Raw genomic sequence first — 57,123 nt, 5'->3', positions numbered from 1 at the left:
ATCAGGAACGCTATGATGGTCGCATCGGCGTGCAGATGGTCGATGCTTGCGAAGCAAGTGAACCCGCTCGCACGCTGGAGAATGCCAAATCGGAAGCAATCCCATGCAAACGGTGCTGGAGTTGCCATGACATGTTTCTGCCAATCCTCCGCGCATGCCTCCCCCAGCGTCGAAGGCTCCATCTGGATGGCCCCGGGGTCTGGGAGTACGTGCCGTACGATTGCTCCGCCAAGCTCTTCGAACCAGCTGTGATAGGTGTCGTGCCTGCGCACATGTGCTGTCACCACATGCGTCATGGCTCTGAGGTCACACCGCCCGGCTTCGTCCCACACGACGACGAGCAGCCGCGCCATCGCCTCGTGCCGCAGCTCACAGGCGCGGAAGGCGTGTAGATGCTGCTCCTGTTCGTAGCTCGGCAATACGGGGGACACCGGCGCGCGCTTCGCACTCTCCATCGACGCAGCAGACGGACGCCAGAGCGTCAGCACCGCCGGAGGTCCTGACCAATCGTGCAAAGGACGCAGATCAGTCACTGGCATCTGCTCCGGCTGGCTGCAATCTCTGCATGGCGGCACTCAGCGTGTCCGCGAGTGCACGCACGGTCGTCACGTTCACGGAACGGAGCCGGATGCCGGTGTCGGCCTCGAGCGCAATCAGCAGCTGGAGCGTCCCGAGCGAGTCGAGGCCGTAATCGAAAAACGAGCGGTCCGGATTTACCGTACGGCGCAAGATGACACCGAGATGCTCGATGATCAGACGCCTCAGCAGGGCCGGCCGCTCGTCGGGCGGCGCGCGTCTCAACTCCGTGCGCAGGCGGCGCGCCGGTTCGGCCTTTGCCTCTGAGGCCTGCGACATCGCCGCCGCGAACGGGCTGCGCGCGGCGAGCGACGTCAGCCATGGGGCGCCGTCGAGATGGACATAGGCGGCATACCCGCGGTCGTGCCGCAGCAGCGTCTCGAATGCGTAAGCACCGTCGCGCGGCTCGATCATTCGCGCATCGCCGCGGGCCGAAAGATGCGCACCGGCGCCGATATCCGCCCACGCCGCCCAGCCGATCGCCGAGGACGGCAGCCCCTGGGCACGCCGCCATTGCGTGAATGTGTCGAGCCACCCGTTGGCGGCGGCGTAGGCCGACTGACCGGGCGAACCGAACAGCGCCGCAACCGAGGAGAAACAGCAAAACCAGTCGAGTTGCTGCTTCAGCGTCGCCGCATGCAAATGCCAGGCGCCCTGGACCTTGGGCGCCCAGTTTCGATGCAGCTTCTCGTCTGTCACAGAGGGGAGGATGCCGTCCTCGACGACGGCGGCACCGTGCAGGACACCTCGCAGCGGCAGGCCAGTCGCAGTGGCGGCTCCGACAACGCGCCGTGCGGTCGATGGCTCCGCGATATCGGCACTTATCACCTCAACTTCGGTACCCCGTGCTTTCATCGCGCTCAGCACGCCCGTCGCCGCCTCGGTGGGCTTGGCGCGCGCGTTGAGAATGATGCGACCGGCTCCGGCTGCGGACATCGCATCAGCGAGGAACAGGCCGAGCCCGCCAAGGCCGCCGGTGACGATGTACGCACCATCGGGTTTGAACGGTGTGAACCGCTCCGGCGTCGCCGGCACGCGGACATGGCCGGTCGTTGGAACGGCGAGCACGAGCTTTCCGGTGTGACCTGCGCCGCCAACAATGCGAATGGCGTCAGCCGCATCGTCGAGAGGATAGGTCGCGATATCAGGCAGGGGCAGCCGCTCCTCCCCGACAAGACGCATGACTCGCGCGAGCAGTGCCTGCACGCGGGCCGGAGCAGTGATACACATCTGCGCAAGATCGACGGCAAAGAACGAGAGGTTACGCTTGAACGGCGACAGTTCCAGCCACGTGCCCCCATAGATGTCCTTCTTGCCGATCTCGATGAAGCGCCCGCCGGCCGCGAGGAGCCCGAGGCCGGCGCGCTGGGCCGCGCCGGTGAGCGAGTTGAGAACGACGTCGACGCCGTACCCTGACGTGTCCTGCCGGATCTGCTCGGCGAATGCCGCGGTTCGAGAATCGTACACGTGACGGATGCCGCCGGCGCGCAGCAGCTCCCGCCGCGCCTCGGAGCCCGCTGTTGCAAATATCTCTGCACCAGCCGCGCGGGCCATGGCCACAGCCGCCTGGCCGACGCCGCCGGTCGCCGAATGAATGAGAATCTTGTCGCCAGGCCCGATCCGGGCCAGATCCTCGAGGCCATACATGGCCGTGGCACTTGTCGTGAGAATGGCGGCCGCTTCGGCATCCGTGAGCGCACGGGGTATTGCGACCAGCAGGCGTGCATCGCAAGTCAAATACGTGCCCCAGGCGCCCTCGCCGCAGAGCCCGGCCACGCGGTCGCCAACGCGAAAGGCCGAAACGCCAGGCCCGACCGCAGTGACGATGCCGGCGAAGTCCAGGCCAAGCCCCTGCGCACGGCCATCAAGTGAGGGATAGCGGCCAAGGGCGACGAGCACATCCGCGAAGTTGACGCTTGTGGCATGGACCACGACCTCCACCTCGCCGTCGCCCGGCGCACGCCTCTCGAAGGCGGTCATCTCCAGGCTCTCAAGGTCACCGGGCACGCGGATCTCCAGGCGAAGACCATCGCGGGCCGCGTCGCGGTCCATCATGCGGCGATCGGCGTGACTGAGCGGGCTTCGCTGCAGTCGTGCGACATACGCGCTTCCTCCGCGCAGCGCCGTTTCGTCTTCGTCCGAGCCGCTCAGCAGCTGAGCGCGAAGCAATGACACGTCCGCCTGCGGGCACACGTCGATCTGGGTGGGATGGAGGACGGGAAGCTCGGCACCGATTGCTCGCAGCCAGCCACGCACACCAGCGTGGGCGAGCTGAACGGTGTCGTCCGGCAGGACGCGTTGTGCCATACATGTGACGACGAACAGGCGGGGCCGCCGCTCGCATTGCCGCAAGGCGTCGGCCACGTGGATCAGGCTGCTTATGTTCGCCCGGGATACGTCGGGACTCGCCGGCTCATTGCCGCGTGGCAAGGCCACCACTACAGCTCCGGGACGATGTTGATGCAGAGCGTCTTCGATCTGCCCGCGCCATGCGCCCCCCTTCTCCGCTCCGGCGCCGCTGAGGATGCCAGACTTGAACCCTTGCGCGCGCAGGCCTCGTTCCAAGTCCAGCATCAAGCGGTGTCCCGCATCATCGGCGTCGAGCAGCAACCAGGCGCCATCCTCCAGCCTGACCGTGGCGCGAGGGATGTCCCATGACTGCCAGGTGATGTCGAGCAGGCGCGAGTTGCAGGCGACCGCATCGGCATGCTGTTCCGCCGCGCCGCTCCCCATTGCCAATCCCTCGACACTGAGCAGCACGCGACCGGAGGCGTCGAGCAGATCGATGTCCACCTCGACGTGCAGGGCGTCGACCGCGACCAGGCGGGTCATGCAATGGGCGGCGTCGGCGTCCGTGCGGTGGAGCCGGAGGCTTCGCACCGAGAGCGGCAGCAGCAAGCGCCCGTTTGTCTCCGAAACCACCCGGGCGAATGCCCCGACGGTCTGGAAGCACGCATCAAGCAGCACGGGATGCACGGTGTAGCCGCGCGCGCTTGTTCGGAACGAGGTCGGGAGCCGAAGATCCGCAAAGAGCGAAGCGCCGTCCGCGGATAACCTCAGTTCCGGGGCCAGTGCGCGAAATGACGGGCCGTACTGGATGCCATGCGAGTCGAACCACCGCCACACCTCGTCCGCGGCGAGGGGTGTCGCGTGAGCGGCGCGCAGCGCGGCTACGTTGTGCACGGCCGGCGGCTTTGCAGAGGCAGCGCCACAAAGCCGGCCGCTCGCATGGACCCGCGCTTCGCTCTCCGCCTGGCTCTCGAGCCTGAAATTCAGCTCACCCGGTCGGTCCGGCACTGCCGTGCAGACGATCGGCATCGATGGCTCCAACCATAACGCGTGGTCGAATGTGATGGTCTGCACTTCGACGAGCGACGTGCCAAGGACCGTGCGCGCGGCGGCGAGCGCCATTTCACAGAAGGCAGCGCCCGGGAAGAGCGGCGTTCCGTTCACCTGGTGGTCCGCAAGCCAGGGATGGGCATCGAGACCAATCTCGCAAGCCCAGACGTGGCGCTCCGGCTCTTCGTGCAGGACGCGGTGGACGTTCAACAGCGGATGCGTTGACGGCAGGTGATGCGGACCTGCGGCCGGCGTCGCCGGCGCAAGGAACAGAGGATAGTGCGTCCAGGCCGGCAACGGGACGTCAAGCAGCTGGCCATCGGGATAAAGGACATTGAAATCGATCTCCGCCCCGGCGACATAGATGGCGCCGACCAGGTCCAGAAGCCCGTTGTGCATGGGCTCGCCGCGAGTCATCGATGCAAGCGCGCGGACGGCGAAGTCGGTTGCCGAAGCATTCTCCAACACCGCGTGGGACACGATGGGATGCGGCGAAAACTCGACGAAGACGCGGTGTCCGTCTTCGAGCGCCGCCTGCACGGCCGGACGGAATCGGACCGATTGCCGAAGGTTGTCGATCCAGTAAGCGCCATCGCAAACGGGGGTCTCGCGCGGATCGAACAGCACGGTGCTGTACATCGGCGTGTGCGGTCTGTGCGCAGTCACCCCCGCAAGGCGCTCCGACAGCTGCGCGAGGATCGGCTCCACTTGCGACGTGTGCGAGGCCACATCGACCGCGACCTCGCGGGCGTACCGGCCCTCGGCCTGCCAGGCAGCGACGAGGCGCTGCACGGCCGCGGCAGCGCCCCCCACCACCGTCGAGGCCGGAGCAGCCAGTACGGCGATCTCGACGTCGTCGATCCGCCGGCGCGCAAGATCTTCGCGAACCGCCGCCGCCGTCATCCCGACGACGGCCATGGCACCCGATCCAGCAAGCGTTTGGCACAGCATGGCGCGATGACAGATCACCCGCACGCCGTCTTCGAGCGAGAGTGCGCCGGCCACGACTGCCGCCGACGCTTCCCCCATCGAATGGCCGATCACCGCCGACGGCACCACACCCTTGGCCTTCAGGGACGCCGCCAACGCGACCTGGATGGTGAAAATGGCGGGCTGGATCCGTTCGATGCCGTCGAGTTGCGCGGGTCGACGCAGGGCATCGGTCACCGAGAAGCCGCAGAGGGTCTGAATCAGAGGTTCAATGGCGCCAACCACCCCAGCGAAGACCGGGTCGATGTCGATCAGCGCCGCGCCCATCGAGTCCCACTGCGAGCCCTGTCCGGAGAATACGAAGACGGGACCGCTTCCATCATGGTCGGGCCAATCCGCATCGATGGACTGATCGACGGCGAGCCCGCGCAATTGCGCTGTCAGATCGGCGAGCGTTGTCGCAATGAGCGCGTGCCGGACCGGCCGGTGCCCGCGCCTGCACGCGAGAGTCCGCGCAACGTCATTGGGGCGATGACGGCCGGCGCTTGCGTCCAGCCAAGCGGCAAGGCGCCCGGCCGAAACGCGAAGCGCTTCCGGCGAGGTCGAAGACATCGGAAACAACCACGGCTGGTCGTGTGTTACGGCGGCTTCCGACGAAAAAGACAAAGCAGGCGCGTGAGGCGCCTGCTCGAGCACGACGTGGGCATTCGTGCCGGACATTCCGTAGGACGATACGGCCGCGCGGCGGAGTCCGTCAGCGCCGGTCGAGGGCCAGGGCGAGGAGTCCGTCGGGACGAAAAGCCGCGTCTCGATCGGCTGGAGATGCGCAGGCAGCTGATGGAAGTGAAGGGATCGCGGCACGACGCCATGTGAAAGCGCGAGCGTCGCTTTGATCAGACCCAGGACGCCCGCCGCCGATTCCGCGTGGCCAAGGTTGCTCTTGAGCGAGCCCAGGGCGCAGGGCGAATGTCGTCCATATCGTGATGAGAGACTGTGGTACTCCTCGGTATCGCCCACCGGCGTGCCGGTGCCGTGCGCCTCGATCATGCCGACGGATGAAGGATCAACCTGCGCCTCGGCAAGCGCGCGATCGATCACCGCGATCTGGGCCGCGCGGGAAGGCGCCAGAATGTTGTGCGTGCGTCCGTCCTGGTTGACGGCGCTGCCGCGGATGACTGCGAGCACGCGATCGCTATCGCGCAGGGCGTCGCTCAGTCGCTTGAGCATCACCACCCCACAGCCTTCGGCGCGCACGAAGCCGTCGGCACGCGCGTCAAACGCGTGACATCGTCCTGTCGGCGACAGCATGCCGAGCCCTGACGCCGAGGCGAATGTGGTGGGCGAGAACATCAACATGGCCCCGCCGGCAAACGCGACCTGGCACTCGCGGGCGAGCAGGCTGCGCCGCGCCGCGTGCACGGCGACGAGACTGGACGAGCAGGCCGTGTCCATGCTGATGGCAGGACCCGTGAGCCCCATCGCATGGGCGACCCGTCCCGACGCCATGCTGAAGGGCGTTCCCGTGAATGCATAGGCGAGGCCCATTGCACCTGCGTCACGCGTGACCTGCATGTAGTCCTGATGCGAGAGGCCGAAGAACACACCGGCATCGGTCCCGAACAGGCGGCGCGGATCGCGACCGGAATGTTCGGCGGCCTCCCAGGTGACCTCGAGCAACAGCCGGTGCTGCGGGTCCATGGCGAGGGCCTCGGGTTCGCCGATGCCGAAAAAGCGATGATCGAAGCCCAACGGGTCGTCGAGGAACGCGCCCCAGCGCGAAACCGAGCAGCCCGCCACGCCTGCGACGGGCTCGTAGTCATCGTCGGCATTCCAGCGCTGCGGCGGAATCTCCCCAACGAGGTCGGCGCCGGCCAGGAGCGCCCCCCACAAGGCGTCCGGGGAGTTGATATGTCCCGGAAGTCTGCAGCCAATGCCGACGACAGCAATCGCAGTCACAATCAAGACCTTGTTTTTGTAAGCTTTATCGATCCAAATCAATACATGCCGGATTACGTTATTGATCCGTCGATCGATCGTCCAGCCCGCAGACTGCTGTCGGCGGCACTGACGGGGATCCTGGGCACGTCGTCTTACACCGTTGATAGCCTCGACGGCCGGGTCAATACGCTGGACCAACAGGCAACCGGACTTTCGAAGAATCGCGCAGTCGGCTGAGAGCAACGTCATTCAGGCCAAATCGCCGTTCATAGTCGCGACGGCCAAGCTGGAGAGCCGCGCCCTCGGCAAGCTCGTCCAACCTTTTCTGCAATTCAGCCAGCGTGAATCCTACACGCTTCAGGCTTGGAGCCCTGAGCTGGCAGGCACGATAGGCGTGGCTAAACCTCGCCGTTGCGCAAGATCAAGATGTCCTTGCACGCCGATCAGAAGGATTTGCGGGAGGCCTACCTGGTTCTCAGATCGACAGCGGCTGCCAATTGCTGAAGCGGGGCCGCCACCTGGACCGGATAGGACGGACCGCTTCGAAGGCTTTCAAAGCCCCTCGGCAATCGCTGCAACTGCGTCCGGGCGTAGGCGCGGATATCCTGGAGCGATGGCCGATGCGCGACCAGGCGCCCCGCTTGCAGAACAGGGACGATCAGGGTCTCCCCTTCCTGAACGTCGTCCTCTGTCGACAGCACGTCCAGCGCCATACGGCCGTCGGCATCGTAACGGCGCCACACCTGCTTGCGACCGGGCCATGTCGCCTTGCCGGACGAACGCTTCCGCCGCGCCACGCCCGCGTATTCCTGCAGCTTGTAGGCGCAATCGAGAGCCGGCACATCGGACGACGTTGCCAGGCTCGTGCCGATCCCGATGCCATCGATCGGGGCCGCCTCGCGGGCAAAGGACAACAACGTTTCCTCCTCAATGCCACCGCTGACGAAGATGGTCACATCCTTCAGGCCGCCCTCGTCAAGGATCCGCCGCACGCTTTTCGAGAGCGCCACCAGATCCCCGCTGTCGATCCGCACGGCGCGGATCTCTATTCCGAGTGCCCGCAGGCGCGGGGCCAATGTCACGACCTTCCTGGCCGCCGCCTCGGTGTCGTATGTGTCAATCAACAGCACGAGGTCCTTCGGCCGCGCCCGTGCAAACGCTTCGAAAGCGGCCGTCTCGTCGTCGAACGCCTGGATGAACGCGTGTGCCATCGTGCCGTAGGCGGGAATCCCGAAGCATTTTTCCGCGAGAACGGTGGCAGTTCCGGCAAAGCCCGCGATATAGCTGGCCCGGGCAGCCAGAAGGCCCGCTTCGGCACCATGGGCTCGGCGCAACCCGAAATCAACCAGCAGCTTGTCCGGTGCGAGCAGAGCCATGCGGGCCGCCTTGGACGCGATCAATGATTGGAAATGCAGCACATTGATCAAGCGGGTTTCTAAAAGCTGGGCTTCGGGCAACGGCGCTGTGACGCGAAGGATCGGTTCGTTGGCGAAGAATACCGTGCCCTCGGGCATGGCATGAACATCGCCGCTGAAATGAAAGGCAGCCAGATAGTCGATCAGGCGCGCGCTGAACCTGCCGCTACGGACAAGCCAGCTCAGTTCGTCATCGGAAAAGCGCAATCCTTGCAGGAACTCCACCGCCTGCTCAAGCCCGGCCGCCACCAGGAAACTGCGCTGTGGCGGAAGCTTGCGGACGAAGAATTCGAAGACTGCAGTCCCGGTCTGGCCCGTCTCCAGATAGGCCTGCAGCATGTTCAACTGATACAGATCGGTCAGGAGCGCGCTAGGTGATGAATCCATAACAGATCCCTCATCTTCGGATACCCGGCGGCCTGAAAGCTCATGAAGCCGGTGCCGCCGTCGCCCTTGCCGGGAACCGCTTCAGGATGGCGATGACCTCGTCATCGCTGACCTGGCTGAAATCACGGTAGTAATAGCCGATCGCGCCAAAATCCCGCGGCGTATCCAGGCAAACGATTGCGTCGACTTCTCCGTGCAGCCTCTGCAGCGTGTCGAGGGGGGCCACCGGTACGGCCAGGATCAGTTCCTTTGGCTCCCGTTTTTGCAGTGCCTGAATCGCTGCGAGGGTTGTCGCACCCGTCGCAATGCCATCGTCGACGATGATCGCGACCTGTCCTTTGACCTCAGAGCGGGCGCGATTGCCGAGATAACGTTCCCGGCGCCTGTCGATCTCGACAAGCTCCTCCTTGCAGATGGCGTCGAACGTCTCCTCGCTCACGCCGGTGAAATCGATGATGTCCCGGTTGCGAACGATCACAGGCTGTTCCCCGTCCACAACCGCACCCATAGCAAGTTCGGGCTGCATGGGCGCGCCGATCTTGCGCACCAGGACCAAATCGAGGGGCGCCTGCAACCGATCGGCGACCTGCGCCGCCACCGGCACTCCACCGCGTGGCAGAGCCAGGATCACGGGACGGCGGCTCTTGTACTTCACCAAAGCTGTGGCCAACTGACGGCCGGCATCGTCTCTGTCTTGAAACAGCATATCGGCAGGTCCCGGTTGAACGTTGGATCAGACTATTGCACGCGCACCCCGGATCGTTGATCAGCGTCAAGCCGCATCGCTCCTCGTCTGGCAATAGATTCTCATGCTGGAGAGCCAGGAGAAACTTTCAATCGAGGGGGCCGAGAACGACAGCATCTCTGCCCTGGCCCGCAAGGTCGCCTTTCTGAGCGAGCCCGGCAGCTACAGGCCTGCTCCCGATCACGTTCAGGCGCGGGAGACCCACATGTCCTGGGTCTTCATGAACGGCGCGCGGGTCTACAAGCTTAAGAAGCCGGTCCGCTTTTCCTACCTCGACTTTTCGACGCTGGCTCGCCGCAGGGCCGCATGCCTCGCTGAAGTCAGCCTTAACCGCCGGCTTGCGCCCGACGTTTATCTCGGCGTCGTTCCGCTGATCGAGACGGTCTCGGGATACGCGATCGGTGGCTCCGGTCCGGTGGCGGACTGGCTCGTGGTGATGCGCCGGCTGAACGAGCATGAGACGCTGGAGGCCATGCTGCGCAATGGCACGGCGCGCCAGACCGACGCCGAACAGCTCGCAGCGGCTCTCGCCCGCTTCTATTCGCATACCGATCGTATCCTGGTCGCGCCCCAGACCTATTTGGCTTCTCTGTACGAAGCCGCCGTGCTGGATCGGCAGGTTCTACTGAATGAGCGCTTCGGCCTGCCGCGTGGCACGATCTTGCGCGTTGCCTCCGGTCAGCGACGATTTCTCGAACAGAACGCCCGAGTTCTTGTCAACCGCGTCTGCCGACGATTCATCGTCGACGGTCACGGCGACCTGAGACCTGAGCACATCTGGCTGACGCCTCCTCATCCCATCATCGACTGTCTCGAGTTCAATACCCGTTTGCGGGCCAGCGATGCCTTGGACGAGATCGCGTTTCTGCATCTGGAATGTGAGAGGCTCGGCGGCCGATGGTTCGGTGACGCGATCCGCCGGCGGCTGGCACGCACGCTGCATGATGACCCCGCGGGCGGCGTATTCCTGTTTTATCGAATGGGACGCGCGATGCTGAGGGCGCGCTTGTCCATCGCGCATCTGTTCGATGCGCACCCGCGCACGCCCGAGAAATGGCCTCGCCTCGCGCGTGCCTATCTCGCCCTCGCCGAATCCGACGCAAGACAGCTCGAACGGCTGCTCGCCCGATGACGGCGTCAGGCTCCGTCAAGCCTGATACATCAAGAGATCAGCCAGGGATTCGTTCTGATGCAGCCGTCTGATGGCTTCGGCCAGCAGCGGAGCCGCCGAGATCACCTCGAGCTTGGCAAGCACGGGCCCCGCAGGAAGCCTGAAGGGCGGAACGGTGTCTGTGGCGATGATGCGATCAATCGACGGATCCGCAAGTGCGGTCTCGGCCCCTGGCATGAAAAGGCCGTGGGCAACGCAGGCAATGACATTTCTTGCGCCGTGCGCCCGCGCCGCCTTTGCCGCACGGACCAGGGTTCCGCCGCTGCTGATCAGGTCGTCGACCACGACGCAGAATGCATCAGTCACATCACCGGCAAACAGGTCGCCGGACACCCGGCCCGAGCTACGATGCTTCTCGACGAAGGCCTTTCCGATCGGCCTCTGCAACGTCTTCTCAAGAGCTTCGCGCAGCAGATCGGCTCGCTTTCCACCGCCCAGATCCGGCGACACGACGCTGATTGGCCTGTCGCCCGCGATCGACCTGATCTTGTCGATCAGCAGCAGCGCCGTCGTGAGTGCAACGGAAGGACAGCGAAAGGCGTTCTCGTAAGCAGCTTCGTTGTGCACGTCCAGCGTCACGACCCTGTCCGTACCGACGGCCTCGAACAGAGACGCCAGATAGCGGATGGTCACGGGATCATTTTCCTTGGTTCGGCGGTCCTTTCGCGCATAGCACAGATATGGCGTGACCGCGGTCACGCTTGTAGCACCCGCGTCTTTCAGTGCGCCGATCAAGAACAGCAGGCGGCAAAGCTTGTCATTCGGGCTCTCGACGGGCCCACCGTGAAGACTGTGAACGACGTAGATGTCGCGGCCGGCCACCGTATCGAGCGGACGGACTTTGTGTTCGCCGTCTTCAAAGCTGCGCTCTTCGTGAGCAGCCAGCGAGCAGCCCAACGACGTCGCGATGCGCTCGCCCAGCGCGGTGCTTCCGCTAAGGGCGAACAGGCTTAACCGATCGCTCCGCGCCAATGCGGTGCGCGGCATCCAGCTACTATCCATCGTGCACTCCGCAATTCAATGATGGAGCACCTACGCCCGCAAGCTGTGCTTGCCCAGAACCTTGACCGTGCTGGCCTGTGGCCCTTTCTCTCCGGGCTCCTCAACAAAGCTGACTTGCGATCCGACGGCGATGTGCGCGCGACCTTCCACGACACTGTTGCAGTTGAAATAGATCTCCTGGCCATCGGTCCCTTCCAGGAAGCCGAACTCGCCACTTGGGTCGATACGCACGATTGTGCCGAGCGGCTCTCCTTTATGGAGCTTGGTCTGGCCTTGCATCTCGCGCACTTGGTCCTGCAGCTGCCGGCGCGCGCGCTTGAAGGCATCGTCCACCGCAAAGGTCAGATCGGCGTACCTTTCATCCTCCTTGGGCGTCCGTCCGACATTGACTTCGCGCCCTTCGGGAAGGGCCAGGCGGATGCTGACCTGGTATTGACCACCCGTCTTGTGACGATCACCGGGGCCTCTCACGATGATGCGGCCCGCGGTGGCTCGACCGTAGCGCCTTTCCAGCTCGGCGATGTGCCCCTCAATCGCAGCCTGCACTCCGGGGAAGGGGTCAGATGTTCGAATTCGATTTGAGCGGGGGTTTGCATGGTTCGCTCCTCCCTATCAGGCGGTCGATCTGAGCACACGGCGCGCCCATGGCTTTGCGCGAGATCAACCGATCCAACCGGCGATTCACCGTGGGAACTTTGCGGCACGTCAAAGCAGCCCGGCCCGAGCCTGTGAATAATTTACGCTCTGCCTCTGATCCGGGAGCAACATCATGAGCACGTCCACGGGTGTGACTGCGTTGGATCATTCGGTCCAGGAAACGAACGTTTGGCTCAAGGCCATCGACGAGCAGCTGGCCCTGGAGAACCGTCATCAAGCCTACAATGCATTGCGTGCCGTCCTGCATGCGTTGCGTGATCGCATGCCGCCGGAGGTCGCCGTCAAGCTCGGGGCGCAGCTGCCGATCGTGGTGCGCGGCTTCTACTACGAAGGCTGGCATATGGCGGCAACGCCGACAAGGGAACGGCATATCGAGGAGTTTGAGGCACATGTCGCCAGGGAGCTTCCGCCGCAGTTCCCAGTGAGTGCGCTCGCCGCAGCCCGCGCCGTTTACGAAGTACTGTGGGAAAAGCTCGATCCCGGCGAATTCGAGAAGTTGATGTCCCATCTTCCGGCGCCGCTCAGAAACCTCCAGGGCTGACCAGACGGAGGCGGTTCGTGAAACGTGATCAATCGCTCGAGGTCATCATTCCGCCGCTAGGACTGGCGGGAATGCTGACGCTGCCGGACAATCCCCGTGGCCTGGTTGCGTTTGCCCATGGCAGCGGTTCGAGCCGATTCAGCGTCCGGAATATCGCGGTCGCGCAGGAGCTGAACGCACGCCGCTTCGCGACGCTGCTGTTTGATCTTCTCACGCCGCAGGAGGAGCATGACCGCGCCAACGTCTTCAATGTCGGAATGCTTGGAAAACGGCTGGTCGCGGCCGTCGACTGGCTTCAAGGCCTTAAACCTGCGGTTGCCTGCCTCCCCATCGGATTGTTCGGCGCCAGTACCGGCGCGGCGGCCGCCCTCATCGCGGCGGCTCAATTGCCTGACCGAATTGCCGCAGTGGTCTCACGTGGCGGACGTCCGGATTTGGCCGGCGAAGCCCTGCCCCACGTCCGCGCGCCGACCCTGTTGATCGTCGGCGGCGCCGATGTTGGCGTGATCGAGCTCAATGAGGAGGCGCGCAGCTGGCTTGGCGGGCTGACGGCGCTGGAAATCATTCCCGGTGCAACGCATCTGTTTCCCGAGCCGGGCGCCATGGACGCCGTCATCGAGCATGCCAGCCGATGGTTTGAGCGATATCTGCAGGCGCCGACGTCAGTCCGTGCCGCGAGCTAGGAGAAAGCCATGCAGCTCCGGTCCAGCGCCTTCGCCGACCGATCGGCTATTCCGCGGCGCTTCACCTGCGACGGCGAAAACCTGTCCCCGCCCCTGCAATGGTCCGATGCGCCCGAGGGAACCCGCAGTTTCGTGCTGCTCTGCGATGATCCCGACGCGCCCGCCGGCACTTGGCACCATTGGGCGGTCTACGGTATTTCGCCTGACCAAAGCGGCCTCGTGGACAACGCAGCTCAGAACACGAGGCTGAAGCAGGCCACCAACGATTTCCGGAAGGTTGGCTATGGCGGGCCATGTCCGCCGCCCGGCCACGGCGTCCACCATTATCGCTTTCGGCTCCTTGCCCTCTCCACGGACCATCTTCGTGTCCCGGCGAATGCATCATGCGTCGACGTCGAACGCGAGGCGCGCAAGCTCGCCCTTGCCGAAGCCACTCTCACCGGCACGTATCACAGATAACAACGCCGCGGGATCCTGCTCATGACGAACATCATGGTGGCGACGGACGGATCGGACGGCGCGCGCCGCGCGATCGATGTGGCGGCGAAACTTGCCAAGGCGTTGGCATGCAATCTTCTAATCGTAACAGTTGCTGATCGGCTTTTGGAAGAAGAGGCTCGGCGACTTCCGCACAACGGAGCCACCGCCGGTGACCTCTTGGAGGCCTTGACGGGGCAGACCCTCAAGGCCGCGGAGGCTCGTGCGTGCGAAATCGGCCCGCCCCGGATTGAGGTTCGGACGTGTTGGGGTGACGTCACCCAATCCCTGATCGATCTGGCGGCACAGACGTCGAGCACGATGATCGTCGTGGGTCGGCGCGGACGCGGCCAATTGACCGGCCTGTTGCTCGGCAGCGTTTCCCAAAAGCTCGTCAGTCTCGCTCCCTGCGCCGTGGTTGTTGTCCCCTAGAGCGGCATCCGTCGCAGAACCGCGCAAGGGTTCCGAGCCCCATCGAACGGTCGTGGTCGAATGGTCTTTCGCCAACGCGCGCTTTCAAAGGTCTACCAGCTGATCGAGCCGGGCCCTGTCGTTCTGCTGATAACGGCCAGCCGCGGGCATCCCAACGTCATGACCATGTCCTGGCACATGATGGTGGAGTTCGAACCGCCGCTCATTGCTTGCATCGTCAGCGAAGCCAATTTCAGCTTCGCCGCTCTCCGCGCAACTGGAGAAGCCGTGATCGCGGTTCCGCCGCGCAACCTGGCTGACACGGTCGCCAGGATAGGCAATTGCTCGGGCCGCAACCGCGACAAGTTCAAGCGCTTCGGACTCACTGCACTCCCGGCGACCCTGGTCGGCGCGCCCTTGATCAAGGAATGCTTCTGCAATCTCGAATGTCGCGTGACGGACACGAGCATGGTCCCGCGCTACAATCTGTTCGTTCTCGAGGTCCTGCGCGCATGGATCGACCCTGCCCGGAAGAACGCCAAGACGCTTCATCACCGCGGATATGGCTCCTTCACGGTCGACGGCGCGACGATCAAGACGAGGTCAAAGATGAGATAATCGTGCGACCCACGAGACCGATCGCCCGACCCACTCATGCTGCGGGAGCGATGTTTCAGCGATACCAGCAATGACCGCGCCGGCAGACGCGACGGTGAGGATAGATCCAGTGCGGGCCCCAGCAGGACCGATACCAATGGTATCCGGTCTCGCCCAGACGATAGCAGCCCGCCTCCGCGCTCGTTGGTGCCAGCGCACCGACCGCTACGATCGCCGCGACGGCGGCAAACATGGCATATTTTCGCATCTTGTTCTCCCGAAGCGCCCCAGAGAGACACATCAGTCCATAACCGCGAAGCCCCGCGCGTTGACGTAAATCAACGCACGGAGACGTCTCGTCGGGGCTGATCTATTGTCTCATTTTCCCTGTCTGCGGCGGCCGAGTTCAGCATCGAGGAACCGTTTGGCGATGAAGGGTTCGACGCGCAGCGCAGGCTGCCGGCCGGCACCAAGCGGATCGAAAGCAGCCTTTCGCTGCAACTCTACGGAAGCGGCGCTCGGCGGCACGGAGCAAGCGCGATCACTCAGCCAGTAGACGGTCGCTCACTTCAGCGAAATCACAATCGCACTGAGGTTGGCGGCCATCTCCAACCCCGCCTTGGGGCCTTGCAAGATCATCACGACGCCATTGTCGTTTCGCAGGTGGACACCACCCACGCCGCCAACGAGAGCGCCACCACCGCCAACCGAACTATAGGTGCCCGCGAAGTCGCGGACGTCTCTGATGCCGGAGGCCCAGCCTTCCAGCCGGCCGGCCGTGGCGCCGGCGGTGATGCCGAGGCTTATGCCGGTGACGCGAAAGGGATAGCTGCGGCCGCGATAGCTCAATACGCCGGTGCCTGCACCACCGCCCACCAGCAGGCCCGCCTTCACGATCTTGACCCGGACATGGCCGGCGGCTTGGGCAAGCGAGGGAGCGGCCGGAACCGTGACAGCGAGCAGCACGATCGCGACAAGGCGGCCGATCAAGCGCAGCATGGCGCCGGTCATCTCACGGCTTCGCGGCATCGACCTTCTTCCAGGTCTGGTCGGGATCAAACAGCGTGAGGCGCTTGGCCACGAAGTCGGTGCGTGTGCCGAGATCCTTCTGGTAGACCACGCCGGCATGGTTGACCAGGAAGGTCATCACGCCGGAATTGCCGTACTCGGCCGGCCAGGCAATCAGCGCGAAGCCGCCGATCATCTTGCCTTTGACAACGTAGTTCATGGCGCCGCCGGGGGCATCTGGTCCCTGCGCCTTGAGAATGCGGAAGTAATAGCCGTGATAGGGCGTCATACCCTCGCCGGCTTTGTAGCCCTCCCTCGAGGCCTGCGCGGCCAGTGCTCCGAGCGGGCTCGGGTCGCTGTCGTCGCGCCAGAACAAGCCATCTTTCTTGCCGGGCGAGGAGACGATGCGCTGTGCATAGACGCCGACCCCCTCGCCGCGGTCCTTGTCTGCATATTCGTTCTGCGCGTCGACGAACGCGAGCGCGGTCTGGATTGCGTCGAGCTCGTTACGTCCAATGCGACGGCGAAGCACCTCGATGCGTCCCTCGTCGGTATCGAATTCCCAACCAGCCTTGGTGTTGACGAGCGGGATCGGGAACGGAAAATCGTCGGGTCCCAAGATGAGTGTCGCGCTCTTGTTGCCCTCAGCCTTGATGCCGTGCTTGGTGTCGTATATCGAGGTGAAACGTTGGCGGATATCGTTGTCGGCGATCTCGTCGCCGGAGAAGACGATATCCTCGGCTGCCCTGCCGAGCACTTTCAGGATATCGCGAGGCCCGCTCTTGACCGCGGCGGCAAGTGCTGCGGCCGCGTCCTCCGGCGTCTTGTAGGATTGCTGGGCCTCCGCCCTCGAGCCAAGCAGCGCAAGCATGAGCATGCCCGGCAACACCGCGCGCCGAAGCGATTTCAGACTGATCATGGCATCACCTCCGCAGGGAGCTTCGCGCCGCCGGCGAGCCAATCCCGGTAAGTGCCGAATGTCAGGCCAAGCTTCTCATAATAGACGCGTAGATAGCCGTCGCTGCCGCGCGCCACTGCGTCGGGCATCACCTGCTCGACCTCCTGCGCCATCACGCCGACATAGGCCTTGTCGCTGCCGATATAGCTGAAGCGATAGTAGCCGAGCCCGTTGGCGAGGTGGCCGAGCAGGACGATGTCGTGCTTCAGCGCGATATCCGAGCGCCGACCGCCACCGCCCCCGCCGCGGAAGCCGCCGCCACCGCCGCGCATCGCCATTCCGCCTCCACCACCTCGGCCGGCAATGCTCGGACCGCCGCCACCGCCGCGCGGCATGCTCGCCATGCTGGATCGGCCGCGCGCCGATGCTGCGGCCGCGGAGCGACCTGACGAAACATTCATCGCGCCACCGCGATTGCCGCCCGCGCTACGGTTGGCTGCACTGCCGCCACCGCGGTTCGCGGCCTTGGCGCGATCACCGCCGCCCTTGGCAGCTGCCTTGGCTCGGTCACCACCGCCCTTTGCACCATCCTTTGCACCACCTTTGGCACCGCCCTTGGCGCGATCGGCAGCACCCGCACGATCGCCCCGATCGCCGGCCCGGTCACCCGCTCGATCTCCGGCCCGGTCGCCAGCGCGGTCTCCAGCTCCGCCGCGATCACCTGCCCGATCGCCAGCGCGATCGCCAGCGCGGTCGCCTGCGCGATCCCCCGCCCGGTCTCCCGCACCTTGATCAGGACGCAGCACCTGGCTGCCGTCACGACCGCGGAAGTCCATCCGGTCCGATGCGCCAGCCTTCAAGTTGTTGTTGCCGAAGCGCTGTTGAACATTGGTGTTGCTGTAGCGCACCCCTTGCCGATGCGCTGGATTATGCTGCCAGCCATTGCCAATATTAGTGGTGCGATGATTGACGTAGACGTTACGGTTGCCCCAGTTGCAGCCCCCGCCCCAGTAATTGCCCCAGCGTCCGACCGCCCAAGCCGTGCCGAACGCGATGCCGGCCGCGACCACTCCTGCACCGATATAGGATGGGTAGCCCCAGTAGTATGGCGGGTACTCCGCATAGGGCCAGCTGCCATAGACAGTGGCCGGATCGTAATACGGCACGTACATCGCTGCAGGATCTGCCTGCTGGATCACGACGACCTGCTTGCCTTCCTGAGACTGGACGCTGACCTTCTGCTGCTTGGTGGTCACCAGCTTCTTGTTGTCGTAAGCCTTCGTGCGAAGGCGCTGGATCGCGTCCATCACGTCGGGCTGCTGCGCCAGAAAGGCATCGCCGAGCTTCTTGGTCCAGTCGAGCTGATCGCTCATCATGGTCAGGACATCGGCGGTGCTGGCCAGTGCCTTGACGCTGTCGTCCCAGCCCTGCTTGTCCACCTCCGTCTTCAGCGCATCGCCTTTGAGAGTCTTGCGCTCCTTCAGCCAGCGGTCGGCCTGCACGATCTCCAGCGGATAGGTCGAGGCGGCCAGCACGTTGGCGAGCAGCTCGTCCGGATAGAGCGCGATCGACGCGACCAGAGCCTCCAGCTGTTCGGGCTTCAGAAGCTCGGCCGTCGGCGCGGCAGGATTCGCCGGCTGCGCCTGGGGGGCGGCCGCGACCGGCTTGTCGGTCGTCTGGGCGGACACGCAAACCGGCGTGCCCAGCAACAGCGCAAGCGCCATCAACGTCTTGCCGCAGCGGATCATCGCATCCTCCCTTTCAATCCAGCCGAGACCATGAGATCGAGAGCGCGACGTTCATTGACAAAAATCAACGAAACGCGCGTGTTGTCTGCTGCAACGCGGGATCCTAGCTCGCGAGCGGAAGCCGAACCGTGAACAGCGCCCCGCCGAACGGCTGGTTCTCCGCGGAAATCGTGCCGTGGTGGGCCTCGACGATCGTGCGGACGATCGCCAGTCCCATGCCCATGCCCTCCGGCTTGGTGCTGAAGAACGGATCAAAAATACTCTTGAGATCGGCAACCGCGATACCTGGTCCCGTGTCGCCAACGCGAATTTCCGCAAAGTTGCCGACGCGGGCCATGATCACACTGACCTCGCGCTTGCCTGTCTGAACCTCTGAAATGGCATCCAGCGCATTGAGGATGAGATTGAGCACCACCTGCTGCAGCTGAATGGGATCGCCCTTGACGTGCAGTTCAGTGTCGGTCGGCGAATAAAAGCTCAGCTCGATATTGCGCCCTGCTGCAAGGTCACGGACAAACCCCATCACCTCTCGCACGGCCTGGCTCAGCTCGATATCCCTGAGCTCGAACGGCGCTTTCCTCAGCATGCTGCGCAAGCGACGGATCACTTCGCTGGCGCGCTGGTCGTCGCGCCTGATATCGGCGAGGATTTCGCCGATCTCGACAAGATCGGGCGAGCCGCGTCTCAACATCAGCTCCGCCGTTTCCGCGTTGGTCAGAATGGAGCCGAGCGGTTGGTTCAGCTCATGGGCGATCGACGCCGTGAGCTCGCCGACCGCCGAGTAGCGGTTGAGGTGGGCGAGTTCGGCAAGGCGCTGCCGCGATTCGACCTCCGCCAGCCGCCGGCGGCGCCGCTCATGCAGCAAGCCGCTGATGAGGCCGGCCTGGATCAGGATAATCGCCGCGACCGTGGCAAGCTGCCAGCGATAAGCTTCCCAGAGCGCCGGCTGCCGAAACATGATTTGGCTGCCTGCAGGCAGATTCTGCTCGCTGATGTCCCAGCGTTGCAGTTCGCGCCAGTCGAACTTTGGCGCAGCGTATCTGACAGCGGGGGGCCTCACATCGGCAGGCTTCTCGCCCCCAAGGATCCGCACGGCAACGGCCGCAGTCAGCCGGCTGATCTCCTCGACCGAGTACATGGGACCGCCGACGATCTCCTCTCCAAAGAAGCCATCGTCGTAGGAAAAGATCGGAGCATTTGCCACCCGATAGAGTGCCTGAAGCGCCCGGTCGCCTTCGTAAGCGACACCCGCCGCATCGATGTTCATGAGATGCCAGAAGATCGCCGTATCGGGCGGCAGCGATGCGCAATTCTTTAGAATTGCGTCAAACGCCAGTCCGTCATACCAGATGAACTCAAGCCTGCCGCTGAATAGATCTGCATCCTTCTGGATTTCGGCGCGCCAAACCCTTTCGTTTGGTGACGCACCATTTATCACGACGATTCTTTTCGTTGCGGGCAGGAGCTCGACGATCGTCTCGAAAGATCGCCGGAAGTCGTGTGCGACGGCAACAACCGTGTCTTCAGAGGATAAGCTCGCGAAATCCACGCGTCGACGTTCGACGGCCGTCAGCACCATCGGTATGTCATGGAACAACGCCTTGCGGTTTCGCTGGACGAAATTTGCTGCCGGAGCCCCGATGGAAATAATCAGATCAGGGGGACGGACGGTGTTCAACTCCTTCAAATACGCGATGAAAGCGGGCTCGGGATTTTCACTGCTCGACCGCGCTGAAACCAGGGAATGATCTTGAATGTCCAGCTGCCACGGAGATAGCCGGCCCAATTGCTCGCGAATTGTCTTCGCATATTGCCCCCATGGCCTGAAATCGCGCCCGAATGAATGAAGGATGACGATCTTCTTCGCATTGTCCGCGAGACAAGCTGAACCAAAGGCGAGGCAGGAGACCAACAAGACAATCGCGCCAGCCCACGCACGTCGCTGCACGCGGGATAATTCCAAGCGCGTGAGATCCGGCCAACGCGGATGCTGATGGGCCATTCTCATCGAGTAATCATAGAGCAATTTCTCTGCGGACGGGCAGATTCAATACCCTGTCCATCGCTCTAGTGTCCGCCGCTGAAGATCAGGGTCTTGAACGGCAGCAGCAGCGCCTGGATCCGCAGTAGTAGCGCATGGACGAATCCGATCGCGTCGATGGCATGGAGAGCGATCCGCCTGCCGGTCGACGTCTTGGGGTCGACGATCTCGTCGTGATTGCTGGTGTACGCGTTCACGATGCAGGTGCTGCCGGCGGTCACGCCGTCGAGGCCGCCCTTGTAAAGCGGTTCGAGGAATACCAGGATCGTACCCGGCTTGGCGAGGTTCTGAGCCTCGATGAGCTGTTCGCCGGTGCGAAACTGGCCGGCTGCGATGTAGTCCTGGACCGCAGTCACGACCAGGGGGATGACAGCCCATGGCCTGGAGATGCAGGTTGCCTCCGCGACCATGCCTTCCTTCATCACGCCTGCTTCAATCTGGCCGAATCCGGCCTGCAACCGCTCCCGGCCGGCGCCTTCCGGAATCAAAATTCCGGCGGGCCGCATCAGCTGATTGACGACGTCGCCGGTGCGAACGAGAAACTGCTCGACACGTCCGTCGACGCCGGCACGGACGAAGGTCTTGTCCAGATCGACCTGCGCCTCCGCGAGCGAGGCTTCCGCGCTGGCCTTTTGCGCCGGCAACAGCGTCGACACCTGCAAGGCTGCCGATTCCTTCGCAGCGGCGGCTGCGTCTATGCCGGCCTGACGCTGGTCGACCACGACCTGAAGCTTCTCGATGTCGCGCTGCGGCACGATGCCGGGATTGCGACGCTGCAACTCCGTCTTGACTTCGAGCTCGTCCTTGGCCTGCTGATAGCTGGCCCGGGCTTCCTGGATCTGCGCCTCGGCCTTGACGACATCGGACCTCGCGGACGCCATGGAAGCATCGATCTCGGCGACCTTGCGCCTGGCCGTCTCGAGCGCGGCCGTCTGCTTCGAATTGTCGAGCCTGAAAAGGACCTCGCCCTTCTTCACGACCTGGCTGTAGCCGACGTTGACCTCGGCGACACGGCCCGATCCCTCGGGCAGGATCGGGACGGTCCGGAACAGCAATGCCGCGTTGGACGTCGCCGGATGGAAAAAGAATACGCTGGTGATCAGCGCCACGGTCAGCATCAGGCAGCCGGTGATGCCCCAGCGCAGCTCGTACCAAACGGAGAAGAGCGTGATCTCCTTACCGAACCGCTTGCCTTGGACGAAGCGCCGATAGAGGTAGTCAGGAAGAATGGTCAGGAGCGAGCAGATGATGAGCTCAAGCATGACTGCGCACCTTCTGCTCGGTATCCACGATCTGATCCTCCTGGCTGACCGTTGCCGGAGCGGCTGCGGTGTCCGGCTGAGGCGCCTCGCTCGCACCAACTTGTGACGTGCTATCTGCGATCCTCTCCACCGACCCCGCGATGCTGCGCAGCGGCGTTCCGAAGTCCGGCAGCTCGATCAGGGCGAGCACCAGGGCCGCGATCCAGTACAGATGCTCGTGTGTGAACAGCGCGAGAAGTCCCAGCACGGCGACGATCTCGAACTGCAGCTTCTGGGTCTTGTGCGCCATGCGCTCGGGCAGGCTGTGCAAATGCCAGTACAACAGCCCTACCCCGAAAACGGCCCCGATCAGGATGATGCCCGTCACGATCATCAACACGTCGGTTTGCCCTGGCGCGATGATGTAGAAGGGCAGATGGTGTGGTGCCATCGGATGAAGCTGTTCGCTCAACTTGCTCTCCAGATCAGGGACACGCTGCTGCGGTCCTTATAGCAGATTGGGGATCGCGGCTCCGCTTTGCTTGATATGAATCAACAGAATTGAGTCCGTCCGACCTAGCCTTGCTCAAGCAGTGAAAACCGAGCAGCAGGAGACATCGGCAATGTCCGCCAATCTCGACGCCCTGATCCCCAATGCCATGCAAATCCGCAAGGAAGCCGCCCTGAAGGAGGCCGAAAAGGCGGAGGAATATGCCCGGCTCGCCGCTGCGGCGGAGGACGAGAAGCGCGCCTTGATCGAGCGGCTGAGCAAACCGTCGGGCAAAACCGAGGAAGAGAAGATCCAGCTTGCCGCCACCATCATCCAGCGTGCAGTGCGAAACGGTCTGACCGAGGTGCAGGTGTATCGCTTTCCCAACACGCTATGCACCGACAAGGGCCGCGCCATCAACCAGCAGGAAGCGGGCTGGGAGAAGACGCTGACCGGTATCCCCAAGGAGATCTTCCAGCTCTGGACCGACTATCTGAAGCCGCGCGGCTATCGCATCAGTTACCAGATCATCGACTTCCCCGGCGGCATGCCCGGCGACATCGGCGTCACGATTTCCTGGGGCGATTGATCATTCCTTTTGCCGGACTTGATTGGGCATAGCGAAAGGCAGGGCATGGCGAAGGACGAAGACGGCGCGCGGATGAAGCGCAAGACTTACGAAAAGGAGCTGGAGAAGCTTCAGGTCCAGCTCTGCCATCTCCAGGACTGGGTGAAGGAGAAGAAGCTCCGCGTCGTCGTGTTCTTCGAAGGCCGTGATGCCGCGGGCAAGGGCGGCACGATCAAGGCGATCACCGAAAAGGTCAGCCCCCGCGTGTTCCGCGTGGTCGCCCTGCCCGCGCCCTCCGACCGTGAGAAGTCGCAGCTCTACATCCAGCGTTACATGCAGCATTTCCCTGCAGGCGGCGAAGTCGTGATCTTCGACCGGAGTTGGTACAACCGCGCCGGCGTGGAATATGTCATGGGCTTCTGCTCACCTGAGGACCACAAGCGGTTCCTCACCCTGTGTCCCCAGATGGAGAAGCATCTCGTCGAGAGCGGGATCATCCTGATCAAGATCTGGCTCGAGGTCGGGATGGACGAGCAGGAGCGACGGTTCCGCGCCAGGATCGACGATCCGTTGCGACAGTGGAAACTGAGCCCGATGGACACCGAGTCCTATCGGCGCTGGTACGATTATTCGAGGGCTCGCGATCTGATGTTCGAGGCAACGAGCTCCAAGCATGCGCCATGGACGATCGTCAGGTCCGATGACAAGCGGCGGGCGCGGCTGAATTGTATCGCGCATCTGCTGGACTCGATCCCGCACAAGCGGATCAAGAAGGACAAGGTCAAGCTGCCGCCGCGCTCCGACAAGGGACGCTACAATGACCAGACGAGCCTGCGGGGGATGAAGTTCGTGCAGGAGCGCTACTAAACGAGATCGAAATAGGCCGCGCGGTACGCGGCCTATTTTTTGCCTTCACGTCTATTTCAGCCGGATCGTGACCCCGCCGACGGCGGCCGATACCTCGGCGCCCACTTTCGGCCCGCTGAGCTGCAGGATCACGCCATTGGCGTTCTGCAGTTGAACCGCACCAGCACCAGCCGCAACGGCGCCCCCGGCCCCGCCCACCGCGTATGACCCCTCGATCGAAGCCGGGCCGCGCAAGTTCAAGGCACGCCCGACGAACTTGGTGGTCGAGGCCCCCACGGTCAAACCGACGCTCATACCGGATACGGTGAACGGATAGTTCTTGCCGCGCAGGCGCAGCACGCCCTCGCCGCCTCCGACGCCGACGATGAAGCCGCCCTTGGTGAAGATCACGGTGACGCTGCCGGTTTCGGCGCGCGAGGGCGCGCTGAAGCCGGCGACACCGAGAACCAGAGCAGCAACAGCTACGAGTTTCTTCATTTACTTTCCCCTGAGTTTGGCTCGCTATTGAGCCAGAAGCATTGCGAAGTAGCCGAACACGGTGAGCAGAATCCCCGAGACGGCATAGCCGACCGGGAAACCGATCCAGGGCACGGAGCTCTGGATCTCAACCGCAGCCTCCCGGCAAGGACCGGAGTGCGAACGGGCACCGGCCACGCCGCCCATCAACACGGCCGGATTGATCTTGAACACGTGGAACCCGATCGCCCAAACGATGAAGGGCGGGATCGTGCAAGCGATGAAGCCGACGATGAAGATCTTCAGCGCAACCGCACCGGTGAGCTGAGCAAGGAGACCGGCACCGGCATTGACACCGACGATGGCGACGAACACCACGAGACCGAGATCCTCCAGCACGTTGCGCGCAGCGTTCGGCGTATTGCCGAAGAAACGCAGCCGCGACACGATGGAGGAGACGATCACGCCCGACAGCAACAGACCGCCCGCGTTGCCGAGGCCGACCTTGGCGCCGAACGCCGGGAATTCCACCATGCCGATCAGGAAGCCGATGATCATGCCGACCGAAAGGGTCAGCAGGTCGGTCGACGTGTTGGTCCGCGCAATGCGGCCCCACATCTCGCCGAGCTCGTTGACAGCGGACTTCAAGCCGACCACCGAGACGATGTCCATCCGCTCCAGCTTGGTCTTCAGACCGGCCGGGATCTGCACGCCGCCGCGCTCGACCTTGGTCACCTGCAACTGGCCGGCGATCGCGGTGTCACGGAAGGACTCGAACGTGCGTCCCACCATGTCCTTGTTGGTGACGAGGATGTCTGCTTGGTCCATGGGAATGCCGAGCGTCTTGGCGTCGGCGACCTCGGGACCGATCAGGCCCATCTTGTCGGTGAGATGCTCGGTCGAGCCGCCAAGGGCGACGATGTCGCCCTTTTGCAGCACGAGATCGGCGTCGGCACCCTGCGGCTCGCCGTTCCGCCCCACGTTGACGATCCGATACTCGGGATTCATCGCACGGAACTTGGCGATGCTCATGCCCGCGGTCGCAGGGTTCTCCAACCGATATGCGCGCAGCCCGAATTGGCGATAGCCGGTGAGGCCGCCGCCTTCGAGATCCTTGACCCCGAACTCCTGCTCATATTGCTTCGCAGCGGCCTTGGCATCGACACCCCACCAGCGCGGCAGGTATTTGCAGATCAGGATGATGCCGACAGTGCCCCAGATATAGGTGATGCCGTACGAGAGCGCGATCATGCCGGATGCGTCCTCGGGCTTCATGCCCGCAGGGAGCTTGACGACACCTGATGTGACGGCCTGCTCCGCCGAGCCGATCGCGGCCGACATGGTCTGCGATCCCGCCAGCATGCCACCCGCCGCGCCTGGGGGGAGCGCGAACAGCTTTGCACCGATCACCACCAGCGCAAGGCCAAGCACGCTCGATACGACGGCGAGAATGCAGAACTTGAGGCCGTCGCCCTTCAGGCTGTTGATGAAGGAGGGACCGACGCGCAAGCCCACACCGTACATGAAGAGGTAGTAGAAGAGGCTCTTGGCGAAATTGTTCAGCTCGAGCTTCACGCCGTAGGTGGAGGCCCACACCGACAGGCCCGCACCCACCACGATGGCGCCGGCGACCATGCCGAGACCATAACCCTTGATGCTGGCCCGTCCGATATAGACGGCGAGGCCGACGACGAAGAACAGCAGCAGATACGGGTACTGCTGAAGAAATGTGAAAAAGCCCTGCATGTGCGATCCCCTTTAAGATGCAGCCTTGAGCTTTGGCGCCGCGGCCGGCTTGGGCCTGCCGATCTTGGCCAAGGCTTCGGTGCGCACGAGCTTGAGACCTTCCTTGGCGTCGTAGCCGTGGATCTCCTTCACATCGAGCTTGCGCATGAAGTCGATGGTCTCCTGGGTGATGACCTGGCCCGGCACCATGATCGGGAAGCCCGGCGGATACGGGATGACGAAGTTTGCCGAGACAAGCTCTGGGCCCGCTTTCAGCCGCCGGTCGATCTCGGGATCGTTCAGGCGGATATGCTCGCAGCCCGCCACGTCATAAGCGGCATAGAAGCCGGTGCGGATGTCGCCCTCGTTGGTCTTCGCTCCCGCATCGCCGCGGAAGCTCGGATGGAAGTGCGAGAAATTCGGCAGATCGGGCACATCCTTCATCAGGCTCGCTACCCGTGCCTCAAAGGTCTTCCGCGCATTGGCGCCGCCTTGAGCCAGCCCACGATCGATCTCGCCCGCGATCTCGGCGAGCACGCGAATGAGATGCGCGACGTCGCTCCGGGTGTTGTTGATGTTGGACTGGACCAGGACCGAGTTGCGCGAGGTTTTGTTGACCTGGATGTTGTACTCGCTCGCCAAAATGCCCTTGAACTGCGTGCCGTCGTAGCCGGCCGTTCCGCACACCAGCGTCATGCGGGTCGGGTCGAGGCAGAACTCGTCCTCGTCGAAGCTCCTCAGCGTATTCGCCCAGTTCACGCCGGCCGCAAGATAATCGGTAAATCCACTCTGGCGGTACTGCGCCGGCACCATGGCATCTGCGCCAAGCACCCGGAAATACTTCGAAATCAGCGGATTGTTGTTGACCGCATGGCGGATCGCGAACGCGATCTCGATCGCGTTGGCCACGAGGCCGTAACCCTCCAGCTCCATCTGCCGCCGCGAGATATCCAGGCTGGCGATGAGCTGCTGGTTCGGACTGGTGGAGGCGTGCGTGAACACGGCCTCCTTGAACTGCTGCTCGACCGTATGGAACTCGACGTCCTTCACCGAGAGCATGGAGCCTTGCCGGATCGCCGACATCGACTTGTGCGTCGAGTTGGTCTGGTAGACGCGAAGGCGGATCTGCCGCGGATCAGGGATGAGCCTGGTTTTGAGCAGCATCTCGTCCGACGGGTTCTTGCCGAGTTCGGCCTGCTGCTTCTCATAGGCCGCCACGGACTTCGGATCGTGCATCCACGCCTCGATCTCATTGGCGGCGCCCATGGCGGTGCGCCGACGCAGGAACGGCGAGAAGCGCGCGAAGCCGAACCAGGCCTCGTCCCACAGGAAGATCAGGTCCGGCTTGATGGCGAGACACTCCTCCATCACGCGGCGCGTGTTGTAGATGTGTCCGTCGAAGGTGCAGTTGGTGAGATCGACCATCTTGACGCGGTCGAGCCGACCGTCGGCCTTGGCATTGAGCAGCGCCTGCTTGATCGTCTTCAGCGGCACGGCGCCGTACATCGAATATTCCGTCATCGGGAACGCTTCGACATAGAGCGGCTGCGCACCCGCCAGCACCATGCCGTAATGGTGCGACTTGTGGCAGTTGCGATCGACGATCGCGATATCGCCGGGCGCAAGCAGCGCCTGCACTGCCATCTTGTTCGATGTCGAAGTGCCGTTGGTGACGAAGAAGACGCGATCGGCACCAAGTGCCCTTGCCGCCTTCTCCTGCGCCTTCTTGATGTTGCCGGTCGGCTCCAGCATGCTGTCGAGGCCGCCCGTGGTGGCGCTGCTCTCGGCCAGGAAAAGGTTCGGGCCGTAGAACTCGCCCATGTCGCGGATCCAGTCCGACTTGAAGATCGACTTGCCGCGGGCGATCGGCAGTGCGTGGAACGTCCCGATCGGACGCTGCGCATATTTCTTGAGGTTGTCGAAGAACGGTGTGTCGTACCGGTCCTGGATGCCTTCGAGGATCGACAGATGCAGCTCCAGCAGCTCTTCCACCGAATAGAAGATGCGGCGGACGACACTGGCTTCGGGATTACCTGCCAATTCCTCGACGTCTCGATTCGAGATCATGTAGAGGTCGAGCTCCGGCCGGATCCGCTTGATGATCTGGGCGAGCCGGAGCGCGGATGCGTCGGCTTCATCCTTGAGACCGGCGGTCGCCATGATCGAGCGAAGCACCGGCGCTTCGTGCCGCGACCGCAGGCCAAAACCCTCGTTGATGATGACCGCGGCGATATCAGGGTTGAGCATGGTCGCGCAGAACGCGTCTTCGAGGCTGCCGACAATGACGGGCTCATAGATGAAGCCGTCGATCGGACGACGCAGCTTGCGCCATTCGGCGGCGAGTGCCGGCCACTGGCTGGACGACACCCCGGTCACGATGAGGGTTTCGAAGTAGGGCCGGCGCGTCGTGGGCCCGCCAAACGACGGCGGCACCAGTTCGGGCACATCGCCATTGCCCTCGTCCTTCGCGCTCCAGTCGCTGGCATGCTGACGGAACGACCGGGTCGCCAGCGCCTGGGCGATCTTCGTCGCAAGCGCGAACGATGTGGCCCCGTCGCCGGCTGCTGCGGCTTCCCGCAACGCCGCCATCAGGTGCAGACCGGGATAGCCATGAAATTCCTCGGTGACCGAGAGCTCGGCCAGCGCCGCATCGTAGGCCGCGCGATTGCCGGCCCGCGCCCAGGTCTTCGCTGCTTCCACGAGATCGCGCCAATCATCGGCCCGGGCTCCGGGCCCGGAAAAAAATCGATCGATACGCTTCTCTGCGGAGTTGGCATCCTTGGACATGTCTCTCTCCCGATCGCAGTGGCAATTGTGATGCGGGATCGTGGCCTTGCGGACCTGCGCTCCATTGATCCAAGTCAACGGTCTGAATGATCTTGGACGAGTTCAGCGGCGCGCGTGCATCTCGCAACGCAAAAAACGCTTAACCGCCCCTCGCGTCGCTGCCGCCCAGCACGCTGTCGAGCGTCCGCAACCATTGTGCGCTGTCGGTCTTCTCGGCCAGCCCTTCCGCCCGCAGAAGGTCGCGCAGCTGCGCGTGCGCGCCAACGATGCAAAGCGCGACGTGACGGGAGGCGAGTTCGTCATAGAGATCGTGCAGCATGCGCGCGCCGGCGAGATCGATATAGGGCGATGCCGAGAGATCGCAGACAACCAGCCTGATATCGACCGATCTGGCCAGCGCCTTCAGCACGGCCGCGAGGATGGTCTCGGCATTGATGTAGAGCAGCGAAGCCTCGGGGCGAAAAGCGATCACGCCGACGAGGGGCTCCACGCCCTCATGCCTGGCGCTGTCGGAATAGCGGCCGGTTCCCGGCAGCCGGCCGAGGAAGGCGATATTTGGTTGCGACGCCCGCGCCAGCAGCAGGAAGATCGACGCGATCGCAGCGAGCAGCACGCCTTGAAGGATTCCGAGCAGCAGCACCGCAATCAGCGCGATGGCTGCCGCGTAGAAATCGATCCGGCTGACCTTCCACATCCGCCACAGCGCCGGAATGTCCACCAGTCTGTACACCGCGGCAAAGACGATCGCGGCCAGCACCGCCTTGGGAAGATTGGTCAGCAGCCCTGTGAAGAACAACAGACACAGCGCCAAGGTGACCGAGCAGATCACCAGTGCAAGTGGCGTACGCGCGCCGGCATTGTCGTTCACCGCCGATTGCGACAACCCGCCGGCGACCGGGTAGCCGTGGCCGAATGCCGCGGCAAGGTTGGCGGCGCCCAGGCCGAGAAATTCCTGCCGAACGTCGAGCGCATATCCGTGCTTGGCAGCGAAGCTGCGTGCAGCGGACACGCCTTCGATATAGGCCAGCAAGAGACAACCCGCCGCAATGGGAAACAGCTCCTCGGGCTCAACCAGCCCAAAGGTTGGAACGGCGAGGGTCGGTAATCCCTCGGGGATCTTGCCGGTGACCGGCACCCCCATGGCGGGCAACCCAAGCAGCGTGGCCGCGACGATCGCGAGGGCCACGATGGTGATGCCGACCGGGCGGCCCGGGAGACGCCGCTCGCCGAGCAGCAACAGCAGGAGCGCAACGGCACCGACCGCCAACACCAGCAGATTCGTATCGCCAAGCTGGCGCGCGATGTGGATGGCCCGATCGAAGAAATTGCGACCGCCGCCGGGAATGCCAAACAGGCTCGGCAATTGGCTCATGATGATGGTGAGCCCGGCGCCCGCCTTGAAGCCGACCAGGATGCTGTCGCTGACCAGGCGGACGAGGCTCGACAATTTGAACAGCCAGGCGATCAGGCACAGCAGCGCCACCGCGCAGGCAACAAGGCTTGCAATCTGCGCATAGCGAACCGGATCACCTGCGGCGAGCGAACCGACCGTGCCCGCGATCATCAGCGAGATCGCCGAGGTCGGGCCGATGGCGAGCTGGCGGGAGGAGCCGAGCAGCGCGTAGCCGATGCCGCCGAGAATATAACCGTAGACACCGATCTGCGGCGGCAGGCCTGCAAGGGCGGCGTACGCGAGCGACACCGGAATGGCGTACGCGGCCAGCGTGACGCCGGCCACCGTGTCGGAGGGCAGCCATGCCATCCGGTATCCGGACAGCCAGCTGACCGGCGGAAACAAACGCGTCCACCCGAGCCGCGATCCAGACAGCGGCTTCATGAGCTTGCCTCGGAGGGCGCGGCTTCGCAGCGCACCAGCACGATCAGCAAAGCAATCATTGGAAGCAGTATCTCGGCCAAGGTGCTGATGGCACTCGCTCTCGCCCCCGCATCACGGCGCAGCCAGGCGGCGATCACGATGCCGACCGCGATGGCCAGGATCGGCGCGACGGCGATCGTTTCGTCGCGGCGCAGCAATGAAGTCGCGGCAATGCCCTGTGAGCTCATATCCGATACATCGTGTGCCGCCGATCTGGGCGCTGGTCCATTGAGGCCGCGCGGGCGCAGAGAAGGCTTGACTTGAATCAAAGCTCCGAGGGGCTTTGAGGATTCAATCCATCGAGACTGTTGCGCTGGGGAATGGCGACCATGGACACCATCAGGTGGATCATCTCCACCGCTCCCGAAATCTTTCTGCTGCTTGCAGTTGCTCTTGGGACCTTGCTGGGCCGGGTCAGGATCCGCGGCTTCTCGATCGGTACCACCGCATGCACGCTCATCGTCGCCGTGCTGATCGGTCAACTCGGCAGCTTTACGTTTCCGTCGGTGCTGCGGGTCATCTTGTTCAGCCTGTTCGTGTTCACGATCGGCTACAAATCGGGACCCGAATTCTTCGCTTCCTTGAGCATCCGCACTCTGGCCCAGGTCGCCATGGCGCTCGTGCTTGGCGGAACGGGCCTGATCATCGTGCTGACATTTGCCTTCACGGTAGGGCTCGATCCAGGGACCGCTTCGGGGCTCGCTGCAGGTGCGCTGACGCAATCCTCCGTCATCGGCACGGCCTCAGGCGCCCTGGCGCAGCTTGGTCTGCCGAAGGCTTTGCTCGAGCAGCAGGAAGCAAATATCGCGGCCGGCTACGCCGTCACCTACGTTCTCGGATACATCCTGACCCTCCTCTACGTCCCGTTCGTCGCGCCCAAGCTGATGGGGGTGAACCTCAAGGACGAAGCCAAGAAGCTGGAGATGGAACTGTCCGGCGGCGAGCCGCCCAAGACCGAGAACCTGCACTATCGCAAATTCCAGGCGCGCGCCTATCGTGTCTCGGCGGCCGCGGGCCGAACCGTCAAGGCGATCGAGGACGAGATCGGCAGCCGCACCGTTATCGAGCGCATCGTGCGCCGGGGAGCCGACATCGAGCCGCATCTCGACACCGTGCTCGAGGCTGGCGACGACATCGTGATCGCCGGACGGACAGCGGTGATCGTCGCCGCGCGGCCTGTGATCGGTACCGAGATCGATGCCGACGAGATTTTGAAGGCCATGCCGGGCAATGTCGTCGACGTGCTGGTCGACAACCGCAAGCTCCACGGCCGCTCGGTCCAGGACGTCGCCGATCGCGTCGGCAGCAATGCGCGCGGTGTGTTCCTGCGAGCCCTGACCCGGATGGGACGCGAGGTGCCGCTCAGCCCCGACACGCGGATCTATGTCGGCGACGTCATGACCCTCGTCGGCACCAGCCGCAATATCGAACGCGCAGCTGCGCAGGTCGGGCAAATCCTACGCGCCGGCGATCGTACCGACATCGCCTTTCTCGCGGCCGGCATTGCCGCCGGCTTGCTGGCCGGCTTGATCAGCTTCAAGGTCGGAGGCATTGCGCTGACGCTGGGCGGCGGAGGCGGGGCCTTGATCGCGGGCCTTGTCTGCGGCTGGCTGCGGTCGCGCCGGCCGACCATGGGCGCGATGCCGCCCGCTGCGCAGCAGACGCTGAGCGATATCGGCCTCGGCGGCTTCATTGCCGCCATCGGCCTTGGCAACGGCCATGCGGCCTGGATCGCGATCCAGGCGCACGGTTTGCTGCTGGTCGGCATGGGCCTCGTCGTCACGCTGGTGCCGCTGATCGTCGCGACGCTGTTCGCTTATCACGTGCTGCGCATGAACCCGGTCGTCACCTGCGGCGCGCTGGCGGGCGCCATGACGGTCGATGCCGCCGTGACGGGCGCCTGCGAGGTCGCCGAAAGCCAGACCCCGGTGCTCGGCGTCGCCGTGCCGTACGCCGTCGGGAACGTCGTCCTGACGGTGCTTGGACCGATCATCGTAGCGGCGACGTTTGCCGGATGAGGAGGCCGGAATGCTCTCGCATCCCTTGATCCAACAGTTGTTACGGGCGGCGCTGCTTCTTCTGACCTTGGCCGGGATCGCCCATGCCGATGACCAAGCCCCGCGACGCATTCAGGAGGAAATTTGGGCCCTGCCGTTGCCGCTCCCGACGTTTGCCTATCTGGTGCGTCCGGTCGGCGACGGCCCCTTTCCGCTGGTGATCATGAACCATGGCGTGGCGCTCAACCCGACCGAGCGCAGCTTGTTTCCCCTGGTCGAATTTCCCGACGCGGCCAAATGGTTCGCCAGACGGGGCTATCTCGTCGTGGCGCCGGTTGGTAGCGGATTTGGCGCCTCCGCAATCGACATCCCCGAGCGCGGAATCTACGGCCCCTTCTTCTCAAAGGTCGGCAAATGCAGCAATCCCAACTTCCGCGATCCAGGCCTTGCGGTCGCCCAAGCCAACCTATGGATCATCGACTATATGGTCGCGGAGAAGCGGGCTCTGCCCGAAGGCGCGATCGTGGTCGGACAATCTGCCGGCGGATGGGTATCGATTGCACTCTCCAGCCTCAACCCGCCGCAGGTCAAGGCCATCATCACCTTCGCCGCGGGCCGTGGCGGCCGGGTCGACGGCAAGCCGAACAACAATTGCGCACCGGACAAGCTCGTCCAGACGACAGGAGAATTCGGCCGCACCTCGCGGGTGCCGATGTTGTGGATCTACATCGAGAACGACACATTCTTCGGCCCGGCATTGTCGAAGCGGATGCACCAGGCCTTTACCAACGCCGGAGGCAAGGCCGAATATCACTTGATGCCGCCATTCGGCAACGAGGGGCATTATTTCATCGGCTCGCCGGATGCGGTCCCGATCTGGTCGCCTCTCGTGTCCAGTTTTCTCGACAAGCTCAAATAATCGCCACGAGAACCCCGGGGTGCGAAACATGGCACGCTCTCACGACAAAACGGCACGACCGGGATATCTGACCGAGGCCATTCTTGCGGTCCTTCTGTCGGCGACCTGCGCCGCAGCGCCCGCCCTTGCCGAGATCGCGCCCCGCGGACAACGCACGGCAAACGACATCAGATACGGCGACTGGAAGAAACTCTGCTTCAAGGCCGCCGGCGCCCCGCTGCTTTGCAGAACCTCGATCTCAGGTACCTTCGAGACCGGACAAATGGCGGTTCGGATCGATCTGATCGAACACGAGAAGGGCAATGCGCGCGTGCAGATCTTTGTCCCTGTTGGGATGTATCTGCAAATACCCGCCAAATTGAAGGTGGACACGGGGGCGCATCACCCAATTCCCTATACTTGGTGTCTCAGTAACGCCTGCATCGCGGCCGACGTGGCGAGCCCGAAGCTGGTCAAGGAGATGGACACGGGAAAGACGCTGACTCTTGAGGTTGTCGATTCCAATCTTCTGTCGCTATCGACCTCCCTGCCGCTCGCTCGGTTCAGCGCTGCCCACAACGGACCGCCGGCGCAGACGCTGGAGCAAGACATCGAGGAGTGACGAGCCACGCCCGATCTCAGGCGTCGTGCTCGGCAAGACCCTTGCGGTCGAGCAGCACGATCTGGCGTTGCGTCGCCCCCTCGAACTTCAGCATCTTCTGGTCGCGCAGTGTGGAGCACGCGCGCGAGACCGTTTCGAGGGTCAATCCGAGATAGTCAGCGATGTCGCGACGACTCATCGGCAGGACCAGGACGCTGGGGTGGCCGAGCCGCTCGTCGAGCTCGAGCAGAAACGCAGCCACCCGTTCCAATGCCGTCTTGCGGCCGAGCAGAAGCATGTGATTCTCGGCATGCTGAAGATTCCGCGTTACCAAGCCAAGAAAGCTCGAAGCGCCGGATTGCCGGTTTTGCATCGTCTCGAGCAGGCTGCGCCGTCTGGTTATGCGGACCCGGGTCTCAATGACCGCCTCCGCAGTGAAACGATGCGTTGCGCCGTTCTCGAGCCCGAACATGTCGCCCGGCAGGTGGAAGGAATTGATCTGGCGGCGGCCATCTGCGAGCAGCTTGTAGGTCCGCACCGTGCCGGAGATGATCTGGTAGACATACTCCGTCTCCTCGCCTTCGCCGAAAACTTCCGTCCCTCTGCGATATTTGAATTCGCTGCAGAACACCCGCTCGCCGGCGAGTGCTGCGAGATGCCCGTCAACCGGACGGATGCTGGAGGTGTTGGTCCTGAGCAGCATCTGAAAAACTCCGACTGAACTAACAATGCATGAATGCTAGGCAGAGCACGGCCGAGCGAACTTGATCTGCGGCAAACTCAGTGCGCCCTCCGTACTTGCCCGGACGCGGCCGGCAGCGCGTTTGCGAATTCAGTATCAAAGCACCTCCAGGGCGGTGGATCGCAAAAGCCGATAGGAAGCTTCAACGGCGCGCACTTGCGTCGGATCAACAACGCACGCCGAAACTCACTTAGCCTGCAACGGGTTCGGATGCATCTCCGCTGTGTGCTCGAAAGCGATCGGCTCGATCCCATCGAGGCGCCACCTCTGTGCCAATTCGCGAATGCTGAAAAGAAACAGAATGCCTGCACGTTTGCCTTCATGCCTGATCTTGACCGTCGTTCTGCTTCTTGGCCTCGCCGGTCAAAGCACTCAGGCAGCCGTCGCGGTGCGGGTTCAGCTTTCTACCCAGACGATGCAGATCAGCGTCAATGGAGTTCAGTATGCATCTTGGCCAGTCTCGACGGCGCGGCGTGGATACCGCACTCCCACCGGCACGTACCGGCCCTATTCTCTCCAGCGCATGCATTATTCCAGGCTCTACGACTTCACGCCGATGCCCTATTCGATCTTCTTCCACGGCGGATACGCAATTCACGGGACATTTGAGGTCCGCAATCTCGGACGTCCCGTGTCCCACGGCTGCATCCGGTTGGCGCCCGACCAGGCGCAAACGCTGTTCGAATTGATCAGGGCTCAGGGAGCTCAGAATACGACGATCGAGATCTCGCCCTGACGGCAAGCACCTTTGCTAAAAATCTTAGCCCGTCCTCCGGACAGGCGTAGCCTCCGCAAAGCATCGGCCCGGCACGTCGATGGGAGGCTTGCAGACCGCTTTGCCTGATTTGAGCAGGTCTCGCGGTTGCAGACGCACCGGCACCTTGTCCAGAGCTCTCCGTTTCAGTTGCACCGTTGGCAACCTGTCGCTCTTTCCCGAGCGATTTGCGCTCTGTTCGAGGGAGGACTGAGGTCCCGCCGAGAGATCAGGCAACGGAATGGCCTGGTGAACGGCCATCGCCGTCGTCATGCCCGCGATGTAGATGAGTGAATGCAACGTGAGTGTCTTGAAAAGCATGATGCTGCTCATTCCACTAATGTCCGTTCTGGACATCGCCGCACGAATTGGCGAAGGCTAGATCGATGTGGGCAGAGTCAATTGATCTGCCGCAAGCTTAGCTGCACTTATGTGACTCTCCGTAGTGCCCTCCTCTCCAGCCCTGCCGTTGCACGAGTTCGGCAGTGCGCTCAATCGAACACCACCCCGGTTTGATGCCGGGGTTGTGTTAACGCGCAGGGCACGGGTGGCAAACTCAGCGCCGCCCAACCCGGTTCACCGGGCCGCCGCGATTCATCGGAGTTCCGGGCCGCACCGCTTCGCGGGCGGTTGCACGGGCGACCGGTCGCGGCCTGAGCACGACACCCGGCCTGGCGACGCAACTCGGCGGATAGTCGACGTACTGGCAATACACCACCGCGGCTGCCGGACCACTGCTGACCGAGACAGCCAGAATGGCCAATGACGCACTCAACGCCATTGCGCCGAGGGTGGACGGTCTGAAGAACGTGGACGTCACCTTCATGAGCATCTCCTGTTTCGCAACTACAGACGGCACGAAGTGGGGCTCAGCGCTCAGGGGCATTGCAGACCATTCAAGACGCTTGGCAATTCCCGTCATGCTCGTCTCTTCCAATCTGGTGAAAGCTCCAGCGTGGGTCATCCCATTACGGGACCGTTGATAAAGATCAACAGACCTTGGAACGGCGGGATGGAAGTGAAATTGCCGAGGCCCGGCTAGTCCGGACGCCCGCACACCGCCTCGACCGAGGCGATGAGCGCACCCGGCTTGAAGGGCTTGTTCAGATAAGCTGCGCAGCCGGACGCCATCGCAGCCGACCGGCAGACTTCGCTGTTGTTGCCGGTCATGAAAATGACGGGCACCGCGATGCCTCTGGTCGCAAGCCGACGGCGCAAGTCGATGCCGGAATGGCCTGCCAGGTCGATGTCCAGGATCATGCAGAGAGCCTGATCGAAATTCTCATGCTGGAGCACCGCCCGGGCCGAGTCGAACAGCGCGGTGTCGTAGCCATGCTCGCGGAGAAGCCGCTTCATGCTTCTTCGGAAGGACGGGTCATCGTCGACCACGTAAACCGATCTTTCTGCAAGCACGATGCTCGGCTTTCTTTCGAGACGGGCGAAGGCCGCACGACATGCAGCTTCGTTTAACGCATTGCGCGCTTCGAAAGTCGGCCCGTCAATAACCTGTGATATTGTCCCTTCGTACAGGGGGCATGTCCTAGTCGTTCGAGGCGCCCGGATCGATCAACCCAAGTCGCTCCGCGATCGACACGAGTTCTGCGAACGAATGGACGCGCATCTTCTCCATGACCTGATGGCGATGCGCCTTGATCGTTCGCTCCGTCGTGCCGAGTTCGTGAGCGATCTGCTTGTTGATCTTGCCGCGCACGACGAGGTCGAACACTTGCCGCTCGCGCGGTGTCAGCGATGATAGGTGAGCCCGAAACGAGCTGAGCCTGCTTTGCTGGCTCTGTGCGGCATTGTGCCGCGCCAGGGCACGCTCTATGGCGTCGATCAACTGTTCTGATGACACCGGCTTCGTCAGGAAATCCTCGGCACCGGCCTTGATGGTGCGCACGGTCGTTGCTGTGTCTGCGTAACCGGTGACAAAGATGATCGGCAACTTCAAACCAAGCTCATTCAACCGGCTTTGCAGGTCAGGACCGCTCAGGCCCGGTATCTTCACGTCGAGTAGCACGCAAGCGGGTTTCTCCCCGCTTGGGAGATGATCGAGCAAGTCCTCCGCCGATGAATGGACGACGACGTCGTAACCCGCGAATCGCAGTCGGCGCTCTATTGCGGTGCGAAAAGATGCGTCGTCGTCTACCACATAAACAAGGCCGGGCAATTTCACCTCTCAACCGCCGTATCTTTTGCAGGGCGCCGTTTTGCGCGGCACGCCAGCTCAAGGCTTAAGACAGAAGGCAAATGCTTGGCAAAAACACCTCAAATTGAAAGGTCGCTTCACGTCGTGCAGATAACTTGTCGACCGTCTCATGCCGCGAACGCCCTTGGACCTTGTCCCAAGGTACAATGTCCCTGGAGACAATGGACGGGAACATCCTCTTTAGTCGTAAATCAACCCCGGCGGGAGTGGGATAGCGCGGCGCATTCCTAGCAATGGAATTCTGATCTGAGACTATTCAGCAATCCGTTGAGGAGTTGGCCATGTTTGTGCGCATCACGACCGATCCCACGCGCCGCCCCAATTCGCTTCACGACCTGGGAATGACCAGCGGCTCGAATCCGACGGTCAGTCTGAGCGAATTCTCATACAAGAAAGGGACTGAGATTTACGGCGAGAAGGAGCCCGCCGAATACGTCTATCAGGTCAAGACGGGCGCGGTGCGAAGCTACAAGCTTCTCTCGGACGGGCGGCGCCAGATCGGCGCGTTTCACCTTGCCGGCGACATCTTTGGCCTGGAGAATGGCAGTGCGCACCGTTTCACGGCTGAGGCGATCGTGGATACCACCGTCCGCCTGATCCGCAGGCAAACCTTGGAGCTTGTGGCCGACAGCGATCCGGTCGTTGCGAACAATCTGCTCAATATGACGACGACGAACCTCCAGCACGCCGAAGATCACATGCTGCTGCTGGGTCGCAAGACGTCACTGGAGCGGGTCGCCGCCTTCATCCTGGAGATGGATCAGCGACTGACCAGAACCGACGTGATAGCGCTGCCGATGTCGCGGCGCGATATCGCTGACTATCTTGGTCTGACGCTGGAGACGGTGTCTCGCGCCCTGTCGCGACTTCACGAGTTCGGCATTATCGATTTTGTCGGCAACACACAGCGCCAGATTGTGCTGTCCGATCGCCAAAAGCTTGCCACTATCGATCTGCAGAGCTGAAGCCGCCGGCGCCGATCGCTGCGAGATGCTCCAGCGTCTTGCGCAAGACTTCGAACAACACGGCGGTCGACCAGCCGAACAGAAGAATGCCGTTCATGGCGGTCATCGGCCCGGTCAAACGCCACGCTTGAACCGGCGTGATATCGCCGTAACCCAGCGTGGTGTAGTTGACGAACGCAAAATAGAGCCGATCGGATTCCGCTGGCGCAGCACCAAGGATCAGGTAGGCGAGTGCCCAGACCAGGATCTCTAGCGTGTGCGCGAGCATGAGCACCGCTGCCGTCGCGACCATGACGGCCATCAGGTGCAGCCTCGGTCGGTGGGTATGCCTCAACCCGGCGGCCCGAGCGATGCCGATTGCACCGACCGTCACCATCGCATGGATCATGATGTTGATCGCGCTGACGAGACCGCCAGCCAGGAATTGGCCTGCCATCCGAGCCGAAGGAGCTCAACTGCGCTTGCGCGAGGTCGGGTCGAGGCGCTGCCTTTGTGCTCTCATGCGCTTGATCTCCTTTTGGAGCGCTTCGGTCTTCTCGTCGCGCTGCTGCTCCGTCCCGGTCTTCTGCAGTTCGTCGCGGCGCAGCTTTTCGAGCGCCTTCTCAACCGAGAGCTTGGTCGTGCCGGCCATGATACCGTCCTCGTCCTGATGTGCCGATAGCGATGCTGCTATCTCGCTAGTCCTCCGAACCAAGCACCGAAATAGCCGGCATACAGCGCCGGATTTTCGAGGTTCATCGAATGCCCGACACCGGGCACGATCACCAACCGGCAGTCCGGCATCGCCGCCGCCATCGCTTGCAGATCCGCAGGCGGGATCCACCCGTCCCGCTCTCCCCACAGCACCAGGTGCGGATGCCGGATTTCGGCCATTCGACGCTCCAGTTCCTTGCTTTCCCACTCCCGATTGAGATTGACGGGCGTGCCGATCCAAATACCCTCGGAGACGCTGAAGGTCTGCTCGAGGATACGCTCGAACAAGCGTTGGATATCTCCAAGCCCCTCCCGAAACCGCGGCACCGAGTGCGGCGCAAGACTCTCAGGCACGAACAGTGAGGATGCCGCAGTCGCCATCACCGCCCGCGTCACCTCCTTGCTCGCCATCATCGCGCGAAAGACATCGATCTGAGCGGCGCTGAAGGCCATGCCCAGCGGAGTAATCGGATCGAGCGCGAACACCCGCCCGAACCGTTGCGGCTGCATCAGCAGCATCCGCGCGGCGATGATGCCTCCCGTGGAGTGGGTGGCGAGGTGGCAGAACCGGATGCCGAGCGCATCGAGAGCGGCGAGCATATCCTGCGCATGCTGCTGCATGGCATAATTGGAATAATCCGCGACCGGCTTTGGCCGGTCGCTATCGCCGCAACCGCGCCAGTCGATGCCGATCACGCGCAGTCCCGAAGGGAACAGCGGTGCGGCGAGCTCGATCCAGTCCTTGCTGGCGAGATTGCCGTGGATGAAGACGACGGTGACGTCGCCTCCCCCCCACTCCCGCCAGCCCAACTGGACCTCGCCCGCCTGCACTCTTGACATGCTCCCGGCCCTACTTGTTCAGGCCGGCCGTGGGCGCTGCGCCCGGAGGCGTCGGCGCTACGGGCAAAGCAGAGATCACGGCACCCTTGATCATCCGGTCCGTGCCGAGCGGTGACGAGGTATCGACTGTTCCCCTGGTCACGAAGTCCACGACGTCGGCCGGGAATTCCACCGGATTATCGGTATGGATGAAGTGCCCGGTCTCCGGATAGACCTTCAGAAGCGGCCGGTTGCCGGCATTGGTCATGCGCGACATGAACGGCGTGATCGCATCGCGACCGAGGTCCGTCAACCCGTTGAAGGCGGGTGTCGGGATGAACGGCTCCTTGTCGCCGAACGAGAGGAAGATCGGCGCCTTGATTTGGGTCAGCCGCTCGTAGAGGTTCTTCGGATTGTCCTGCTGCAGCTCGGCGCCGATGGTGTAGATGTCATAGATGAAGACGTTGCACCATTGTTCGAGCTCTTTCGGATTGCCTTTGATCAAGCCGACGCGCTGCTCGGTGTGAAGGCGGGCATATTCGCTGTCGCTGAAGAAGTAGCCGCTCTTGGAGGCCGAGACCACGTTGGTCTCGGGATCGCGCTTCTTGAAGTAGAAGAAGTCGCGGACATTCTGCTCCGAACGTTTCATCTCGGCGTCGAGAATCCCGGTCGGGCCCCAGGTCGCCTTCCACTTGTCGAAGTCGTGGTCAAAGGCTTGATCGAACAGCCTCGCCTTCTTGTCCTTGGCGATGGTGATGTCGCGTGGATACTCCTCGAGCCCCGAGGGGGCCTCAAGCGCGAGACCCTGCACGGCGTCCGGCCAGGTCAGGGCGTAACCCATCACAAACTGGCCGCCCAGCGAATGGCCGAGGTAGTATGCCTTCTTGACCCCGAGTTGGTTGACCACGAGGTCGTAGATGACTTCGCGCATGTCCTGCATGGTGCGCGCCGGGCTCTTGTCGAGATTGCCTGGTCCGGACATGCCGTAGTGCGGCAGATCGGGCGCGATCACACGCACACCGCTGCGCAGAGCGTATTGCATGACGTTGCCGTAGTGCCCGGCGAAGGCGCCCTTGCCATGGATGATGACCAGCACCTTCGGATCCTTGTCGGTGCCGGCATATTCGTCCATGTAGCCGATCTGCCAGGAGTTGCCGCTCTTGTCCTTCGCGTTGGCGTACTTGACCGGATAGGGGTAGGTCACGAAATCCTTCCAGAAGGACTTCTTCGGATCGATGTTCTCGGCAACGCCGGGCACGCGATAGCTCTTGTCGTCGAACGTCTGCGCGCGATCCAGCGCAGCCACGTCATCCATGAAGGAGACGAACTTCGGATCGTTCTTGCGCTGGTTGATGATCGGGAACACACCGTAGTGCGCAACCGGGCTTTCCTGGGCGATGAGGTCTGCGCCGGGGACCCGGTCAACTGCCTTCTCGGCCAGCTTGAAGTTCAGCCAAAGGTCGTTGGTGATGTGCATCACCAGCGTCCGCGCGCGAACGCGGCCGAGATAGGGATTGACGTTGTGGGTCTCGCCGACCCGATTGCGCCAGACGAGATCGACGGCGTCGTAGAGCTTGGCACGGTTGATGACGCTCAGCCCCGCCTTCTCGTTCGGCGGATCCCAGTAGAAGATTTCGGGCTGCACTGCACTCCAGTTCTGGCTCGTGCGGAAGGCGAAGTCGTAGCCGGTCATGCCGAGGATCGACCAGCCGAACGCCAGGCCCGGAACAGGGTGCTTCTCCTTGGGCAGCTTGTAATAGTCGCCCTTGGTCTGCTGCCACACCGGATCCGACTGGATCGCCGCCGTCATCATCTGGAAGGTCCAGTTGCCGACGGGATCATCGCCGTCCGACTGCGTGGTGCCGCCGATCGGCATCAGCGCCCCGATGAACTCCGGATGCATCACGCCCCAGACGTAGGTCTGAGTGCCGCCCATGGAAACGCCGGTGATCAGCGCAGCCCGAGCGATCTTCAGGCCGTCGCGCAGCATGCGGTAGTTGGCCTGCACCATGTCGTAATAGCTATATTGCGGAAACTTGATCCCAAGACCGTCGGACGGCTTGCTCGCGCCCCAGGTGCCGAGCGGATCCACCATGACGACATAATAGCGATCGGTATCGATCGGCCGGCCCGGACCGATGATGGGCACACCACCCGACAAGGCCGCGCCCTTGACCCACTGCTCGTACATGTCCGTCGAGTCGCCGGAATAGTAGGAATTGACGATCACCGCATTGGTGATCTCGCCGGCCGCGTTGCGGCGGGCATTGCCGATCGCGATGTAGGCGGTCCGCAGCTTGCCCGCACCCAGCGATTCAAGCGTGACGCCGCCCTCGCCGCCACTCTCCCATTTCGAGGGATCGGAAAGGTCGTACTTGCCGCCGAGACGGAAGTTCGCAATTTCATAGGTCTTCTTCAGTTCGTCGTGCTGCATCTGTGACGAGCGGCGCGTGAACGGCTGCGCAAGCGCGAGCGACGTGCCGATCAGCAGCAACACTGCACTCACGAGAAGGCGGCGCATGGCCTCACTCCCTTTCATGGCGATTTCCTCCGGCGATTGCTTGATCGGACGCTAGGAGGCGCCGGGCGGCATCCTTTGACTTAACTCAATGGATTGCGGAAGTTCTGACCGAGGATGCTTCGGCATCAAATTACCCGCCGGGTCGCCGCAATGCCTTTCCTCAGCCACGGCTCGTATCGGATCCGCTACGAGCTTGACGGCCCTGCCGACGCGCCGGCCTATGTGCTGGTCAACGGCCTGACGCAGTATGCCGAGCTGTGGACCGCCTATCGCGATGCGCTCATCGCTCGCGGTTTCCGCGTCGCAACGTTCGATCTGCTCGGCCAGGGCGAGTCCGACAAGCCAACGCTCTTCATCAGTCAGGACGATCAGGTTACGGCCTTGCACCTCCTGATCCAGGAGCTCGGCAGCGGGCCCGTGTTCCTGGGCGGGATCAGCTTCGGCGGTCTGATCGCGCTGCGCTATGCCATCGCACATGGCGACCGATTGTCCGGGCTGGTCCCGATGAGCTGCTTTGCCGAGCTGCCCCCGCAACTCTTCCTGCTCGGCAACGCGCTGCGCACCGGCCTGATCCTTGGCGGCACCAGCTACCTGCAGGATTTACTGCTGCCGATGAATGTCTCCGACCATTGGCTGGCGCCGGTGCTGGACAAGCTCGACAGCGTGAAGCGGCAGGGCTGGCTCGTGAACGATGTTTACGCCTTGCAGAACCTGATGGAATCCTTTCTCGACTTCCAGCCGCTGACGCCGCAACTGCCGTCGATCGGCATGCCCACAATGATCCTGAACGGCGAGTTCGACTTCCTCACGCCACGCGCGCTGCACGAGACGCTGCGCGTTCAAATTCCCGACAGCAGCCTGGTCATCATCCCCCGGGCCTATCACGCCTTCACGCTGGAGAAGCCGGCGCTGACGGCCGATTTGCTTGCGCGATTCGCGGATGACGTGATGGCCGGACGCTGGCAGGGCAACAAGTCGGTCTGGATCGCCCCGGACGAGGCCGGCGGCGAGCTCATACCGTTTCCCGCGGGTTACGATCATCTGCGCGCGATCCCGGTCAAGGGAACGGCCGCATGAGCGCCTGCTTTGGACCGCTCGATTCCGACGGCCGCGTGCCTGCCCGGCAGCAGACCCGCGTCGCGAGCTTCCTGATTTCAGCCCATGGTGCGCTGGGGCGTCGCTTCGCTCTCGCCTTGCCGCCGAGGCTGGAATCAGCCTGGCAAACCGAACTGAACGCGCAGTTCTACAACGAGTCGGAGATCGTTTCTCTGCTGCTTCGTGCAACGAATTGGGCACCGGACCTCGCCCTCCTCTACCTGGCTGCCGCCTGGGAGACCGCCTGGTTTCCCGCACCGGCGGCGGGCATTCCAGATCCAACCCTGGCGCTTGCCGTGGATCTTGCGACCCTCGTCCACGCCGTTCACGCCGGCATCAGGCCGGCGGCGCTGCTTCCGGTGGAGGCGAATCCGAACGATCCCTTCGCGATGGCACTCCGGCGCGTCGAGTTCGAGAGCGGCCGGCTGCTGCAGGCGCAAATCATGTTCCTGAAAGGCGAACGCCTCGTGCCGTTTCGCGACGCCGTAAGCCACGCGCTCGAGCGGCGCCACGCCGAGGTGCGCAAGCTATGGCGCGAGATGCTGGAGAGCATCGGCATGACTTCGCGCAACCAGAATGACGCGAAGCCTTGACCCAAATCAAGGGATTGCGCGCACCGCCCGCCAACATTCGTCGGACGAACCGATCGGAGTTTCACCATGAGGGCCGTATCCGTCGAAGAAGCCGTCGCGATGATCCCGGCCGGCGCGAGCGTCATGGTCGGCGGCTTCATGGGCGTCGGGACGCCGGAACGTTTGCTCGACGAACTGGTCCGACAGAAGAAGAACAATCTCACGATCATCAGCAACGACGCGGCCACGCCGGGCAAAGGAGTCGGCAAGCTGTTTGACGCAACGCTGGTGTCGCGGCTGACTGCCACCCACATCGGTCTCAATCCGAAGGCGCAGCAGCAAATGCTGACGAACCAGGTCGCGGTCGATCTGATTCCACAGGGTACTTTCGCCGAGCGTATCCGCGCCGGCGGCAGCGGCTTGGGCGGCGTGCTCACGCCGACCGGGGTCGGCACGCTGGTCGCGGAAGGTAAGCGCCAGATCGAGGTGGACGGCAGGCCTTATCTGGTCGAAACCGCGCTGCGCGCGCAGTTCGCGCTGGTGCACGCCTTCCTCGCCGACTACCTCGGCAATCTCTCCTATGCGTTGACCTCCCGGAATTTCAATCCGGTGATGGCCATGGCGGCCGATACCGTGATCGTGACCGCGGAGCACATCGTGCCCGTTGGCGTCATCGCGCCCGACCATGTCGTGACACCGGCACCGCTGGTCGACTATCTCATCACCAACGCGAACGGGTGAGGTCATGGACGCACAGGAGATCATCGCTCGCCGTGTTGCGCAGGAGCTCAAGCCGGGCAACCTCGTCAATCTCGGCATCGGCATTCCAACGCTCGTCGCCAATTATGTCTCACCCGATCTGAAGGTGTTCTTCCAGTCCGAGAACGGGCTGATCGGCACTGGACCCATTCCCGAGCAGGGGCTGGAGCACCCGCTGCTCACAGATGCCGGTGGAAAGCCGATCAGCGCGCTGCCGGGCGCGAGCACGTTCGACAGCGCAATGTCCTTTGCATTGATCCGCGGCGGCCATGTCGATGTCACCGTGCTCGGCGGCCTGCAGGTCGACGCAGGCGGCCACCTCGCCAACTGGATGATCCCCGGCAAGATGGTCCCCGGCATGGGCGGCGCCATGGATCTGGTGAGCGGCGCCAAACGGGTCATCGTCGCCATGCAGCATGCGGCGAAAGGCAAGTCGAAGATCGTCAAGCAGTGCAACCTGCCGCTGACCTCCAGCCGGCCGGTGAGCTTGGTGGTCACCGATCTCGCCGTGATCGGCTTTCCCGATGGCAAGGCCACCCTGATCGAGACCGCCCCCGGCGTCAGCGTCGGCGAGGTCATGGCCGTCACCGACGCCGAGCTTCACATCGGCGAGCGCATTCCCGAAATGAAGATATGAGCGGGCGAGGCAGTATGCGCGTATTCAGCGATTTCAAAGAGATCAAGGCGGCCGTCGGCACCGAGATCGGGGTGAGCGATTGGATTGAGATCACCCAGGAACGGATCAACCAGTTTGCAGAAGCGACCTGCGATGAGCAGTGGATTCACGTCGACCAGAAGCGCGCCAAGAAAGAGATGCCGGGAGGCAAAACCATCGCCCACGGGCTGCTGTCGCTCGCGCTCGCGCCCCTCTTCATCCGATCGGTGATCGGCCTGAAGGGCTTGCGCAATACACTCAACTATGGCGCGGACCGGATCCGCTACCTGGCACCCGTGCCGGCAGGATCCAGGCTGCGAGGACGCGTCACGGTCGCCGAGGCGGAGGACGTGCCGCCCGACGGCCTGCGCGTCAACTATCATCTCGTGATCGAGATCGAAGGCGGCACGAAGCCGGCCTGTGTCGCCGAGCTGATCGCGCTGCACTATCGGTAAGCGCTGGCGCGATCGGTTGGCGTATCACCCTAGTCGATGATGTGATAGCCGCCGTCGATGTACAGGACACCGCCCGTCATCAGCTTGGCGCCGTCGAGCGCCAGGAACGCGGTGGCGTTGCCGACGTCGTCGATACTTACGAGGCTCCGCGCCGGCGCCTTCGATTGCGCCTTGTCCATCAGCTCGTCGAATTCAGGAATGCCCGAAGCTGCGCGGGTGGCCAGCGGTCCCGGCGAGATCGCATGCACACGGATGCCCTTCGGGCCCAGCTCGGCCGCCGCGTAACGAACCGCCGATTCCAGCGCCGCCTTCGCCACACCCATGATGTTGTAGTTCTCGACCACCATCTGGCTGCCGTAATAGGTCATGGTGAACATCGTGCCGCCGTTCTTCATCAGGGGCTCGGCCAGATGAGCCATCCGCAGGAAGGACCAGCAGGAGACCTCCATGGTCTTGAGGAAGCCCTCGCGTCCGACGTCGACGACGCGGCCATGCAGCGCTTCCTTGGGCGAGAAGGCGATCGAGTGCAGCAGGAAGTCGAGCTGCCCCCACTCTTTCGCGATTCGTTCGAAGACCTGCTCCGTCTGTCCTTCGACCATGACGTCGAGCGGCACGAAGATCGGCGCTTCCAACGCCTGTGCGAGCGGCTCGACGTGCTTCTTCGCGCGGTCATTGAGATAGGTCACGGCGAGCTCGGCTCCGAGCGCCCGAAAAGCCCTGGCGCAGCCCCAGGCGATGGATTGATCGTTGGCGATACCGACGACGAGCCCCTTCTTGCCCTTCAAGGCAACCTTGGTATCCGGATAAACGGGAATCATGACACCCTCTCTTGTCTGGGGTTGCTCGATGGTGTGCTCATCAGAAGCGACAGCGTGTGCTGCGCAATCATCAGCTCCTCGTCGGTCGGGACGACGAAAACCGGAATGAGGCTGCCGGGCTGCGAGATCAATTGCGCATGGCGCGCGTTTTGGACCGGATCAAGCGCCACGCCGAGCCAACCGAGCTGCTCGACGACGCGGGCGCGAATGGTTGCGGAATTCTCGCCGATCCCGGCGGTGAAGACGAAGGCATCGAGCCCCTGCAGTGCGGCCGCCAGCATGCCGGCGTTGAGGCCGATCCGATAGGCGAAATAGTCGATCGCAAGCTTTGCCTTGGGATCGTCGCTCTTTTCCAGCTCGCGCATGTCGTTACTGACCCCGGAAAGACCTTTCAACCCGCATTCGCGATAGAGGAAGTCCTGCACGCCCGCAGCCGACATGCCCTTCTCGGCCATGAGGTAGAGCACGACGCCGGGATCGAGCTGGCCCGGCCGCGTTCCCATCGGCAGACCATCCAGCGCGGTGAAGCCCATGGTGCTCTCGACGCTCCGCCCATTCTTCATGGCGCACATCGAGGCGCCGCTGCCGAGGTGAGCCACGATCACCCGGCACTTCGCGATCTCTGGCGCAACGTTCGGCAGGTTCCGGGCGATATACTCATAGGATAGGCCATGAAAGCCGTAGCGCCGCACGCCCTCGGCATGAAGCTGATGCGGGATCGCGTAGTAGTCCGCCAGGGCCCCATGTGTGCGATGGAATGCGGTGTCGAAGCAGGCGACCTGCGGCAATGCCGGAAAGTTCGTCAGGATCGAGCGGATCGGGGCGAGGTTGTGCGGCTGGTGCAGCGGTGCAAGGTTGGCGAAGCGCTCCAGCCGAGCCACCACGCCGTGGTCGATCAGGACCGGCTTGTCGAAGTCCGGGCCGCCATGAACCACCCGATGCCCGACCGCGATCGGGTGAATGCGAAGCTCCTCGCGGAGCCAGGCGCCGGCGATGCCCATCGCGGTGGAAACGTCCGGCACCGCTTCGATCGGATAAGCACGGTCGGCCAGGGGATCGCCCGCCGCAGCGCTTGCCTTCAGCCGCGGACGGCTGCCGATACCGTCCATCTGGCCCTTGATCTGCCGCCGCAGCCGGCCTTCACCCTCGACCGAGAAGATCTGGAACTTGACGCTGGAAGAGCCGGCATTGACGACGAGGATCGTATCCATGGTGGTCACGCCGCAATCGTGGGGGCGCGCTGGCGACGCGCGTTGGCGTAAAGCGATGCCACCGCACAAGAGGCCATTCGCGCTCGCGCCGTATCGGCCCGCGAGGTCAAGACCACCGGCACGCGAGCGCCGAGCACGATGCCGGCGCCATCGGCCTTGGCGAAGTAGGCGAGGTTCTTTGCCAGCATGTTGCCGGCCTCGAGATCGGGAACGACGAGGATCTGCGCCCGGCCTGCGACCTCGGACTTAATGCCCTTGATGCGTGCCGCCTCGGGGTCGATCGCATTGTCGAACGCCAGCGGTCCGTCGAGCACGCCACCGGTGATCTGGCCGCGATCGGCCATCTTGCACAGCGCAGCCGCCTCGATCGTCGATGGAATCTTGGAGGTGACGGTCTCGACCGCCGACAGGATGGCCACGCGCGGTGCCTTACCGAAGCCAGCCTCCACATAGAGGTCGATCGCATTCTGGATGATGTCGCGCTTGGCGTCGAGATCGGGAAAGATGTTGATGGCAGCGTCCGTGACGAACAAGGTCTCCGCATAGGCCGGCACGTCCATGACGAACACATGGCTGATGCGGCGATCGGTGCGCAGACCTCCGGCCTTCGCCGTGACGGCCCGCATCAGCTCGTCCGTATGCAGGCTGCCCTTCATCAGCATCTCGCCCTTTGCAGCGTGGATCAGCTCGACCCCTTTGCTGGCGGCGTCCTCGCTATGCGCGGCATCGACGACCTCGAAGCCCGAGATGTCGAGATCGAACTTTCTGGCGGTATCCCTGACCTTGCCTTCAGGGCCGACCAGGATGGGCCGGATGATGCCGGCCTGTGCGCTGTCGACGGCCCCACGCAGCGAAGTCTCGTCGCAGGGATGGACCACGATGGTTGACACCGGGGGGACGGCCTTGGCTGCCGCGATCAGCCGATCGTACTTGCTGGACGATTGCGATGGCCCGGTTTCCGCTGCCATGACGTTGCTCCCGATCCTCTGAACGGCCGTTACGACGCTCTCGCCTGGTCGAAAGGGGCAACGTTGTTCGTGCTCCCTTCTTCCGTGTTGAGGCCAAGAAGCGCCGCAATTCGCTGGAAGCGCCTTGCGGGCTCACCGACAAGCTCGCCGCTGGCGGAGAGCACGTCCCGCATGGACTCGAACAAACTCCGGCGCTGATTGACATCATCAGGCAGCATTCTTGAGATGGCTGCGAGGGCTCCCTCCTGATCCAGGAGCAGCATGAAGAACTGCTCACGAACCAGCATCTTGAACTCGGCGAGCGACAGACGCGGCCCGCCGTAGTCGCGCCGGACCCGGCGGAGCGCCTCGATGCTGCGCTCGTCGACCATTCCCCGGGCCGAGCCGATGTAGAGCAGGCTCCGGATGGCTGCTTCACGAGGCCCACCCTCGCCGATTCTGGACCTCAGTTCGGCAATCCGCGCCTCGAGCATCGCCCGGTGCTCGGCTGACATTTCCCGCCGGCGCGACGGCTCTGACTTTGGATCGATCCCCAGCGCTGCCTGCACGGCCGGCGATCCGTACAGGTTGAGAAAGACCGTCTCGCTCAGAGCCTCGGTTGCGTCGCGCCAGCTATCGAGCGCATGGACGATCTGTTTGGACATCTGCTCCTGGAACGCCAGAAACGGATTATCCTTCGACACCGGCTTGCGCTTGTCCTCGATCTCTTCTGCCGCAGACTTGACGGTGGCCATCAGCGGGTTCTGGCTGCTGAAGGCCTCGTACTGTAGCCGCAAAGGATGCAGGTTGCGCATCGTTTCCGCCACTTGCGGGCTCACGACGTTCTTGATCCAGGGCTGGACGAACTTCCGGTAAGCGGCGAGATTGATCTCGGAGACGCGCTTGGCGGCGGCGAAACGCCGTTCGTCCTCGGGCGAATTGCCGCCCATCGCCCGGATGTCGTCGAGCGTCCGCGCCTCGCAGCGCATGACCCACTTGCCGACGACGAGATCCGAGCTCGTCGTCTCCTCGTCCTTGGCCTCGAAAGTCGCCTCATAGAGCCCCGGCGGCAGCACATCGATCAGATCGATATTCTCGGAGAATTCCGCATGCTCTTTCTTGGCGACGCCGCCGGAGACGAAAATACCGAGATGGCCGACGCTCTGGTGAACCGTATATACGATGGTCTGCCCGTAAGCCCTGATCTCGTCGACATCCGCGTAGCAATCCAGAATCCAGTCCAGCGCTTGCTGCGGGGGCGTGACGTTATCGGCCTCGGAGCAGAACACCAGAATGGGCGATCGAATGTTTCGGAGGTCCACCTTCTTGCCGTCGGACATCTCGATCCTGCCCGCGGCCAGGTTGTTGCCGATGAACAATTCATCGACGATGAACTGGATTTCCTCGGCGTTGAGATTGACGTGGCCGCCCCACCAGCGCTCGAATTCGAGATAACGGTCGGCTTCGGTGTCGACCTTCGAATAGACGTTGTACTGCTTGGTCCACAGGGTGTTGGACGGATTCTGGTTCTCGAAATTCTGCACCAGCCAGGCGCCATCGAACTTGCCGGCACCGAGGTCGCTGGCGAGCGCGGTCAGCCAGCTTCCCCCCAACAGTCCGCCCGAGTAACGCATCGGATACTTGCCATGCACTCCGGCCCAATAGGCCAGCGGCGCGCCGGCGATGATGATCGGCCCGAACAGTTCCGGACGCAACGACGCCAGGATCATGACAGCCCAGCCGGCCTGGCAATTGCCGATCACGCAGGGTTTGCCATCGGCCTTCGGATGCAGGCTGATCACCTTTTCGATGAACAGCGCCTCAGCGCGAGCGATGCGCTCGATGGTCTGTCCCGGCATCGGCTCCGGCAGGAAGCCGACGAAATAGCAGGGATGACCCGCTTTCATCGCGACGCCGATCTCGCTGTCGGCCTTGAAGCCACCGATGCCCGGGCCGTGCCCGGCGCGTGGATCGACCACGATGAACGGCCGCCGCTCGGGATCGATCTCGACGTCCTTGGGCGGAATGATGCGGACCAATGCGTAGTTGACCGGCTCATCCAGCTTGCGGCCATCGATGATCAGTTCGGCGGCATATTGCAGGACATGCGGAGCGGTCTGCGCGACGTGCTCGCGATACTGGTCGCCTCGTCGGCGCATGATGTCCAGGAACAGCACGCTGCGCTGCCCTGCGTCGACCAGATATTCGACCGCCGAGGCGACAAGCCCGGACAGGGGCCCGCCCGGTAGATTTGGAGTTTCCATCGACATGTTCCGACCTCTCTCGTCCGCGCATCCATTGAGAGCGCGAGGGCGCGGGGAAACGTTGACTTAGGTCAACGGTCGGCCCGATAGAGACAGCGTCAGCGGACCTGCCGTGGTGACGTCGGGCTCGAAGCCGGCGGTAAGGACCATCAGCTCCTCTCCCGTGTGAAGCTGGCGCAGCGTCCTCACGGGCGCACTTCGCCCCCATCTTTTGTGAGCCAGATGTTGATGCTCACCAACAACACCCAGAACGGAAAGACGACGAGGCTCCAATCGATGTAGTAGCTTCCGATGAGAAGGATGGCGGCGACGCCATATCCGCCATAGGCGAGCCAGCGCGGCGTGAGTCCCGTGTAGAGGGCGATCGTCGACGTCGTCATCATGAACACGGAGGCGGTCTTGACGAGATAGATGTTGACCATTCCGTACGCCAGGCCACGGCCGAAATGGAACGTCGCGGAGTTGATCAGCACGTTCGGCGCAGCGTGGAAAGCCAGAATGACGGCGCCGATCACCGCGGCGGCGGCGAACAGCATGGCCAGCATCAGGACAGCGCTGCCGAAGAAGATCGTCGCAAAGAACTGATCCTCACGCGTGCCGAGCCGGTCGCGCAGAAAGCCGACGAACCACAGGAACGCCACGCCTGCGAAGGGCACGAGGTTCAATGCCAAGGCGACGTTGCTGGTCCCGCCGTGCAGCCACGCACCCGGTTCAAGCGGATCGGCCGGTACGGACCGCCGCATCAACCAGAACACTGCAAGAAGGAGCAGCGAAAACAGAATCCCCGCCGCGGCCGCCACGCGCGGGGCTCGCAATCTCGCCCGCGTCAATCCGGTTGCTTGCGTGATCACGAGACCACCCGCCCCTCTTCGTTCGAGGCTGCCGGACTCGCCACGCCGTGGTGATGCGACAAGCCGAGACCCTGCCGGTCCTCGATGCGGGCCGCGGCGCGGTCCTGCGCATCAAAGCTCGACCGTTCGATCCCTGAATCGAGGTGACCGAGATAGTCGCGGACGAGTTTTGCATGCTCCCCGCGGGCGCAGTCGCCGAGCTCGGCGAGAGCAGCGCGCAGGCGGCGCATGACCTGAATGGAGGTCGATCCGAACTGGCGGATTTCGTCGAAAGCCAGCGCGAGATAGTCCTCCCAAGTCGGCATCCGGTAGACCACCCTGAGAACGCCGTCATCATCGTACGCCCGGCACGCCTCCAGATCACATTTGGCCAGCCGCCGCAGCATATCCTCGATCTGGTCGATGGCCTGCACGGCCGTCGTCGGGTCGTTGATGGCGGGAGACAGCGCCTTGATCGCGACATCGACGAGGAGTCGCATCGCATATTTCGGGTCTTGCTCGAAAGTGCGCTGCTCGTCGAGATGAACGCATGCACTCAGCTGCTTCTCTCCAACGAGGGCATTCGCTCCGTGCGCATGCAGGATCACGCTGCCTTCGAGCAAGGTATCCCCGACGCCGCACTCCATCATGATGAAGCCGTCCATGCGGCGGGCGTGGCCAACCAGCCCGGCGATGTCGATCGACGTCACCGACTGCGGATTGCCGATATGCCTGACCGTCAGCTCCGGCGGACCTTGGAAAGGTTGCGCTCGCACGGCCTTGCCGGACGTGCGCCACGGGACCGCCTGGTACGTGCCGACGATGACCTGCCGGCCGATATCGCCCAGCGCCTGCAGCACCCGTATGATCTGGAGATTGTTCAAGCGCTGAACAAGCTGCGCCAGCATCAACACGCTCGCCACCAGCATGGCTGCGACGATCGCGGCCGAGAGAAATGGGACGCCTTCAGCCCCCTGGCGATCGACCCAGGCCAGCGTGGAGAGGCTGTACATAAAGGTCGCGACGAACATACCGAGCGAGTGGAACAGCAGCCGGTCGCGCGCAAACCAGACCACGAGACGGGGCGAATAGACCACGGCATTGAATTGAACGAGCACGAAAGCGATCGAAAACACGATGCCGGTCAACGCCATCATGCCCGAAGCAACCGCCGACAGGTAAGCCTGGGCGGAGGACGTCGACAGATTGAGGCTGACCGCCAAGAACGTCGCTTCCAGGCGCGGCATCAGAAGGCCGGCCGCGACGCTCCCGATCGCGTAGAGCGTGGGTATCAGCCAAAGCTGCATGCCACTTCCTTTCACTGCCCGAATGCCGTCCGGTCCGCTCGGCACGTGGCAGCATCCTCGCGCTCGCGCGCGGTTCGTTGATCTTGATCAAGGGTGCGTACCGCCCGCTGGGATCAACGCTGACCTCTTGCGCGGGCGCCACGTTCACGTCTTTGGACGGGAGCTCGTATCGCCGCTATGACCGCGACAAGATCAGCATCGGTCGATCGCTGTTGCTCGGCCTAGAGATAGGTGGCGGCGGACATCGTGAGAACGATCGCGTTCGGACATCGAGCCACGCGACTCGGTCATCGGGACAGCGCCGGTCATGCCTGATCCTGGCGGCCGAAAGTGTGCGGCACGGCGCGCTGCCTGTGCGAGCCAAAGTAGCGCCACGTTAGGGGCAAGTTGAAACCCACTCCAAAGCAGCCAGCACGGGGGTGGTCGTTTGGAGGCTCAGAAAACATGCGGGCGATCTGGCTGGGGCGGGAGGGATCGAACCTCCGAATGGCGGAATCAAAATCCGCTGCCTTACCGCTTGGCTACGCCCCATCAGGCGACCGAGGAACGGGGGAAGAACCGGCCCCGCAGATTCCCCTCGGTCGAAGCCGGTCTATAGGGAGAGGCGCGGCATTTCAACCGCCTGGAGGGTCAAAATACCACACCGATCCGCCATGCCTCACTCCATTATGGAGAACCCGGAGGATCCGGCGGACACCCGGCCGTCCTTGCGGGCATTGAGACCGCCCCCGTTTCGTGAGAATACGGCGCCAATATTTGTCCACGGGAGTGAGCCATGACCTACCGCGCGCCGATCAATGACATGCTGCTGTCGCTCAACCATGGCGCCGGCCTCAAGGCGGCCGTGGAGGCCGGCCATTACGGCGATTTCGACGCGGACATCGCCGCGGCGGTGCTGGAGGAGGCCGGCAAGTTCGCAACCGACGTGCTGGCGCCGCTCAACAAGGTGGGCGACGAGCACGGCATCAAGCTCGACGACGGCAAGGTCACGACCGCGCCGGGCTGGCCGGACGCCTACAAGCGCTGGACCGAAGGCGGTTGGAACGCGGTGTCCGGCCCCGAAGATTTCGGCGGCCAGGGACTGCCGATCGCGATCAACGCCGCCTGCACCGAGATCTGGAGCGCGGCCAACGTCGCCTTCGGCCTCTGCCCGCTGCTGACAGCCTCGGCGATCGAGGCGCTGGACGCGCATGGCAGCGACGAGCTGAAGAAGATCTATCTGGAGAAGCTCGTTTCCGGCGAATGGACCGGCACGATGCAGCTGACCGAGCCGCAGGCCGGCTCCGACGTGGGCGCGCTGCGCACCCGTGCCGAGAAGCAGGCCGACGGCACCTATCGGATCAAGGGGACGAAGATCTTCATCACCTATGGCGAACACGACATGACCGACAACATCGTGCATTTCGTGCTGGCCCGCCTGCCCGATGCGCCCGCCGGCACCAAGGGTATCTCGCTGTTCCTGGTGCCCAAATTCATGGTCAATGCCGACGGCTCGCTCGGCGCACGCAACGACATCTTTGCCAGCGGCGTCGAGCACAAGCTCGGCATGCATGCCTCCCCCACCTGCACCATGACCATGGGCGATCACGGCGGCGCCATCGGCTTCCTGATCGGCGAAGAGAACCAGGGCATGCGCTGCATGTTCACCATGATGAACCAGGCCCGCCTCGGCGTCGGCCTCGAGGGCGTCGGCGTTGCCGACCGCGCCTATCAGCAGGCGCTGTCGTATGCCCAGGAGCGCAAGCAGGGCCGCGCGGTCGGCAGCAAGACCGACGGATCGGATGCGATCTTCGTTCATCCCGACGTCAAGCGCATGCTGATGCGGATGCGGGCGCAGACGGCCGCCGCGCGCACCATCTGCTATGCGACCGCGGTCGCGATCGACGTCTCGACCCGCGCCAAGGACCCGAAGGTGCGCACTGAAGCCGCCGCGCGCGCGGCGCTGCTGACGCCGATGGCCAAGGCCTATTCCACCGACATCGGCAACGAGGTCGCCTATCTCGGCGTGCAGATCCATGGCGGCATGGGCTTCATCGAGGAGACCGGCGCAGCGCAGCACTATCGCGACGCCCGCATCACCGCGATCTACGAGGGCACCAACGGCATCCAGGCGATCGACCTCGTCACGCGCAAGTTAGCTGCCAATGGCGGTGCCTCGGTGTGGGCGCTGCTCGACGAGCTCGCGGCAACCGTCAAGAAGGTCGAGGCCTCCAACGATCCCGCTTTCGGCACCACAGGAGCGAAATTGCGCGAGGCACTGGAGGCGCTGACGCGCACCAGCAAGTGGCTGCTGGAGCGCGTCACGTCGGCACCGAACGATGCGCTCGCCGGCGCGACGCCCTACTTGCAGCAGTTCGGCGCCACGCTCGGCGGCTGCCTGCTCGCGTCCGAAGCGCTCGCCGCCAAGGCCGATGGCAACACCGACGCGGCGCGCTACGTCTCCCTCGCGCGCTTCTTCGCCGAGAATATCACCGTGCAGGCCGGCGCGCTCGAGCGCACGGTGACGGAGAGCGCGGAATCGGTCGCGGCGGCGGATGCGGTGCTGCTGGGGTAGGTCGATTGACGTGTCCCGGACGCACTGCAATGCCTCGCTGGGCAGAGCCGGGACCAATGGCAGGGAAGAGATCGCGGCGACATGGGCCCCGGCTCTGCGGCGCACCGCTGAAGTAGCGCTGCGCTGCGTCTGGGGCACGAGGGGCAACCCGGCTCAAAGTTACGACGCCGCGGCCTCCGCCGCTCTTCTCAACGGAATCGCGAGCCCTCGGGAATGACGGCGAGAAACGTTCGTGAAATCTTCGCGCTGAACGCTTAATCTGGCTCCATGCGATACAAATCCATCTTCGCCGCACTCGCCCTCATCTGGACCCTCCCCGCCTCTGCCCAGACCGCAGCCCCGATCGAGCTACGCATCCTCGCGATCAACGATTTCCACGGCAATTTGCGGCCGCCGCCGGGCGGCATCCGCATCGGAGATCCCGAGGACAAGAGCAAGAAGGTGATGGTGGCGGCCGGCGGCGCCGAATATTTGGCGACGCTGGTCAAGCAGCTGCGCGAAGGTCACAAGAACACGATCTTCGTCGCCGCCGGCGATCTGATCGGTGCGAGCCCGTTCCTGTCGGCGATGTTTCACGACGAGCCCTCGATCGAATCGCTCTCGATGATGGGGCTGGCGATCACCTCCGTCGGCAATCACGAATTCGACGAGGGCACGACCGAGCTGCTCCGGATGCAGAACGGCGGCTGCCATCCGGTCGACGGCTGCCAGGGGCCGCATCCCTTCACCGGCGCCAAATTCCGCTATCTGGCGGCATCCACCATCGAGACCGCGACCGGCAACAGCGTGCTGCCGCCCTACGAGATCAGGGAATTCGACGGCATCCCCGTCGCCTTCATCGGGCTGACCTTGAAGGAGACCGCGGGCATCGTCTCGCCATCGG

The 57,123-nt window shown here is 63.4% G+C and carries 52 protein-coding genes and 1 tRNA gene (2 of these 53 running past the window's edge); 20 read left to right on the top strand and 33 right to left on the bottom strand.

The features are described 5' to 3' along the window. The 4 genes from DCM79_RS27315 to DCM79_RS27300 all read right to left on the bottom strand — a co-directional run. Window positions 1-488: the 5' end (the start) of a condensation domain-containing protein gene (locus DCM79_RS27315; protein WP_257177189.1), read on the bottom strand. The gene continues 892 nt to the left of window position 1, outside the view; only the first 488 of its 1,380 coding nucleotides appear in the window; its start codon is at window positions 486-488; its stop codon lies beyond the left edge, outside the window. A gap of 37 nt (window positions 489-525) precedes the next feature. Then, a complete protein-coding gene (pks2, locus tag DCM79_RS27310; RefSeq protein WP_257177188.1) occupies window positions 526-7,032 on the bottom strand; it encodes a type I polyketide synthase in 6,507 nt (2,168 codons plus the stop codon). A 215-nt stretch (window positions 7,033-7,247) separates the two neighbouring features. After that, a complete protein-coding gene (locus tag DCM79_RS27305; RefSeq protein WP_257177187.1) occupies window positions 7,248-8,585 on the bottom strand; it encodes a nicotinate phosphoribosyltransferase in 1,338 nt (445 codons plus the stop codon). Window positions 8,586-8,625: 40 nt separating this feature from the next. After that, window positions 8,626-9,291 carry a phosphoribosyltransferase gene (locus DCM79_RS27300; protein ID WP_257177186.1) on the bottom strand — a complete coding sequence of 222 codons (666 nt, stop codon included), beginning with the start codon at window positions 9,289-9,291 and terminating at the stop codon, window positions 8,626-8,628. 103 nt (window positions 9,292-9,394) lie between these two features. Between DCM79_RS27300 and DCM79_RS27295 the strand changes: the two genes are divergently transcribed. Then, window positions 9,395-10,462 carry a hypothetical protein gene (locus DCM79_RS27295; RefSeq protein WP_257177185.1) on the top strand — a complete coding sequence of 356 codons (1,068 nt, stop codon included), beginning with the start codon at window positions 9,395-9,397 and terminating at the stop codon, window positions 10,460-10,462. 15 nt (window positions 10,463-10,477) lie between these two features. Here DCM79_RS27295 and DCM79_RS27290 read toward each other — a convergent pair whose 3' ends face one another. Then, entirely contained in the window at window positions 10,478-11,503 is a 1,026-nt protein-coding gene (locus DCM79_RS27290) for a ribose-phosphate pyrophosphokinase (protein ID WP_257177184.1), read from the bottom strand. A 30-nt stretch (window positions 11,504-11,533) separates the two neighbouring features. Continuing rightward, on the bottom strand, window positions 11,534-12,049 hold the full coding sequence (locus DCM79_RS27285; protein ID WP_257177183.1) for an HPF/RaiA family ribosome-associated protein: 516 nt from the start codon (window positions 12,047-12,049) through the stop codon (window positions 11,534-11,536). A 223-nt stretch (window positions 12,050-12,272) separates the two neighbouring features. Between DCM79_RS27285 and DCM79_RS27280 the strand changes: the two genes are divergently transcribed. The 5 genes from DCM79_RS27280 to DCM79_RS27260 all read left to right on the top strand — a co-directional run bounded on the left by DCM79_RS27280 (window position 12,273) and on the right by DCM79_RS27260 (window position 14,890). Next, window positions 12,273-12,701 (top strand): DUF2267 domain-containing protein, encoded by a 429-nt coding sequence (locus DCM79_RS27280; protein ID WP_257177182.1) that lies wholly within the window; start codon window positions 12,273-12,275, stop codon window positions 12,699-12,701. Window positions 12,702-12,772: 71 nt separating this feature from the next. Further along, on the top strand, window positions 12,773-13,384 hold the full coding sequence (locus DCM79_RS27275) for a dienelactone hydrolase family protein (RefSeq protein ID WP_257177181.1): 612 nt from the start codon (window positions 12,773-12,775) through the stop codon (window positions 13,382-13,384). A 9-nt stretch (window positions 13,385-13,393) separates the two neighbouring features. Next, window positions 13,394-13,843, top strand: coding sequence for a YbhB/YbcL family Raf kinase inhibitor-like protein (locus tag DCM79_RS27270; protein WP_257177180.1), 450 nt, complete (start codon window positions 13,394-13,396; stop codon window positions 13,841-13,843). 21 nt (window positions 13,844-13,864) lie between these two features. Next, window positions 13,865-14,293 (top strand): universal stress protein, encoded by a 429-nt coding sequence (locus DCM79_RS27265; protein ID WP_257177179.1) that lies wholly within the window; start codon window positions 13,865-13,867, stop codon window positions 14,291-14,293. A gap of 60 nt (window positions 14,294-14,353) precedes the next feature. After that, the gene (locus DCM79_RS27260; RefSeq protein ID WP_257177178.1) at window positions 14,354-14,890 is read left to right on the top strand and encodes a flavin reductase family protein; all 537 of its coding nucleotides are present in this window, start codon (window positions 14,354-14,356) and stop codon (window positions 14,888-14,890) included. A 543-nt stretch (window positions 14,891-15,433) separates the two neighbouring features. On the opposite strand, the gene DCM79_RS27255 is transcribed toward DCM79_RS27260, so the two are convergent. The 6 genes from DCM79_RS27255 to DCM79_RS27230 form a co-directional block, all read right to left on the bottom strand. Beyond that, a complete protein-coding gene (locus DCM79_RS27255; protein WP_257177177.1) occupies window positions 15,434-15,880 on the bottom strand; it encodes a hypothetical protein in 447 nt (148 codons plus the stop codon). 1 nt (window position 15,881) lies between these two features. Next, a complete protein-coding gene (locus tag DCM79_RS27250; protein WP_257177176.1) occupies window positions 15,882-16,796 on the bottom strand; it encodes a DUF2950 domain-containing protein in 915 nt (304 codons plus the stop codon). Further along, window positions 16,793-18,523, bottom strand: a complete 1,731-nt coding sequence (locus tag DCM79_RS27245) for a DUF3300 domain-containing protein (protein WP_257177175.1) — start codon at window positions 18,521-18,523, stop codon at window positions 16,793-16,795. Before DCM79_RS27245 ends, DCM79_RS27250 begins: the two co-directional genes overlap by 4 nt. A gap of 103 nt (window positions 18,524-18,626) precedes the next feature. Beyond that, window positions 18,627-20,525 (bottom strand): sensor histidine kinase, encoded by a 1,899-nt coding sequence (locus tag DCM79_RS27240; protein ID WP_257177174.1) that lies wholly within the window; start codon window positions 20,523-20,525, stop codon window positions 18,627-18,629. Between the two features lie 65 nt (window positions 20,526-20,590). After that, the gene (locus DCM79_RS27235; protein ID WP_257177173.1) at window positions 20,591-21,826 is read right to left on the bottom strand and encodes an HlyD family secretion protein; all 1,236 of its coding nucleotides are present in this window, start codon (window positions 21,824-21,826) and stop codon (window positions 20,591-20,593) included. Continuing rightward, the gene (locus DCM79_RS27230) at window positions 21,819-22,277 is read right to left on the bottom strand and encodes a hypothetical protein (RefSeq protein WP_257177172.1); all 459 of its coding nucleotides are present in this window, start codon (window positions 22,275-22,277) and stop codon (window positions 21,819-21,821) included. Before DCM79_RS27230 ends, DCM79_RS27235 begins: the two co-directional genes overlap by 8 nt. Before the next feature lie 151 nt (window positions 22,278-22,428). Between DCM79_RS27230 and DCM79_RS27225 the strand changes: the two genes are divergently transcribed. After that, window positions 22,429-22,884: a hypothetical protein gene (locus DCM79_RS27225; RefSeq protein ID WP_257177171.1), complete on the top strand. Its 456-nt coding sequence runs from the start codon at window positions 22,429-22,431 to the stop codon at window positions 22,882-22,884. A gap of 45 nt (window positions 22,885-22,929) precedes the next feature. Next, the gene (gene ppk2, locus DCM79_RS27220; RefSeq protein ID WP_257177170.1) at window positions 22,930-23,730 is read left to right on the top strand and encodes a polyphosphate kinase 2; all 801 of its coding nucleotides are present in this window, start codon (window positions 22,930-22,932) and stop codon (window positions 23,728-23,730) included. A gap of 51 nt (window positions 23,731-23,781) precedes the next feature. Here ppk2 and DCM79_RS27215 read toward each other — a convergent pair whose 3' ends face one another. From DCM79_RS27215 to DCM79_RS27195, 5 genes are all read right to left on the bottom strand, one after another. After that, window positions 23,782-24,207 (bottom strand): hypothetical protein, encoded by a 426-nt coding sequence (locus DCM79_RS27215; RefSeq protein WP_257177169.1) that lies wholly within the window; start codon window positions 24,205-24,207, stop codon window positions 23,782-23,784. Between the two features lie 24 nt (window positions 24,208-24,231). Then, complete coding sequence (locus DCM79_RS27210; protein WP_257177168.1) at window positions 24,232-25,932, bottom strand: aspartate:alanine exchanger family transporter; 1,701 nt, start codon at window positions 25,930-25,932, stop codon at window positions 24,232-24,234. Window positions 25,933-25,944: 12 nt separating this feature from the next. Beyond that, on the bottom strand, window positions 25,945-28,698 hold the full coding sequence (locus DCM79_RS27205) for a decarboxylase (protein WP_257177167.1): 2,754 nt from the start codon (window positions 28,696-28,698) through the stop codon (window positions 25,945-25,947). Window positions 28,699-28,837: 139 nt separating this feature from the next. Then, window positions 28,838-30,535: a SulP family inorganic anion transporter gene (locus tag DCM79_RS27200; RefSeq protein ID WP_274069704.1), complete on the bottom strand. Its 1,698-nt coding sequence runs from the start codon at window positions 30,533-30,535 to the stop codon at window positions 28,838-28,840. Beyond that, window positions 30,532-30,762 carry a hypothetical protein gene (locus DCM79_RS27195; protein ID WP_257177165.1) on the bottom strand — a complete coding sequence of 77 codons (231 nt, stop codon included), beginning with the start codon at window positions 30,760-30,762 and terminating at the stop codon, window positions 30,532-30,534. The genes DCM79_RS27200 and DCM79_RS27195 overlap by 4 nt, the downstream gene beginning before the upstream one ends. A gap of 141 nt (window positions 30,763-30,903) precedes the next feature. Between DCM79_RS27195 and DCM79_RS27190 the strand changes: the two genes are divergently transcribed. The 3 genes from DCM79_RS27190 to DCM79_RS27180 are packed head-to-tail and all read left to right on the top strand — an operon-like array spanning window position 30,904 to window position 34,091. Then, window positions 30,904-32,592: a TrkA C-terminal domain-containing protein gene (locus tag DCM79_RS27190; RefSeq protein WP_257177164.1), complete on the top strand. Its 1,689-nt coding sequence runs from the start codon at window positions 30,904-30,906 to the stop codon at window positions 32,590-32,592. Window positions 32,593-32,602: 10 nt separating this feature from the next. Then, window positions 32,603-33,490 carry a S9 family peptidase gene (locus tag DCM79_RS27185; RefSeq protein WP_257177163.1) on the top strand — a complete coding sequence of 296 codons (888 nt, stop codon included), beginning with the start codon at window positions 32,603-32,605 and terminating at the stop codon, window positions 33,488-33,490. A gap of 28 nt (window positions 33,491-33,518) precedes the next feature. After that, complete coding sequence (locus DCM79_RS27180) at window positions 33,519-34,091, top strand: invasion associated locus B family protein (protein WP_257177162.1); 573 nt, start codon at window positions 33,519-33,521, stop codon at window positions 34,089-34,091. A 16-nt stretch (window positions 34,092-34,107) separates the two neighbouring features. Here DCM79_RS27180 and DCM79_RS27175 read toward each other — a convergent pair whose 3' ends face one another. Next, complete coding sequence (locus DCM79_RS27175) at window positions 34,108-34,773, bottom strand: helix-turn-helix domain-containing protein (protein ID WP_257177161.1); 666 nt, start codon at window positions 34,771-34,773, stop codon at window positions 34,108-34,110. A 340-nt stretch (window positions 34,774-35,113) separates the two neighbouring features. On the opposite strand from DCM79_RS27175, the gene DCM79_RS27170 reads away from it, so the two are divergent. Next, on the top strand, window positions 35,114-35,548 hold the full coding sequence (locus DCM79_RS27170) for a L,D-transpeptidase (RefSeq protein WP_257177160.1): 435 nt from the start codon (window positions 35,114-35,116) through the stop codon (window positions 35,546-35,548). 24 nt (window positions 35,549-35,572) lie between these two features. Here the strand turns inward: DCM79_RS27170 and DCM79_RS27165 are convergent, their stop codons facing one another. The 4 genes from DCM79_RS27165 to DCM79_RS27150 form a co-directional block, all read right to left on the bottom strand. After that, window positions 35,573-35,899: a hypothetical protein gene (locus tag DCM79_RS27165; protein ID WP_257177159.1), complete on the bottom strand. Its 327-nt coding sequence runs from the start codon at window positions 35,897-35,899 to the stop codon at window positions 35,573-35,575. A 223-nt stretch (window positions 35,900-36,122) separates the two neighbouring features. Further along, a complete protein-coding gene (locus tag DCM79_RS27160) occupies window positions 36,123-36,392 on the bottom strand; it encodes a hypothetical protein (RefSeq protein ID WP_373568118.1) in 270 nt (89 codons plus the stop codon). 212 nt (window positions 36,393-36,604) lie between these two features. Continuing rightward, window positions 36,605-36,955: a response regulator transcription factor gene (locus DCM79_RS27155; protein WP_306556719.1), complete on the bottom strand. Its 351-nt coding sequence runs from the start codon at window positions 36,953-36,955 to the stop codon at window positions 36,605-36,607. A gap of 151 nt (window positions 36,956-37,106) precedes the next feature. Further along, window positions 37,107-37,736, bottom strand: a complete 630-nt coding sequence (locus DCM79_RS27150) for a response regulator transcription factor (protein ID WP_257177157.1) — start codon at window positions 37,734-37,736, stop codon at window positions 37,107-37,109. Between the two features lie 320 nt (window positions 37,737-38,056). Here DCM79_RS27150 and DCM79_RS27145 point away from each other — a divergent pair, with 320 nt between their 5' ends. Then, window positions 38,057-38,740: a helix-turn-helix domain-containing protein gene (locus tag DCM79_RS27145; protein WP_257177156.1), complete on the top strand. Its 684-nt coding sequence runs from the start codon at window positions 38,057-38,059 to the stop codon at window positions 38,738-38,740. On the opposite strand, the gene DCM79_RS27140 is transcribed toward DCM79_RS27145, so the two are convergent. From DCM79_RS27140 to DCM79_RS27125, 4 genes are read right to left on the bottom strand one after another with little or no spacing between them, the layout of a single operon-like run. Continuing rightward, window positions 38,721-39,176: a potassium channel family protein gene (locus DCM79_RS27140; protein ID WP_257177155.1), complete on the bottom strand. Its 456-nt coding sequence runs from the start codon at window positions 39,174-39,176 to the stop codon at window positions 38,721-38,723. The genes DCM79_RS27145 and DCM79_RS27140 overlap by 20 nt on opposite strands. A 15-nt stretch (window positions 39,177-39,191) precedes the next feature. Further along, the gene (locus DCM79_RS27135) at window positions 39,192-39,371 is read right to left on the bottom strand and encodes a hypothetical protein (RefSeq protein WP_257177154.1); all 180 of its coding nucleotides are present in this window, start codon (window positions 39,369-39,371) and stop codon (window positions 39,192-39,194) included. Window positions 39,372-39,409: 38 nt separating this feature from the next. Beyond that, window positions 39,410-40,273, bottom strand: coding sequence for an alpha/beta fold hydrolase (locus DCM79_RS27130; RefSeq protein WP_257177153.1), 864 nt, complete (start codon window positions 40,271-40,273; stop codon window positions 39,410-39,412). Between the two features lie 10 nt (window positions 40,274-40,283). Further along, complete coding sequence (locus tag DCM79_RS27125; RefSeq protein WP_373568117.1) at window positions 40,284-42,791, bottom strand: alpha/beta hydrolase; 2,508 nt, start codon at window positions 42,789-42,791, stop codon at window positions 40,284-40,286. Window positions 42,792-42,923: 132 nt separating this feature from the next. Here DCM79_RS27125 and DCM79_RS27120 point away from each other — a divergent pair, with 132 nt between their 5' ends. From DCM79_RS27120 to DCM79_RS27100, 5 genes are all read left to right on the top strand, one after another. After that, window positions 42,924-43,850, top strand: a complete 927-nt coding sequence (locus DCM79_RS27120) for an alpha/beta fold hydrolase (RefSeq protein ID WP_257177151.1) — start codon at window positions 42,924-42,926, stop codon at window positions 43,848-43,850. Window positions 43,851-43,885: 35 nt separating this feature from the next. Next, the gene (locus DCM79_RS27115) at window positions 43,886-44,461 is read left to right on the top strand and encodes a hypothetical protein (protein WP_306556718.1); all 576 of its coding nucleotides are present in this window, start codon (window positions 43,886-43,888) and stop codon (window positions 44,459-44,461) included. Between the two features lie 66 nt (window positions 44,462-44,527). Next, window positions 44,528-45,181: a CoA transferase subunit A gene (locus DCM79_RS27110; protein ID WP_257177149.1), complete on the top strand. Its 654-nt coding sequence runs from the start codon at window positions 44,528-44,530 to the stop codon at window positions 45,179-45,181. A gap of 4 nt (window positions 45,182-45,185) precedes the next feature. Then, complete coding sequence (locus tag DCM79_RS27105; RefSeq protein ID WP_257177148.1) at window positions 45,186-45,836, top strand: 3-oxoacid CoA-transferase subunit B; 651 nt, start codon at window positions 45,186-45,188, stop codon at window positions 45,834-45,836. Window positions 45,837-45,850: 14 nt separating this feature from the next. Then, window positions 45,851-46,309, top strand: coding sequence for a MaoC family dehydratase (locus DCM79_RS27100; protein WP_257177147.1), 459 nt, complete (start codon window positions 45,851-45,853; stop codon window positions 46,307-46,309). Between the two features lie 29 nt (window positions 46,310-46,338). Here DCM79_RS27100 and fabI read toward each other — a convergent pair whose 3' ends face one another. From fabI to DCM79_RS27065, 7 genes are all read right to left on the bottom strand, one after another. Further along, window positions 46,339-47,127, bottom strand: coding sequence for an enoyl-ACP reductase FabI (gene fabI / locus DCM79_RS27095; protein ID WP_257177146.1), 789 nt, complete (start codon window positions 47,125-47,127; stop codon window positions 46,339-46,341). Next, on the bottom strand, window positions 47,124-48,338 hold the full coding sequence (locus tag DCM79_RS27090; RefSeq protein WP_257180858.1) for an acetate/propionate family kinase: 1,215 nt from the start codon (window positions 48,336-48,338) through the stop codon (window positions 47,124-47,126). The genes fabI and DCM79_RS27090 overlap by 4 nt, the downstream gene beginning before the upstream one ends. Window positions 48,339-48,343: 5 nt before the next feature. After that, window positions 48,344-49,321 carry a phosphate acetyltransferase gene (locus DCM79_RS27085; protein ID WP_257180857.1) on the bottom strand — a complete coding sequence of 326 codons (978 nt, stop codon included), beginning with the start codon at window positions 49,319-49,321 and terminating at the stop codon, window positions 48,344-48,346. A gap of 14 nt (window positions 49,322-49,335) precedes the next feature. Continuing rightward, entirely contained in the window at window positions 49,336-51,555 is a 2,220-nt protein-coding gene (locus DCM79_RS27080) for a DUF3141 domain-containing protein (protein WP_257177145.1), read from the bottom strand. A gap of 179 nt (window positions 51,556-51,734) precedes the next feature. Then, window positions 51,735-52,349, bottom strand: a complete 615-nt coding sequence (locus DCM79_RS27075) for a hypothetical protein (RefSeq protein ID WP_257177144.1) — start codon at window positions 52,347-52,349, stop codon at window positions 51,735-51,737. 47 nt (window positions 52,350-52,396) lie between these two features. Then, window positions 52,397-53,686, bottom strand: a complete 1,290-nt coding sequence (locus DCM79_RS27070) for a DUF2254 domain-containing protein (RefSeq protein WP_257177143.1) — start codon at window positions 53,684-53,686, stop codon at window positions 52,397-52,399. Between the two features lie 456 nt (window positions 53,687-54,142). Continuing rightward, window positions 54,143-54,217: transfer RNA gene (locus tag DCM79_RS27065), tRNA-Gln, on the bottom strand. A gap of 244 nt (window positions 54,218-54,461) precedes the next feature. Between DCM79_RS27065 and DCM79_RS27060 the strand changes: the two genes are divergently transcribed. Both DCM79_RS27060 and DCM79_RS27055 read left to right on the top strand, forming a co-directional pair. Then, entirely contained in the window at window positions 54,462-56,240 is a 1,779-nt protein-coding gene (locus DCM79_RS27060; protein ID WP_257177142.1) for an acyl-CoA dehydrogenase, read from the top strand. Window positions 56,241-56,507: 267 nt separating this feature from the next. Further along, window positions 56,508-57,123, top strand: the start of a protein-coding gene (locus DCM79_RS27055; protein WP_257177141.1) for a bifunctional UDP-sugar hydrolase/5'-nucleotidase. It continues 1,040 nt past the right edge of the window; 616 of the gene's 1,656 nt are visible here — the first part of the coding sequence; the start codon lies at window positions 56,508-56,510; its stop codon lies beyond the right edge, outside the window.

The organism is Bradyrhizobium sp. WBOS07, from assembly GCF_024585165.1.
GTDB classification, from domain to species: Bacteria; Pseudomonadota; Alphaproteobacteria; order Rhizobiales; family Xanthobacteraceae; genus Bradyrhizobium; species Bradyrhizobium japonicum_B.
Note: the sequence above shows the minus strand (reverse complement) of the source record. Positions and strands in the feature narration are given on the sequence as shown.

Coding starts and splice junctions, on each gene's coding strand:
- DCM79_RS27245 (WP_257177175.1), bottom strand. CDS start 18,523: ATGATCCGCTGCGGCAAGACGTTGATGGCGCTTGCGCTGTTGCTGGGC.
- DCM79_RS27225 (WP_257177171.1), top strand. CDS start 22,429: ATGTCCGCCAATCTCGACGCCCTGATCCCCAATGCCATGCAAATCCGC.
- DCM79_RS27265 (WP_257177179.1), top strand. CDS start 13,865: ATGACGAACATCATGGTGGCGACGGACGGATCGGACGGCGCGCGCCGC.
- DCM79_RS27135 (WP_257177154.1), bottom strand. CDS start 39,371: ATGGCCGGCACGACCAAGCTCTCGGTTGAGAAGGCGCTCGAAAAGCTG.
- DCM79_RS27070 (WP_257177143.1), bottom strand. CDS start 53,686: ATGCAGCTTTGGCTGATACCCACGCTCTACGCGATCGGGAGCGTCGCG.
- DCM79_RS27275 (WP_257177181.1), top strand. CDS start 12,773: ATGCTGACGCTGCCGGACAATCCCCGTGGCCTGGTTGCGTTTGCCCAT.
- DCM79_RS27165 (WP_257177159.1), bottom strand. CDS start 35,899: ATGAGCAGCATCATGCTTTTCAAGACACTCACGTTGCATTCACTCATC.
- DCM79_RS27170 (WP_257177160.1), top strand. CDS start 35,114: ATGCCTGCACGTTTGCCTTCATGCCTGATCTTGACCGTCGTTCTGCTT.
- DCM79_RS27140 (WP_257177155.1), bottom strand. CDS start 39,176: ATGGCAGGCCAATTCCTGGCTGGCGGTCTCGTCAGCGCGATCAACATC.
- pks2 (WP_257177188.1), bottom strand. CDS start 7,032: ATGACGTTGCTCTCAGCCGACTGCGCGATTCTTCGAAAGTCCGGTTGC.
- DCM79_RS27305 (WP_257177187.1), bottom strand. CDS start 8,585: ATGGATTCATCACCTAGCGCGCTCCTGACCGATCTGTATCAGTTGAAC.
- DCM79_RS27160 (WP_373568118.1), bottom strand. CDS start 36,392: ATGAAGGTGACGTCCACGTTCTTCAGACCGTCCACCCTCGGCGCAATG.
- DCM79_RS27235 (WP_257177173.1), bottom strand. CDS start 21,826: ATGCTTGAGCTCATCATCTGCTCGCTCCTGACCATTCTTCCTGACTAC.
- DCM79_RS27260 (WP_257177178.1), top strand. CDS start 14,354: ATGGTCTTTCGCCAACGCGCGCTTTCAAAGGTCTACCAGCTGATCGAG.
- DCM79_RS27200 (WP_274069704.1), bottom strand. CDS start 30,535: ATGAAGCCGCTGTCTGGATCGCGGCTCGGGTGGACGCGTTTGTTTCCG.
- DCM79_RS27060 (WP_257177142.1), top strand. CDS start 54,462: ATGACCTACCGCGCGCCGATCAATGACATGCTGCTGTCGCTCAACCAT.
- DCM79_RS27250 (WP_257177176.1), bottom strand. CDS start 16,796: ATGATCAGTCTGAAATCGCTTCGGCGCGCGGTGTTGCCGGGCATGCTC.
- DCM79_RS27185 (WP_257177163.1), top strand. CDS start 32,603: ATGCTCTCGCATCCCTTGATCCAACAGTTGTTACGGGCGGCGCTGCTT.
- fabI (WP_257177146.1), bottom strand. CDS start 47,127: ATGATTCCCGTTTATCCGGATACCAAGGTTGCCTTGAAGGGCAAGAAG.
- DCM79_RS27290 (WP_257177184.1), bottom strand. CDS start 11,503: ATGGATAGTAGCTGGATGCCGCGCACCGCATTGGCGCGGAGCGATCGG.
- DCM79_RS27280 (WP_257177182.1), top strand. CDS start 12,273: ATGAGCACGTCCACGGGTGTGACTGCGTTGGATCATTCGGTCCAGGAA.
- DCM79_RS27240 (WP_257177174.1), bottom strand. CDS start 20,525: ATGGCCCATCAGCATCCGCGTTGGCCGGATCTCACGCGCTTGGAATTA.
- DCM79_RS27215 (WP_257177169.1), bottom strand. CDS start 24,207: ATGAAGAAACTCGTAGCTGTTGCTGCTCTGGTTCTCGGTGTCGCCGGC.
- DCM79_RS27270 (WP_257177180.1), top strand. CDS start 13,394: ATGCAGCTCCGGTCCAGCGCCTTCGCCGACCGATCGGCTATTCCGCGG.
- DCM79_RS27190 (WP_257177164.1), top strand. CDS start 30,904: ATGGACACCATCAGGTGGATCATCTCCACCGCTCCCGAAATCTTTCTG.
- DCM79_RS27295 (WP_257177185.1), top strand. CDS start 9,395: ATGCTGGAGAGCCAGGAGAAACTTTCAATCGAGGGGGCCGAGAACGAC.
- DCM79_RS27195 (WP_257177165.1), bottom strand. CDS start 30,762: ATGAGCTCACAGGGCATTGCCGCGACTTCATTGCTGCGCCGCGACGAA.
- DCM79_RS27175 (WP_257177161.1), bottom strand. CDS start 34,773: ATGCTGCTCAGGACCAACACCTCCAGCATCCGTCCGGTTGACGGGCAT.
- DCM79_RS27110 (WP_257177149.1), top strand. CDS start 44,528: ATGAGGGCCGTATCCGTCGAAGAAGCCGTCGCGATGATCCCGGCCGGC.
- DCM79_RS27145 (WP_257177156.1), top strand. CDS start 38,057: ATGTTTGTGCGCATCACGACCGATCCCACGCGCCGCCCCAATTCGCTT.
- DCM79_RS27120 (WP_257177151.1), top strand. CDS start 42,924: ATGCCTTTCCTCAGCCACGGCTCGTATCGGATCCGCTACGAGCTTGAC.
- DCM79_RS27205 (WP_257177167.1), bottom strand. CDS start 28,698: ATGTCCAAGGATGCCAACTCCGCAGAGAAGCGTATCGATCGATTTTTT.
- ppk2 (WP_257177170.1), top strand. CDS start 22,930: ATGGCGAAGGACGAAGACGGCGCGCGGATGAAGCGCAAGACTTACGAA.
- DCM79_RS27125 (WP_373568117.1), bottom strand. CDS start 42,791: ATGAAAGGGAGTGAGGCCATGCGCCGCCTTCTCGTGAGTGCAGTGTTG.
- DCM79_RS27255 (WP_257177177.1), bottom strand. CDS start 15,880: ATGACCGGCGCCATGCTGCGCTTGATCGGCCGCCTTGTCGCGATCGTG.
- DCM79_RS27130 (WP_257177153.1), bottom strand. CDS start 40,273: ATGTCAAGAGTGCAGGCGGGCGAGGTCCAGTTGGGCTGGCGGGAGTGG.
- DCM79_RS27180 (WP_257177162.1), top strand. CDS start 33,519: ATGGCACGCTCTCACGACAAAACGGCACGACCGGGATATCTGACCGAG.
- DCM79_RS27100 (WP_257177147.1), top strand. CDS start 45,851: ATGCGCGTATTCAGCGATTTCAAAGAGATCAAGGCGGCCGTCGGCACC.
- DCM79_RS27105 (WP_257177148.1), top strand. CDS start 45,186: ATGGACGCACAGGAGATCATCGCTCGCCGTGTTGCGCAGGAGCTCAAG.
- DCM79_RS27210 (WP_257177168.1), bottom strand. CDS start 25,932: ATGCAGGGCTTTTTCACATTTCTTCAGCAGTACCCGTATCTGCTGCTG.
- DCM79_RS27090 (WP_257180858.1), bottom strand. CDS start 48,338: ATGGATACGATCCTCGTCGTCAATGCCGGCTCTTCCAGCGTCAAGTTC.
- DCM79_RS27080 (WP_257177145.1), bottom strand. CDS start 51,555: ATGTCGATGGAAACTCCAAATCTACCGGGCGGGCCCCTGTCCGGGCTT.
- DCM79_RS27300 (WP_257177186.1), bottom strand. CDS start 9,291: ATGCTGTTTCAAGACAGAGACGATGCCGGCCGTCAGTTGGCCACAGCT.